Source organism: Vibrio clamense, from assembly GCF_050337905.1.
GTDB classification, from domain to species: Bacteria; Pseudomonadota; Gammaproteobacteria; order Enterobacterales; family Vibrionaceae; genus Vibrio; species Vibrio cortegadensis.
In genome coordinates this window covers 1-49,455 of sequence record NZ_JAKJTJ010000035.1, presented here as the reverse complement: position 1 = coordinate 49,455, position 49,455 = coordinate 1, and the positions used below count along the sequence as shown (strand labels likewise).

40 protein-coding genes are annotated in these 49,455 nt (G+C 42.4%); 20 read left to right on the top strand and 20 right to left on the bottom strand.

Going from position 1 to position 49,455, the window contains the following annotated elements; translation table 11 throughout:
• Window positions 1-34: 34 nt before the first annotated feature.
• The 8 genes from L4C39_RS18520 to L4C39_RS18485 all read right to left on the bottom strand — a co-directional run bounded on the left by L4C39_RS18520 (window position 35) and on the right by L4C39_RS18485 (window position 8,372).
• Window positions 35-886 carry an IS3 family transposase gene (locus L4C39_RS18520; RefSeq protein ID WP_261889306.1) on the bottom strand — a complete coding sequence of 284 codons (852 nt, stop codon included), beginning with the start codon at window positions 884-886 and terminating at the stop codon, window positions 35-37.
• Window positions 883-1,191, bottom strand: a complete 309-nt coding sequence (locus L4C39_RS18515; protein ID WP_261889305.1) for a transposase — start codon at window positions 1,189-1,191, stop codon at window positions 883-885. The genes L4C39_RS18520 and L4C39_RS18515 overlap by 4 nt, the downstream gene beginning before the upstream one ends.
• A gap of 190 nt (window positions 1,192-1,381) precedes the next feature.
• The gene (locus tag L4C39_RS18510) at window positions 1,382-1,903 is read right to left on the bottom strand and encodes a GNAT family N-acetyltransferase (RefSeq protein WP_429747388.1); all 522 of its coding nucleotides are present in this window, start codon (window positions 1,901-1,903) and stop codon (window positions 1,382-1,384) included.
• Window positions 1,904-2,069: 166 nt separating this feature from the next.
• Window positions 2,070-2,564 carry a hypothetical protein gene (locus L4C39_RS18505; RefSeq protein WP_429747386.1) on the bottom strand — a complete coding sequence of 165 codons (495 nt, stop codon included), beginning with the start codon at window positions 2,562-2,564 and terminating at the stop codon, window positions 2,070-2,072.
• A 187-nt stretch (window positions 2,565-2,751) separates the two neighbouring features.
• Window positions 2,752-3,039, bottom strand: coding sequence for a hypothetical protein (locus L4C39_RS18500; protein WP_429747384.1), 288 nt, complete (start codon window positions 3,037-3,039; stop codon window positions 2,752-2,754).
• Between the two features lie 3,114 nt (window positions 3,040-6,153).
• Complete coding sequence (locus L4C39_RS18495; protein WP_429747382.1) at window positions 6,154-6,651, bottom strand: hypothetical protein; 498 nt, start codon at window positions 6,649-6,651, stop codon at window positions 6,154-6,156.
• A 154-nt stretch (window positions 6,652-6,805) separates the two neighbouring features.
• The gene (locus L4C39_RS18490) at window positions 6,806-7,246 is read right to left on the bottom strand and encodes a hypothetical protein (RefSeq protein WP_429747381.1); all 441 of its coding nucleotides are present in this window, start codon (window positions 7,244-7,246) and stop codon (window positions 6,806-6,808) included.
• A gap of 703 nt (window positions 7,247-7,949) precedes the next feature.
• The gene (locus L4C39_RS18485; RefSeq protein WP_429747380.1) at window positions 7,950-8,372 is read right to left on the bottom strand and encodes a hypothetical protein; all 423 of its coding nucleotides are present in this window, start codon (window positions 8,370-8,372) and stop codon (window positions 7,950-7,952) included.
• A 273-nt stretch (window positions 8,373-8,645) separates the two neighbouring features.
• Between L4C39_RS18485 and L4C39_RS18480 the strand changes: the two genes are divergently transcribed.
• The 3 genes from L4C39_RS18480 to L4C39_RS18470 all read left to right on the top strand — a co-directional run bounded on the left by L4C39_RS18480 (window position 8,646) and on the right by L4C39_RS18470 (window position 10,410).
• Window positions 8,646-8,930, top strand: a complete 285-nt coding sequence (locus tag L4C39_RS18480; RefSeq protein ID WP_429747378.1) for a damage-inducible protein J — start codon at window positions 8,646-8,648, stop codon at window positions 8,928-8,930.
• Window positions 8,927-9,205, top strand: coding sequence for a type II toxin-antitoxin system RelE/ParE family toxin (locus tag L4C39_RS18475; protein ID WP_429747376.1), 279 nt, complete (start codon window positions 8,927-8,929; stop codon window positions 9,203-9,205). The genes L4C39_RS18480 and L4C39_RS18475 overlap by 4 nt, the downstream gene beginning before the upstream one ends.
• Window positions 9,206-9,447: 242 nt before the next feature.
• Window positions 9,448-10,410 carry an integron integrase gene (locus tag L4C39_RS18470; protein WP_429747374.1) on the top strand — a complete coding sequence of 321 codons (963 nt, stop codon included), beginning with the start codon at window positions 9,448-9,450 and terminating at the stop codon, window positions 10,408-10,410.
• Window positions 10,411-10,477: 67 nt separating this feature from the next.
• Here the strand turns inward: L4C39_RS18470 and rplT are convergent, their stop codons facing one another.
• From rplT to L4C39_RS18445, 5 genes are all read right to left on the bottom strand, one after another.
• Window positions 10,478-10,831 carry a 50S ribosomal protein L20 gene (gene rplT / locus L4C39_RS18465; RefSeq protein ID WP_017052550.1) on the bottom strand — a complete coding sequence of 118 codons (354 nt, stop codon included), beginning with the start codon at window positions 10,829-10,831 and terminating at the stop codon, window positions 10,478-10,480.
• A 39-nt stretch (window positions 10,832-10,870) separates the two neighbouring features.
• Window positions 10,871-11,065, bottom strand: coding sequence for a 50S ribosomal protein L35 (rpmI, locus tag L4C39_RS18460; protein WP_017052549.1), 195 nt, complete (start codon window positions 11,063-11,065; stop codon window positions 10,871-10,873).
• A 105-nt stretch (window positions 11,066-11,170) separates the two neighbouring features.
• Entirely contained in the window at window positions 11,171-11,722 is a 552-nt protein-coding gene (infC, locus tag L4C39_RS18455) for a translation initiation factor IF-3 (protein WP_084654942.1), read from the bottom strand.
• 2 nt (window positions 11,723-11,724) lie between these two features.
• Window positions 11,725-13,653 (bottom strand): threonine--tRNA ligase, encoded by a 1,929-nt coding sequence (thrS, locus tag L4C39_RS18450; protein ID WP_017052547.1) that lies wholly within the window; start codon window positions 13,651-13,653, stop codon window positions 11,725-11,727.
• 461 nt (window positions 13,654-14,114) lie between these two features.
• Window positions 14,115-16,667 (bottom strand): FG-GAP repeat domain-containing protein, encoded by a 2,553-nt coding sequence (locus L4C39_RS18445; RefSeq protein WP_429747371.1) that lies wholly within the window; start codon window positions 16,665-16,667, stop codon window positions 14,115-14,117.
• A gap of 269 nt (window positions 16,668-16,936) precedes the next feature.
• Here L4C39_RS18445 and L4C39_RS18440 point away from each other — a divergent pair, with 269 nt between their 5' ends.
• From L4C39_RS18440 to L4C39_RS18410, 7 genes are all read left to right on the top strand, one after another.
• Window positions 16,937-17,890: a DUF3187 family protein gene (locus L4C39_RS18440; RefSeq protein ID WP_429747369.1), complete on the top strand. Its 954-nt coding sequence runs from the start codon at window positions 16,937-16,939 to the stop codon at window positions 17,888-17,890.
• 166 nt (window positions 17,891-18,056) lie between these two features.
• Window positions 18,057-18,770, top strand: coding sequence for a histidine utilization transcriptional repressor HutC (gene hutC, locus L4C39_RS18435; protein WP_429747367.1), 714 nt, complete (start codon window positions 18,057-18,059; stop codon window positions 18,768-18,770).
• Between the two features lie 115 nt (window positions 18,771-18,885).
• Entirely contained in the window at window positions 18,886-20,145 is a 1,260-nt protein-coding gene (gene hutI, locus L4C39_RS18430; protein ID WP_429747365.1) for an imidazolonepropionase, read from the top strand.
• Window positions 20,138-21,178, top strand: a complete 1,041-nt coding sequence (gene hutG, locus L4C39_RS18425) for a formimidoylglutamase (RefSeq protein WP_429747363.1) — start codon at window positions 20,138-20,140, stop codon at window positions 21,176-21,178. Before hutI ends, hutG begins: the two co-directional genes overlap by 8 nt.
• 108 nt (window positions 21,179-21,286) lie before the next feature.
• Window positions 21,287-22,981, top strand: coding sequence for a urocanate hydratase (gene hutU / locus L4C39_RS18420; protein ID WP_113795330.1), 1,695 nt, complete (start codon window positions 21,287-21,289; stop codon window positions 22,979-22,981).
• Between the two features lie 14 nt (window positions 22,982-22,995).
• Complete coding sequence (gene hutH / locus L4C39_RS18415) at window positions 22,996-24,528, top strand: histidine ammonia-lyase (protein WP_171757271.1); 1,533 nt, start codon at window positions 22,996-22,998, stop codon at window positions 24,526-24,528.
• A 223-nt stretch (window positions 24,529-24,751) separates the two neighbouring features.
• Window positions 24,752-25,480, top strand: coding sequence for a DUF3581 domain-containing protein (locus L4C39_RS18410; protein WP_429747361.1), 729 nt, complete (start codon window positions 24,752-24,754; stop codon window positions 25,478-25,480).
• Window positions 25,481-25,673: 193 nt separating this feature from the next.
• Here the strand turns inward: L4C39_RS18410 and L4C39_RS18405 are convergent, their stop codons facing one another.
• Together L4C39_RS18405 and ydiJ are read right to left on the bottom strand one after the other, a co-directional pair.
• A complete protein-coding gene (locus L4C39_RS18405; protein WP_261889482.1) occupies window positions 25,674-26,135 on the bottom strand; it encodes a methyltransferase family protein in 462 nt (153 codons plus the stop codon).
• A 191-nt stretch (window positions 26,136-26,326) separates the two neighbouring features.
• The gene (gene ydiJ / locus L4C39_RS18400) at window positions 26,327-29,377 is read right to left on the bottom strand and encodes a D-2-hydroxyglutarate dehydrogenase YdiJ (RefSeq protein ID WP_429747359.1); all 3,051 of its coding nucleotides are present in this window, start codon (window positions 29,375-29,377) and stop codon (window positions 26,327-26,329) included.
• Window positions 29,378-29,591: 214 nt separating this feature from the next.
• Between ydiJ and L4C39_RS18395 the strand changes: the two genes are divergently transcribed.
• The 6 genes from L4C39_RS18395 to L4C39_RS18370 all read left to right on the top strand — a co-directional run bounded on the left by L4C39_RS18395 (window position 29,592) and on the right by L4C39_RS18370 (window position 34,914).
• Entirely contained in the window at window positions 29,592-30,281 is a 690-nt protein-coding gene (locus L4C39_RS18395) for a DUF3334 family protein (RefSeq protein WP_429747357.1), read from the top strand.
• Window positions 30,282-30,486: 205 nt separating this feature from the next.
• Complete coding sequence (locus tag L4C39_RS18390) at window positions 30,487-31,170, top strand: DUF2786 domain-containing protein (RefSeq protein WP_017052536.1); 684 nt, start codon at window positions 30,487-30,489, stop codon at window positions 31,168-31,170.
• 101 nt (window positions 31,171-31,271) lie between these two features.
• Window positions 31,272-32,345: a J domain-containing protein gene (locus tag L4C39_RS18385; protein WP_171757268.1), complete on the top strand. Its 1,074-nt coding sequence runs from the start codon at window positions 31,272-31,274 to the stop codon at window positions 32,343-32,345.
• Window positions 32,346-32,514: 169 nt separating this feature from the next.
• Complete coding sequence (locus tag L4C39_RS18380) at window positions 32,515-32,697, top strand: hypothetical protein (RefSeq protein ID WP_017052534.1); 183 nt, start codon at window positions 32,515-32,517, stop codon at window positions 32,695-32,697.
• A gap of 405 nt (window positions 32,698-33,102) precedes the next feature.
• Window positions 33,103-33,573, top strand: coding sequence for a SulA-like leucine-rich domain-containing protein (locus L4C39_RS18375; protein WP_429747354.1), 471 nt, complete (start codon window positions 33,103-33,105; stop codon window positions 33,571-33,573).
• A 237-nt stretch (window positions 33,574-33,810) separates the two neighbouring features.
• The gene (locus L4C39_RS18370) at window positions 33,811-34,914 is read left to right on the top strand and encodes a phosphoribosylaminoimidazolesuccinocarboxamide synthase (RefSeq protein WP_429747352.1); all 1,104 of its coding nucleotides are present in this window, start codon (window positions 33,811-33,813) and stop codon (window positions 34,912-34,914) included.
• Between the two features lie 163 nt (window positions 34,915-35,077).
• Here L4C39_RS18370 and L4C39_RS18365 read toward each other — a convergent pair whose 3' ends face one another.
• A complete protein-coding gene (locus tag L4C39_RS18365) occupies window positions 35,078-35,455 on the bottom strand; it encodes a hypothetical protein (RefSeq protein WP_017052531.1) in 378 nt (125 codons plus the stop codon).
• A 250-nt stretch (window positions 35,456-35,705) separates the two neighbouring features.
• Window positions 35,706-38,132 carry a helicase-related protein gene (locus L4C39_RS18360; RefSeq protein ID WP_429747350.1) on the bottom strand — a complete coding sequence of 809 codons (2,427 nt, stop codon included), beginning with the start codon at window positions 38,130-38,132 and terminating at the stop codon, window positions 35,706-35,708.
• 151 nt (window positions 38,133-38,283) lie between these two features.
• On the opposite strand from L4C39_RS18360, the gene L4C39_RS18355 reads away from it, so the two are divergent.
• The 4 genes from L4C39_RS18355 to L4C39_RS18340 all read left to right on the top strand — a co-directional run bounded on the left by L4C39_RS18355 (window position 38,284) and on the right by L4C39_RS18340 (window position 43,408).
• Complete coding sequence (locus L4C39_RS18355; protein ID WP_429747348.1) at window positions 38,284-39,972, top strand: NAD-dependent malic enzyme; 1,689 nt, start codon at window positions 38,284-38,286, stop codon at window positions 39,970-39,972.
• 162 nt (window positions 39,973-40,134) lie between these two features.
• A complete protein-coding gene (locus L4C39_RS18350; RefSeq protein ID WP_429747390.1) occupies window positions 40,135-40,809 on the top strand; it encodes a SanA/YdcF family protein in 675 nt (224 codons plus the stop codon).
• Between the two features lie 201 nt (window positions 40,810-41,010).
• Window positions 41,011-42,381 (top strand): SLC13 family permease, encoded by a 1,371-nt coding sequence (locus L4C39_RS18345; RefSeq protein ID WP_017052527.1) that lies wholly within the window; start codon window positions 41,011-41,013, stop codon window positions 42,379-42,381.
• Window positions 42,382-42,577: 196 nt separating this feature from the next.
• A complete protein-coding gene (locus tag L4C39_RS18340; RefSeq protein WP_429747345.1) occupies window positions 42,578-43,408 on the top strand; it encodes a DUF2797 domain-containing protein in 831 nt (276 codons plus the stop codon).
• 125 nt (window positions 43,409-43,533) lie between these two features.
• On the opposite strand, the gene L4C39_RS18335 is transcribed toward L4C39_RS18340, so the two are convergent.
• From L4C39_RS18335 to L4C39_RS18325, 3 genes are all read right to left on the bottom strand, one after another.
• On the bottom strand, window positions 43,534-45,816 hold the full coding sequence (locus tag L4C39_RS18335; RefSeq protein ID WP_429747343.1) for an acyl-CoA dehydrogenase: 2,283 nt from the start codon (window positions 45,814-45,816) through the stop codon (window positions 43,534-43,536).
• Window positions 45,817-45,944: 128 nt separating this feature from the next.
• Window positions 45,945-46,586: a TetR family transcriptional repressor PsrA gene (psrA, locus tag L4C39_RS18330; protein WP_017052524.1), complete on the bottom strand. Its 642-nt coding sequence runs from the start codon at window positions 46,584-46,586 to the stop codon at window positions 45,945-45,947.
• A gap of 435 nt (window positions 46,587-47,021) precedes the next feature.
• Window positions 47,022-49,455: VCBS domain-containing protein (locus tag L4C39_RS18325; RefSeq protein WP_429747341.1), on the bottom strand; the 2,434-nt coding region annotated here is incomplete at its 5' end.

The window sequence follows — 49,455 nt, the reverse complement described above, 5'->3', positions numbered from 1 at the left end:
TTGGTGTACCCCACAAAAAGTAGACAGTACATAACTACATACTTTCGTACTCAACGGGACTGACATGCCCCAACGCTGAGTGTCTTCTCTTTCGATTGTAGAACACTTCGATATATTCGAAGATCCCCATTCGGGCTTCTTCGATTGTTTGATAATCTTCTGCGTAAATCAATTCGACTTTCAGTCGACTGAAGAACGACTCCATTACCGCATTGTCCCAACAGTTACCCTGACGGCTCATGCTTGGTACTCCTCCATGCTTTCGCATGAAGTCCTGATACTTATAAGCTCTGTATTGTACACCGCGGTCTGAGTGGACTAAGACGCCTTTCGGCGGCTTGCGTGACTTAAACGCCATTTTCAAAGCGTTGGTGATGAGCAGCTCTGTCATGTTGGTATCTAATGACCAGCCCACAATGCGTCTCGAGTGAAGGTCTAACACTGTCGCGAGGTAGAGCCAACGGCTCTTTACCCAGATATAGGTGATGTCGGTGACCCACTTCTGATTGGGACTCTCGGCTTCAAAGTCTCTACGCAATAAATTATCGGCGACATTCGTCATCGCCGCGACATCTTTACTGTATTTAAACCCTTTTCCATTGCGAGCCTTAATACCCTTTTTCGCCATAATATCAGCAATATAGTTCACACTGCAGGCATAGCCTGCTTTGTTTAACTCTTCAGCTAAGCGAACTGAACCATACCTAGCCCGATACTCGGCAAAGGTACACATAACTAGCTGTTCAAAGCGGCTTCGACGCTTTGCTCGCTCGCTAAGCGAGCGACCTAACCATTTGTAGTAACCACTCGGGGACACACCTAATGCACAACACATAAGAACAACGGCATACTCACCCACATAACTTTCGATGAACTCGTACTTCACTCTTGCTGCTTCGCGAAGTACGCCGAGACCTTCTTTAGGAATTCCATCTCATCTTTAAGTCGCTTGTTCTCGCGCTTAAGCGCTCGCAGTTCTTCGGATTCTTTCTTGGAGTAATCAACACCGTCTAGGGTGTTAAACTGTTTATCAGACAAGCGGTTAAATTGACGCTTCCAGTTAGCAATCTGTTGGGCGCTGACGCCCAATTCTTTCGCAACGGATGCGGCTGTGCGACTTGGAAGCTCGGACAGACGAACTGCTTCTTTGCGGAATTCTTCGGTGTACGCTGGATTACGATGTTTAGCCATAAATCACCTCTCAATTAGACCCTAGATCTAACTTAGTAAAGTGTCTACTAAACGTGGGGTACTCGGTGTTATAACGCCCAATTAAGGTGCGACAACGCTATAACACCCAAACTAAACCATTGCACCGTAAACACTAAATTCAAATCGGAGTAAAATCGGCAAGCGTTAGGAGTCACTCTTAAATTGTTTGTTAGTTGCGTTCTAACCACTCCGTGCGCAACACACCATACTTGACTGAATCATAATACTCACCATTGTAATAACGAACTTTTCGCAGCCTAGCTTCTTGCTGAAAACCCAACTTCAAAGCTAATGACATCATTCGAGGATTACCCGACCAAGTAGTAAAACCAACCCTTTCAATTTCCTTACTTTCGAACAGATACGACACCCACAACGGGATCGCTAACGCAGCAATGCCTTTACCCCAATACTCTTTATCGTAAATAATAACACCAGCTTCAAGCCAACGAGTTTCTTCACATTCCCAGTAACAACTAACCATTCCAACTGGAATATCATCGACTGTAATCAATTGTGAGTCTAAACCCGATAAAAGACGCTGAAATGAAGAGTGTTTAAACTGTTCTAAGGATGGGTATGAATATGGAAAATATGGACCATTAAACTTAGTCCATTCGTCATTTGAGATAACCAAGGCATGGATAAACTCCAGCTCATGTTCTCTTGCAGGTCTAATATTTACTTCCATTTCTTACGCGAAACTCCTTGATTCTTTGTAGCAAACTAACGCCGCGTTAAGTAGTGAGCAACGCTACCACCTAACCTAAATCATTGCACCGTAAACACCAAAACTCGACTTGAACTGAGAATGCCGAGCGTTGCGAATCTGCCTTAAACGCTTTGTTATACGTTTTTTACCACTTAGGTACCATGCTCAATGCACTATGTATTTGGTCTCTAGCAATATCACCGAATAAGTGAGTTTTTGCCATAAGCATATTAACAGCAGCACCGTTTGAAGCAGTTTGATTACGAATACGTTCTTTAGCTGCAAATGCAGATTTTTGACGTTTATAGACATCTTCCCACCAATCTCTACCATGCCTCTTAAGTAAGCTAGCTTTGATAGACTTGAAACGTTGTCTACTATCGCTACCCTCACCAGAAGCCAACACACTTGCCCATATCATGCGCTTTTGCAGATCATTTGGAAGCCAGTTTTGCTTTTGAAGATCTGAGATAACTTCGGGATGAAGATAGAGAGTATTCTCTGACACTTTTCTGGCAATCCACAGCGATTGAGCACGCTCGAACGCAGATTTCTTCTCTTGGGAACTGTAACCTTGGCAATGTTGCTTCCAAGTTTCCAGCTCATCAATTGAAGCTAATTTCTGAACTAGTTCTTCCAATGTCAAATCCTCCGGAAACGTATAACGCCGCATTAAGGGGTGAACAACGCATCCACCCAACCTAAAGCAATGTACCTTAAACACTAAATTTGAAGTAAAAGCAAAAATGCCAAGCGTTGAGAATCCCTCTTAAATGCTTTGTTATATTTGTAGTTCACGACAAGCAGAGGTTTAACCTACAGTGCCATTAACAAAACCCTGCTAGATCTTCCTCGTCAAGATAGTAGTCTGGCGTTTCGTCATTTGGATCATATTCTGATGCAACACTTTCAGCTGCACTATGAATATTATCCATGTTTTCTAAATAATTGTTTATCGCGGACTCTCTATCATCAATGGTTTCAAAATAGTCATTCAACGTACTAGCCAACACACGAAAAACGTATAGGTTTCCATCTAGTTCACCGACGAATTCAATCGAACGAGGATTGATCCTGTATTCGTAATCTTCAAACTCAAATGTCCACTCATTCATATTCGTACTCCTTGCTCGAATCAAAACGAAGATGTATGTAGTACCATAAAATAGAAAATTAAGTATGAGTTGTTGATCACGAACAGATAAATAAGTGTAGGATTTCAAAACAAATATAACGCCCAATTAAGGTGCGACAACGCTATAACACCCAAACTAAACCACTGCACCGTAAACACAAAATTCAAATCAGAGTGAAATCGACAAGCGTTAGGAGTCACTCTTAAATTGTTTGTTATATTGCCCGCACGACAGAGCCAAGTTTAGCGCCAAGGTGCTGAATTGGCTACAAATCTACTGGCTTTGAACTCAGATGTAAAATGGATAGTTCGAAACTAAACCATAAACAACAAAACGCACTTGGCTAAGAAACGAAATGAGCTGAAATTTGAGAAATTTGATTAGCCTGAGTGACAAAGAATTCGAACGAGAAACCTGACGACAAAGTGCGCTGAAGTCACAACTCCCAATGAAGCCCYCACGAAAGAGAAGCTGCGAAAAATGAACTTGAGCCAGCAAAACTTACTAACGAGGAGACTTGCGTGACGTTGCAGCTAATTAGCCGACAAACATTCTACGTGCGATGGTCATTTTGATGGCATTTTTCACGAAAAGAGCAGGTGTGTAGCTCGGACGCAGAACAAAGATAAACGAATAATTTAACCCTTTGAATCTTATGCAATATAACGCCGCATTAAGGGGTGAACAACGCCTCCACCCAACCTAAAGCATTGTACCGTAAACACTAAATTTGAAGTAGATGCAAAAATGGCAAGCGTTGAGAATCCCTCTTAAATGCTTTGTTATATTGCCCGCACGACAGATCCAAGTTTAGCGCCAAGGTGCTGAATTGACTACAAATCTACTGGCTTTAAACTCAGATGTAAACGGATAGTTCAAAATTCAACCATAGACAATAAAACGCACTTGGCTAAGAAGCGAAATGAGCTGAAATTAGAGCCATTCGATTAGCCAGAATGACAAAGAATTCGAACGAGAAACCTGACAACAAAGTGAGCTGAAGCCACAACTTTCAATGAAGCCCCCACGAAAAAGAAGCCGCGCAAAATGAACTTGAGCCAGCGAAACTTACTAACGAGGAGACTTGCGTGACGTTGCAGCTAATTAGCCGACAAACTTTCTACGTGCGATGGGCATTTTGATGGCATTTTTCACGAAATGAACAGGTGTGTAGCTCGAACGCAGAACAAAGATAAACGGATAATTTAACCCTTTGAATCTTATGCAATATAACGCCGCATTAAGTGGTGAACAACGCGACCACTAACCTTAAACCTTGCCACATTCAGCACTAAAGCTGACCTGGACTGAAATTGCCAAGCGTTGAGAATCCGTCTTAAATGCTTTGTTATGTTTTAGCACAATTCGTTGATTTACTTGGCAAAGAACTGAAGTGTAGACCTAGTTTTCTGAACCAAATCACAAGCTCAGGCTCACTTGAGCGGCAGATGCGCCAAACCAAAAACAAGTAAGCCCACTTCCCTGCTAATGAGGCAACTCGATCAAGCCTCAACAAGCGCCCTTTCTTAGCAACAACAGCGCAGAACAATGGCAATTTGCCGACTCAACTGCCAAGGTTATTGGCTGATTGAGAAATACGCCCGAAGCGACTTTGAGCCAGAGAAACAGAACGACCAAACCACCCGAAAACTCGAATGAAGCAACCCGCGAACCTTAGCATGTTTTACGGGTTAAGGTATTTAAGAACTGATCGACAATGGTGATTTGCTGAGTCTACTCTCAACGAATAGCCAAAGGGGCAAAGAACGACTCAAAGGCATTTAAGCCATTGAAATTACATTAAAACATAACGCCCAATTAAGGTGCGACAACGCTATAACACCCAAGCTAAACCATTGCACCGTAAACACAAAATTCAAATCGAAGTAAACTCGCCACGCGTTGGGAGTCACTCTTAAATTGATTGTTATGCTGCTGAGTTGCGAATGCTTAAAGTGATATGCTACTATCTAATCAATTAGTTAACTAGGAAATATACTTGATACAGAATTAAGCTCAGTATTACTGAAATAAGAGCAATGGCTCATTTTGGCGGTTTATTACTAGTTACTAGAGAACCTGCCACTGATACGTCCCTTTGGGATTAGTCAGTGGCAGGTTTTTTTTTGGATTTTGTTCAAGGACAGAGAAGAGATTATGAGTTTAAGTAAATTTGTACATTTTTGTTCTATCGTATGTGCTTGCCTAGCTACGTTTAGATTGGTAGATCTACATAATTACGACATCCAACTAATTCCCTTAGACAAAATAATACTCCACGCACAAGCTGGACTAACACTACCAATGATTGTTGTTTTACTATGGGCAAGTTTTGAGCCTACAGTCATAAACAAAATCAGTGGTCTAAACCTACATTTTTTAATTGCAGCCATAGCCCTTGCATACGTTTCAGTTTCATCTTTATGTGCAGCATAACGCCCAATTAAGGTGCGATAACGCTATAACACCCAAGCTAAACCATTGCACCGTAAACATAAAATTCAAACCGAAGTAAAATCAACAAGCGTTAGGAGTCACTCTTAAATTGTTTGTTATATTGCCTGCACGATAGAGCTAAGTTTAGCGCCAAGGTGCTGAATTGGTTACAAATCTACTGGCTTTGAACTCAGAAGTAAAACGGATAGTTCGAAACTCAATCATAGACAACAAAACGTACTTGGCTAAGAAGCGAAATGAGCTGAAATTGAAGTCATTCGAAGAGCCAAAATGACAAAGAATTCAAACGAGAAACCTGACGACAAAGTGCGCTGAAGCCACAATTCTCAATGATGGCTCCACCAAAAAGAAACCGCACAAAATGAACTTGAGCCAGCAAAACTTACTAACGAGGAGACTTGCGTGACGTTGCAGCTAATTAGCCGCAAAACGTTCTACGTGCGATGGTCATTTTGATGGCAACTTTCACGAGACGAACAGGTGTGTAGCTCGAACGCAGAACAAAGATAAACGGATAATTTAACCCTTTGAATCTTATGCAATATAACGCCGCGTTAAGGTGTGAGTAACGCAATACCGGAACTTCTGCATTGCACCTTAAACACTATACTTAACGCAATGTGAAAATACCACGCGTTACGAATCACTCTTAAACGCTTTGTTATATGCGTCTTTTTTGGACAGTCGCAAGTGTCGATAATCAAATCTCTCAACGACAGCTAAACTTAACAAAGCACCACCAATACATGATCCTAGTATTGTTACGATGCCAACGAGTGTATCAGTAAGCGAACTTGCATAAGAACTTATCTTAACCTGAGCTTGATTATACTGGAGCTCACTAAGCTTCATAAAGTATTCATGTCGCTCTTTCTCTTTGTTGTTTTCAGGCTTACTTGTCAAAAAATGGAGCATTGCTTTATAATGCTCATGAGATAAATTCACTTGCATTTCTGCTTTATAGTATGACATTTGAGTAGCAGCTAAAGCAGTTATTACACAGATAGCAAAACCGCACGCGACTTTTGAACGAATCGGCTTTTTGATATCCACGATCCAGTATCTCGCACAAATGAATGTAACAAAACTCCAAGCTAGGAATGCTAAACCTGTGTATAAAAAATATTCTTCCATTTATCACCTTTGCCTGCTTTATACCTCAAAGCATATAACGCCGCGTTAAGTGGTGAGCAACGCAGACCACTACACCTAAAGTATTGTGCCGTAAACACTAAATTCAAAGCAAACTAAAAATGCCGAGCGTTGGGAATCCGTCTTAAACGCTTTGTTATAACGCAGCATAATCCGTGACAATTTTGAGCCTCTTAGAAATATTTTCCATTGATTCTAATATTTGTTGATGCTTAATTTTTCGGTCGGTATCACCTTCAATACATACCGTCAAAGCACCCACTCTATTCAGGGACTTCGCAGCCGAAGTCAGAGATTCTGAACTTGGCAAACCAAAGAAAAAACGAACTACAGGGTAAAAAGGGACTGCACTTTTCTTAGCTAACAACAAGGATGAAAAGCGGAAAATCTCTTCACGTATTTCTTCGTTAGCCCTAGCGCCAATGATATCTGGTTGTTCTCTTAGAAATAATCCAGATATTTCACCAAAAGTCGATTTAAGACTAATTATCGGCTCGATAAAGAGTTTTAATACAATTTGACCAATAACGAACACACTTACGCCAGATAAAACAGTAACAAATACTTGATTGTCCATTTAACCTCTCTTCGCTGAACTCAACTGCGTTATAACGCCCAATTAAGGTGCGACAACGCTATAACACCCAAGCTAAACCACTGCACCGTAAACACCAAATTCAAATCGGAGTGAAACCGCCAAGCGTTGAGAGTCACTCTTAAATTGTTTGTTATATTTTACAGCAATCGATTGATTTCATTGATAAAGAATTGCAATTCTAACTTGGTTTTCTAGCCTAACTCACACGCTGAGATTAAAAGTGTCGCCAGAAAACAGCAAGTCAATTCGATGAAAGGACAATTCAGATATTCACCGTCGAACCCAGACAAACAAGAAAACTGAAACCTTCCAATTTATCAGCGAATTTAAAACTCAAAAGGCAAATATCATTGAAGCGGCTTTGAACCAATTACACTTCCATTCTACGCTGCTCAAATCCAAAATGAAGCACCCACGAACCTTGGCATGTTTTACGGCTGAAGAGATCTAGAACCTTAAGACCTCGACATTTGACTGCTGAAAATAGGTAAAACTGACAGCCTGAGAAACCGACAAATCACCTACTTCATATTGATTTTAAGACGCTGATTTCAAATAAAATATAACGCCCAATTAAGGTGCGATAACGCTATAGAACCCAGACTAAACCATTGCGCCGTAAACACAAATTTCAAATCGGAGTAAAATCGGCAAGCGTTAGGAGTCACTCTTAAATTGTTTGTTATGTGTTTGTTCTGTTAAGTATGATTGCACCACTAAAATCGACCGGTCGTTTACCTGAGGGAAGCATGTTTATTCGAATACTATCTTTTGATACAAACTCTACAATACCGTAAATTTTTTTAATTTTGCCATTATTATTTCTGATAACTAGAACAAATTCTGATGGTGTTGCAGATGGATCATAATGGTATTTGATCGTCCCTCTATTCCTAACAACAGCATCCTTAATTGAGATTCCATCGTTGATCACATCGGCACTACCGTCAGAATTAAAAATAAAAGAACCTTCGATTCCTTTCTCATCAACACCAGTCCAAACGCCAACGATTGGAGTGTTATGTGACAAAGTCTCTTCAGTAGATACACACCCTGATAAAAACATAAAGAACGTTATGAGCATGATATGCTGTAATACTTTCACTAAATATCCTTTTTCTAATTTGATACTGATTCTACAAGCAGTGTTTATTCCATATGTCGATTACTTAAATTTGCAGATTACACCCGGTCACATAACGCCGCATTAAGTGGTGAACAACGCGACCACCCAACCTTAAACCTTGCCACATTTAGCACTGAAGCCGACCTAAGCTGAAATTGCCAAGCGTTGAGAATCCGTCTTAAATGCTTTGTTAGTTGCCCTTACCTAACGCTAGTGCTAACATTTGTACACACATATATTTAGGAGCGACTCATGGACACTAGAATTCAATTTCGTGTTGATGACGAAATTAAACGCTTAGCTCAGCAAATGGCTGAGAGCCAAGGACGCACACTTAGCGATGCTTGCCGTGAGCTAACCGAGCAAATGGCTGAGCAACAACGAAAAGCATTATCTCACGACACTTGGTTAACTGAACAAGTAAACCTAGCATTTGAGAAGTTTGACTCAGGAAAAGCTTCATTTGTTGACCATGACTCAGCAAAAGCACGAATGGCTGAACGAAAAGCTAAGATTCGTAGCCGAGGTCAACAATGATTTTATGGGAAGAAGAATCGCTGAATGATCGTGAGAAGATCTTTGAGTTTCTTTATGACTTTAACCCTGACGCAGCTGAAAAAACTGACGAAATCATTGAAACTAAAGTAGAAAATTTACTTGAGCAACCATTGATGGGTGTTCAACGTGATGGTATTCGAGGACGATTACTAATTATCCCGGAAATCTCAATGATCGTTTCCTACTGGGTCGATGGCTCAGCAATTCGTGTAATGCGAGTTCTACACCAGAAGCAAAAATTCCCTACCGACTGATTGTTGTCGGTGGGCAAACTAACGCTATCTAGACAGCTTCTAGCAACCTTTCTTCCACGCTACCGCCTTCTTTCCTGTAGATAGCTTTACCGTATGCTAACACAAACATTCATGCAAAACAGTTAGATAGAGTACGATACTATGTGCTTATGCTCTCAATTAGACAACTAAAAGCCTCCTAGTCTCTATCAATTACCTTTGGCTTAAATCACTGTATAAAAAAACAGACCAAAGAGCGGTAAATGAAAACACAATTCATGCTACATATAAAAGAATACATGCATACACGACACTACTCCGTTAGAACCATTGAGTCCTATGTGCATTGGATAACCAAGTTTATTGTTTTCCACAATATGGAACACCCATCAAAACTTAATGACAAAGATATCGAACGGTTTCTTACCGATCTGGCCATTAATCAGAAAGTTGCAGCAAAAACACAGGCATTGGCACTTAATTCACTTCACTTCTTATACCGTGATATTTTCAAGACCCCTATCACGCTAGATCTCAACTTTAAGCGGTCTATCATTGATAGAAAATTGCCTGTTGTTATGACAACTAGCGAAACCAAAGCTTTTTTCAATCATATTGATCCTAAATATAAACTGCATGCACAGCTATTATATGGGTCTGGGTTACGTCTCATGGAGTGTGTCCGGCTGCGAGTTCAGGACATTGATTACGATTATGGGCTGATACGGATTTGGCAAGGCAAAGGTGGGAAAAACCGGGCTGTCACCCTCGCGAGAGAACTTTACCCTATCTTAAAAGAGCAACAATCAATTGCTAAACGATATTACGATAAAGACATCAATACACCTGGTTACGGTGGTGTGTGGATGAAAAACGCGCTCTCTGAGAAATACCCTCATGCCGATTTAGATTTCAACTGGCATTACCTATTCCCCTCGAGCAAAACAAGTATTGATCCTGAATCGAATCTATCACGTCGACAACATATCAGCGAGACGGCTTTACAGAGGGCCGTAAAGCGAGCAGCGAAAGATGCAGGGATAAATAAAAATGTCACTTGTCATACATTACGGCACTCATTCGCAACTCACCTGCTAGAGTCAGGAGCCGATATCAGAACCGTTCAAGAGCAGCTAGGACACAGCGATGTAAAAACAACTCAAATCTACACGCATGTATTAGAACGTGGGGCTAATGGCGTACTCAGCCCTCTTTCTCGATTATAAATCTCAAGTAACAGACGAAAAAAAAGAGAGCTTTCGCTCTCTTTTTAAAACATAAACAACGGCCTAATTAAAGAGCTGCTTTTGCTTTTTCAACTAGTACTGCAAATGCAGCTTTGTCAAATACCGCGATATCCGCAAGGATTTTACGGTCAATCTCGATTGATGCTTTCTTAAGGCCATTGATAAGACGGCTGTAAGATAGACCATTTTGACGAGATGCAGCATTGATACGAGCAATCCATAGCTGACGGAACTGACGCTTTTTGTTGCGACGGTCACGGTAAGCATATTGACCAGCTTTAGTCACTGCTTGGAAAGCTACGCGGTAAACACGTGAACGTGCTCCGTAGTAACCTTTTGCTTGTTTCAGAACTTTCTTATGACGTGCACGAGCTTGTACACCACGTTTTACGCGAGGCATTATGTCTCTCCTAAACTAAAATAAATAAACTAAAAAGAATTAAGCGTATGGCATCATACGTAGTACACCTGCAACTTCACACTTAGGTAAGATTGCATTTGGACGTAACTGACGCTTGTTCTTAGTAGTACGTTTAGTCAGGATGTGGCGTTTTGTAGCGTGCTTAAACTTGAAGCCACCAGCAGTTTTCTTGAAACGCTTAGCAGCACCTTTGTTGGTTTTCATCTTAGGCATGATGAAGACTCCGCATTGTTAGTTGTTAATAAACATAGTAATTAGGGCGAATAAAACGTCACCGCTGTAAACAGCAGTGACGCTATATTACTTGTAGGCCTTTAATTACTTCTTCTTCGGCGCCAATACCATAATCATCTGGCGACCTTCTATTCTCGTTGGGAAAGATTCGACTACTGCAAATTCTTCAGTATCCGCTTTCAAACGATTAAGAACGTCAACACCGATGCTTTGGTGGGCCATTTCGCGACCACGGAAGCGAATTGTTACCTTCACTTTGTTGCCGTCTTCTAGGAAACCAGTCAGGTTGCGTAGTTTTACCTGATAGTCTCCAATATCAGTCCCAGGACGGAATTTTATTTCCTTAATCTGGACCTGTTTTTGCTTCTTCTTCTGCTCTTTCGCAGCTTTGCTCTTCTCGAAGAGGAACTTACCGTAGTCCATCACTCGACAAACCGGCGGCTCGGCGTTAGGGCTGATCTCTACAAGATCCATACCAGCTTCATTAGCAGCTTCAAGCGCTTCAGCAATTGAAACTACACCAACGGGTTCTCCGTCTGCGCCAGTTAGACGAACTTCACGTACGCCACGAATGTCACCATTTAAACGGTGCTGGTTTTGATTGGCCGGTTGTTGGCCACGTCTTCCGCCTTTAATAGCTATTCCTCCAGATTGAGCTTACGGCTTGAAACTTCGGCTTGGATGTATGAAATAAAGTCATCCACTTTAAACTTGCCTAAGTCCTTGCCCTTACGGGTACGTACTGCAATTTCGCCGGCTTCCATTTCTTGGTCACCACAAACGAGCATATACGGTACACGTTTCAAAGTATGTTCGCGGATTTTAAAGCCTATCTTCTCATTTCTCAAGTCCGCTTTTACTCTAAATCCACTTTTTTGCAGTTTTTTTGTAATTTCTTGCACATAATCTGCTTGTTTGTCAGTTATGCCCATGACAATTGCTTGTTCTGGCGCCAACCACGTAGGGAAGAAGCCAGCGTACTCTTCAATAAGAATACCAATAAAACGCTCAAGTGAACCTAAAATTGCTCGGTGAATCATAACAGGCGTATGACGCTCGTTATCTTCACCTACGTATGTAGCACCTAAACGTTCAGGAAGTGCAAAATCGAGTTGCACTGTACCACATTGCCACGCACGATCCAGACAATCATGCAAAGTAAATTCAATTTTCGGCCCGTAGAACGCACCCTCGCCTTCTTGGATCTCGTAAGCGATATCCATAGATTCTAAGGCAAGTTTTAAATCTGCTTCTGCTTTGTCCCACATTTCGTCAGAACCGACACGCTGTTCAGGGCGTGTAGATAGCTTAACGACAATGTTTTCAAAACCAAATGTGGTGTATGTATCGTAAACCATCTCAATACATGATTTCACTTCATCTTGCACTTGAGCTTCTGTACAGAACACGTGAGCATCATCTTGAGTAAAGCCACGAACACGCATGATGCCGTGTAGAGCACCTGATGGTTCGTTACGGTGACATGAACCGAATTCAGCCATACGCAGTGGTAGGTCGCGGTACGATTTCAAACCTTGATTAAAGATTTGCACGTGACCTGGACAGTTCATTGGTTTAATCGCATATTCACGGTTCTCAGAACTTGTTGTGAACATCGCTTCAGCGTACTTGTCCCAGTGACCAGAACGTTCCCAAAGAACACGATCCATCATTAATGGACCTTTTACTTCTTGGTAATCATATTCAGTCAGTTTTTGACGAATAAATACTTCTAGATCACGGAAGATAGACCAACCGTTGTGGTGCCAGAAGACCATACCCGGTGCTTCTTGCTGCATATGGAATAGATCCAAGTGCTTACCAATTTTACGGTGGTCACGTTTTGCCGCTTCTTCTAAACGCGTTAAGTGTGCTTTTAGTGCTTTTTTGTCATGGAAAGCAGTGCCGTAGATACGTTGAAGCATCTTGTTGTCACTGTTACCACGCCAGTATGCACCCGCAACGTTTAATAACGTGAAGTGTTGGCAGAAACCCATATGCGGAACGTGTGGACCACGACACATATCGATATATTCTTCGTGATGGTACAAGCCTGGACGATCGTCTTTAGAAACGTTCTCATCCAAGATTTCAATTTTGTACGTTTCACCGCGAGCTTCAAATGCATCGCGAGCTTCCTGCCAGCTTACCGTCTTTTTAACAACTTGATATTTAGTCTTCGCTAGCTCTTTCATGCGTTTTTCAATTGCATCAAGATCTTCTTGGGTTAGCGAATGCTCAAGATCGATATCGTAGTAGAAGCCGTTGTCGATGGTTGGACCAATCGCCATTTTTGCTTCAGGGAAAAGCTGTTTAACCGCATGACCAAGCAAGTGAGCGCATGAGTGACGAACGATTTCTAAACCGTCTTCTTCATCTTTTGCAGTGATGATCTCAAGGCTTGCATCATTTTCGATTAGATCACAGGCATCAACACGTTGACCATCAACACGACCAGCAATGGTTGCTTTCGCAAGACCAGGACCAATTGAAGCGGCTACATCTAGAGTTGAAACTGGAGCATCGAACGGACGTTGACTACCGTCAGGAAGAGTTATTACAGGCATATATTATCCTTTACAGTGGTGTCGCACACTAAGCGACACATGCTAAGTTTTTACACTTCAAAAACAAAGAGTTAAATTAAAGTGTTAGTGGGTTTAATTGATTTGGTACAAATTTGGGTACAAGTACGGATGCGCCCTCCTAAATACTAAGGGCATTGTAGCGAATTGAAATGAAATGACAATGCTACAAGGTAAATTGATATAAATGGATAATAAGAAAGGTCAATCTGTTTATGAAACAAAAATATGTAAGTCATTTAATTTATATCGCTGATATATCAAGAGTATACATTTTTATTACATGATTTACTATATATACATTATGTCTTACTACTTTCAAAAATAGTTGTTTAAATTGAACTCTCATACAATGACCATAGTTGCCCACTGCATGAGAGACTAGTTACACTTTTCGATTAGAACAATAAACTAGGGCTTAAAAATGCCCTACAGTTTTAAATTCAATCTTTCGCCACATTAAAATACACTCTAGATGAGTTTTGCATTAGCGTCGTAGCTAAATAGACATCAACTCTATCGTTACCATTCAAATCTGCAGGATATAACTGAGGATAAATATTGTCCTTTAAACCCTGCATTACATGCTCTTGAGCGGCAACATTTCCTTTTCCATCAAAATAATAAATAAGATAAACATTATTTTCAGCATTAAAAGCTAGAATATCAAGATTACCATCACCATTCATATCTGCGATGTTTAATGTTTCACCATCAGAGCCATCAGGAAACTTTGGTAGTTCAAAATCAGTAAAAGTACCATTTCCATCGTTCCAAAATATTTTACTTACGCCACCTAGGTTCTGGTTATACCAATCCCTCGCACCAATGACTATATCCTTAAATCCATCCCGATTTAGATCTGCAATAGCCGTGCTTTGCGCATTTACGCCTTTGAAGCGAACATCAGAAAGCTTAAACGACCCATCTCCATTTCCTAGGTACAACTTACTATCTGGAATTGTATCCGAATCATAATTGGTATAGCACGAAGCAACTAAGTCATACTTTCCATTGTTATTAATGTCTGCAAAATCTATATCCAACATTCCACGATAATCGCAAATCTTTGAGATTGAAAAATCAGGTGTATCTTTGAATTTTGAAGAACCATCATTGATGTATATCTTTACATACTCTACAGAATAGAGTCTATATTGAACGGCTAAATCTAAATCACCATCACCATTTGCATCGACTAGCCTTACATGATTTATATTTCGATCGAAGTTTATTTCATGAAACTTTGTAAAATTACCCTTACCGTCATTTTTATATACCGCAAGAGGCCTCTTATTTACGCCGCCGATAACTAAATCTAAATAACCATCACCAGTTAGGTCACCAGCAGCTACTGTTGAACTATCATTTTGAGAATTCACTGGATCTAAAATTTCGCTATGATGAGAGAAGTTACCCTGTCCGTCATTTATCCAAAGTACGTCACCGTTAACTCCGACGCTGGTACCCGAGTTAGGTTCAAAGATATCTAAAAAGCCATTATTGTTGAAATCTGCAATGATACGATTTGATCTGGAGCTCTTTGTTTCAATTCTTTGGCCCGAATCAACAAGATCGACACCACTTATCTGTATTGGCTCCAGTGTGACTACTTTATTAAGTACTTGAAGTGGTTTTAGAGAAAAAACCGACTCATGCAGCTTCAAGTTTGTTTTTACCTTTAACTCATAGTCCCCAGCTACTTGGTGGGTTTTCAATGACCCACTTGAGTAAGTATCTCCAGTTAAGCCAATCAACTTCCCATTTAAATACACTTCAGCGCCAGCAACTGGTGCACCACTTTCTTCTATAACATTGAGCATAAAAGAACTCAGTAAGCGGCCACTGATAACACTGTTTCTTTTAAGTTCAAGCTTACAGCCTAGTACTTGATGGCTTTCGACGTTTATCACCGCGGTACAACTTGCATAAGGAATATCGCTAGAGCTAGGAACTTTTGTATCTGTATTATAGAAAGCCAGGTATGCAGTTAAAATGTCCTCACCATAAGTCTCAAAGTTACTTGAAGCTTTATAAATACCATTACTATCAATAACCTCTAATGTTTGCTCCTGTACAAGATGATCTCCAGCATTCATTCTAACCAATAAAGACACATGCTCTTCACCACTTGCTTCATCAACAATAATTTTTGGAATATTAATAATAAATTCACCGTTATCCACTAGACGATCAAGTGAGAAGTTAACATCTGCTTGTAACGGGACAATGTCTATACTTACATCTTCACTTTCTCCCAAATTGATTGTTGTATTACCGTCATTGGTCCCCACGATGATTCTGCCTTCGTAAAAATTAAGGCCTACCTGATGAGATCCTGCCTCAACATTCACAGTAACTTCCGTAATCCCGATATTTTTATTAATGTCAAAAATGAATTCATCGCCCTGGTTAAGTGACATACCAAATTTCGGCTCATTGAAGTTGATGAGATCTGATGACGGATATTCGAATTTCATCGTTGACAGAAAGCCTACATTGTCAATATCAGTAATCGTGTCACCTATATTTGGTAGTAGTGTCAAACCAATATTTATATCACTGCCTGCCTCTATTTCCTGGGCAAGAGATTGAGCAATATATTGATTACCAGCGCGCTCTAGGATCAGAACAAAATCATATACTCCTGGTGTTAAAGAAATTACTCCATGTGATTCTACAGTTCCATCAGATCGCAAAGTCACTGACCAATCTAAATTTTGGACAACACCACTGTTTACATTGGTAGCCTTCAGCTCTCCAATAAAACGTTGGTCCTGTTTACTCGTAGGTATAGGATCATTCAGATTAAATAGTGCATGTTTCTCAGAATTTATTTTTTGAGAAAAGATGGAAGCAAATTTTGGAGATAATGAAGTTTCTACAGTACTACTGCCTGAATTATTTGTGGATGATGACTCTCCGCCGCCACAAGCTGTTAATAATAAAGCTAAGCCAAGAATGCCTAGCACCCTTTTGTATTTTATTGTTTTCATTTGATTTTCTAAATAGATTGGTTTGGGCCGCAGATACTACAAAATGAGAACCAGTTTTACATCACCTAGATGCATATTTTCATAGAATGTCACACCAAAATGATTCACAACAACTTATACTCCTATTCAGCATCTCATTTGTTAGTGAATAAACGCTTAATTTCTTTGGCAGAACAAATACCCTCGTACTTCATATTTATTAGCTAAACTTAAGTGAATGAACGTCGCATGCAGGGGACAAGTTGATAAGAGCAAGCATTCACTCTTTTATGGTTCTTACTTTTTTACTTCTAACATCATCAAGTTTTGCGTTAGAAGCGCACAACTATGGTCCTTTGAATGCCTATGCTCAGTCTCCATTACAATCCAATAGCCTTACCCCTCAACTACGTTCTGGCTACTCTCTAATAGAGAACGATGTCGAGCTTTACGCCAATTTCACAGCCGCGAGTATCTGGGCGCATACCGATGAATATTCGATTGATTATTATCAAAACCAGGTCAATGTAGGCGGAAAATGGCAATTAGATGAACGCTGGCAAATAGATCTCGGATACAGACTCAATTATGCAGGAGATAACCATTTAGATGGATTAACGAAAAGCTTCCACCAGCTGTTTGGCATTGATCAAAACGGCCGTGATGAGGCAAGTAACCATCAATTCTCAATTTCAATCCCACAATATGATATAGACATTGAGGACTTCCAAAGCGATACACTTTCCAGTGCCACCACTTTATATCTCCAATATCAGTGGCTAAATGAACAGAATCACGGGTTGTCATTAGGAGGTTCGATATATTATAACCACGTCAATAGCGGAACATTTAAAGGCAGTGACTTTGAGCAAGCCGTGCAGATTAACTACAGCTATCGAAACCTCTCTCACCAACTATTTAGCACGGTTGGATTGGCTATTCATGACACTGAACGGATATTCACACAGCTAACACACAAGAAAGTGACATTGTCACTCATTTTGGGTTATCAATATCAGATTGCACCTAATCACGAGCTACATCTTGAATACCGTTGGTACGAAGGTGCCATTGATACGCCTAAAAGTTTTTCTGAAGCATCAAATGAGTTTGTGCTTGGTTACCGCTATACCATGCCTCAATCGGCTCTAGAGATTTCTCTAACCGAAAATTTATTTAATATGGATAACAGCACTGACATCGCTTTTACGATTGGGTACCGTTATCACTTATCTTTACACTAAAGATTCTTTGATGAGTTTGCCATAAATTACGCTCCTTAGATTAATGTTCTCTTCACTAAACCCTGCCTACTGTCCACTCCCAAAATTCATTGCTCAATCAAAGCTATTGAAATTTTACACAGATGGCTTACTCTATTTGTATAGTCAATTAAAAGTAAGTATGACCATGTCCAACTCTCCGCTCTACGTTCAGATCCGCCAGTTCATCGCCGATAATATCGATTCAGGCTTGTGGCCGGTTGGGCATAAGATCACTACAGAGTTGGATCTAACCACTCAGTTTAACGTTAGTCGGATGACGGTAAACAAAGCCATTCGAGATCTCGTTGCAGAAGGAAAACTAATACGAAAACCTCGATTAGGCACTTTTGTTTGTCAGCAAGATGAGAAGGCAGAGTCACCACTGCTTGATATTAGAAACATCGCAGAAGAAGTCTCAACCAGAGGGAAGCAGTATCACAATCAAGTCGTAAAACAGATTGCGATCAAAGCCGATGAAGCCGTCGCGATCAAATTAGGCATCAGAATTGGATCTGATGTTTTTTATAGTGAAATCATTCATTTTGAGGACAATAGTCCAATTCAACTCGAAGTCCGCTGGGTGAATGCTATCTATGCACCGGATTATTTAAATCAAAACTTCTCCAAAGTGACACCCAATCAATACCTCTCCAACAACTGTCCATTAAGCGCTATTGAACATAGCGTAGAAGCCATCGTTCCAGAGCCTAATATTAAAGCCTCATTAGCTCTTTCTGATAATGAACCCTGTCTTCTGCTTAATCGCCGCACATGGAGTGGTGATAAACTCGTGAGTTCAGCTTTACTCTACCACCCAGGAAGCAAATACAAACTTACCTCTAAGATTGAGTTGAACTAAAGCATATTACTCTACCTTCCGATCACATTTTAGTAACATTAGACTTGTCGAACGCTAATTTTTGCTCTATTTATTTGTATATACATTTAAATTTACGTCGAAGTTGAGTTCTCATATGAATTTAGTTCTTACCAACGCTTGTTTAGTCACAATGCAAACTGGTGAATATGACTATCAAGTCACAGAGCCAAAAACCGTGGTAGTTAAACAGGGCAAGATCCATTCAATTAACTCAAGTGTCGACATTCAACCAATCGAGTCTAGTGATTATCAACAAATCGATTGCCAAGGGAAGTTAGTGACTCCGGGGCTTATTGATGCTCATACTCACCTTGTCTATGCAGGTAATCGTGCCAACGAGTTTGAAATGCGCCTTAAAGGTATTCCCTACCAAGAAATTGCCAAACAAGGCGGTGGAATACTATCGACGGTTAAAGCCACAAGGAACGCAACCGAAGAACAACTCATTGAACTTGCCCTACCCCGTTTAGATGGTCTTATCCGCTCAGGCGTGACTTCAGTAGAGATCAAATCTGGCTACGGGCTAAATTTACACGATGAACTGAAAATGCTTCGCGCGGCGAAAATGCTAGAAAAGCACCGCAATATTAAAGTATCAACTACCTTGTTGGCGGCTCACGCACTTCCTCCTGAATTTACCAACCGTCCAGACGATTACATTTCATACGTCTGTTCTGAGATCATTCCACTGGCCGCCCAAGAACAACTCGCAGACAGTGTCGATGTCTTTTGTGAAAGCATCGGTTTCAATTTGAATCAGACGCAAAAAGTCTTCCAAACGGCATTAGAACATGGCCTCAAAATAAAAGGTCATACCGAGCAACTCAGTAACCTTGGGGGCAGTGCTCTTGCCGCGGAATACGGCGCCCTCTCGGTTGATCACATTGAATACTTGGACAGTGATGGCGTTAAAGCACTGGCCCAATCGAATACCGTCGCGACCTTGTTACCTGGCGCATTCTACTTCCTAAGAGAAACTCAGCAACCTCCTGTTCATCTACTCCGAAAGCATCATATTCCAATGGCAATCGCTACGGATCTCAACCCCGGCACATCACCGTTTGCAGATATAACACTCATGATGAACATGGCCTGCACTCTATTCGGACTTACGCCAGAAGAGGCATTAAGAGGCGTTACGAGCCATGCCGCGCAAGCTATTGGCAAACAGGATTCCCGAGGACAAATAAATGAGGGCTTCGATGCTGATTTCGCGATTTGGAATATAGAGCATCCTGCCGATTTGAGCTATCAAGTGGGGACTCCCCGCTTAGCTCATCATATTGTGAATGGGAAAGTAAGCAGCGGCTTCACCAATCAATTATGCAATCACGGAGAGATAACCCATGTCTAGTTCAACACACACCTCTCACAACTTTAAATGGCATGGGCGAGATGACAAAGAAGATGGAGCGTTAGGGACTCGTGTTCATCACATTACTCAAACCGTAAGTTCTCAGGACTCCCAAGTTACCGATCAGCTTAAATCACACAAACACGTCGCGCTTGTCGGGTTCGAATGTGATGCTGGAGTAAAACGCAACAAAGGTAGAATTGGAGCGCATCAAGCCCCAGATCTCATTCGTCAGGCATTAGCGAATATGGCATGGCACCAAGATTCAACTATTCATGATTTTGGTAATATTTCATGTGATGGAGACCAACTCGAATCCAGTCAAACTCAATGTGCTGATGTCATTGCTCAAGCCCTTCAACACAGCCCAGTAATTACATTAGGTGGTGGGCATGAAGTCGCGTGGGCTTCATTCCTAGGTTTGGCCAAGCATATCAACGCGCAATCTAAAACCGCAAGCGTTCCACCTAGAATCGGCATTATCAACTTTGATGCCCATTTTGACTTGCGCAGCTTTGAAAGCGACCTACCTGACATAAAGCCGAGCTCAGGCACACCATTCAATCAGATCCAACATTTTTGCTCTGAAAACAACTGGCCTTTTCACTACGCCTGTTTAGGGGTGAGTCGAGCGAGCAACACACCTGCACTCTTCAAGCGTGCTGACGACCTAAATGTGTGGTACGTCGAAGACACTGAGCTTTCACACTTTAATCATGTGTATCAATTGACCCAGTTACAACATTTTATTGATGCGTGTGATTTTATCTACCTCACCATCGACCTTGATGTGTTCCCAGCGGCAACCGCTCCGGGTGTGAGTGCGCCAGCCGCCCGTGGTGTCAGCTACGATAGCATCGCCCCTTTTCTTGAACGCATTTTAGATTGTAAAGACAAACTGATCATTGCTGACATCGCAGAGTACAACCCGAACTTTGACATCGATGGGCAAACGGCTCGATTGGCGGCTCGACTGTGCTGGGATATCGCCAATGCCATGTCCGATGAGTCGTATCAAAAGCCCACTATTTAGCGGCAAAATTACGATCACTAGATAAAAATTGTAAAACAACACCTACATCAATGAGAGGTTCAAAAGAGACCTCCATAACGTGAAACTGACCTTTAAAGGAGCATTACCATGACGGAACAACACTCGTCTGATCCACGTCTCGACACTTCACGCACCATACGTGCACCACACGGCACAACGTTACGCGCCAAATCATGGTTAACAGAAGCACCACTTCGCATGTTAATGAATAATTTAGACCCAGACGTTGCCGAGCATCCACACGCGCTGGTTGTCTACGGCGGTATCGGTCGAGCGGCACGAAACTGGGAATGCTATGACAAAATTGTTGAAGTTCTTGAGCGTCTTGAAGATGACCAAACACTGTTAGTTCAATCTGGTAAGCCTGTCGGTGTCTACCCGACTCACAAGAATGCACCGCGCGTATTAATCGCCAACTCCAATATTGTTCCACACTGGGCCAATTGGGAGCACTTCAATGAGCTAGATAAAAAAGGCTTGATGATGTACGGGCAAATGACAGCAGGAAGTTGGATCTACATTGGCTCGCAAGGCATTGTTCAAGGGACATACGAAACTTTTGTCGCCATTGCTAAGAAACACTTCCAAGGTGAAGCCAAAGGAAAATGGGTATTAACTGGAGGTCTTGGCGGTATGGGCGGAGCACAACCTCTTGCGGCGACTATGGCTGGCTTCTCTATGATCGCAGTCGAATGTGATGAATCACGAATTGATTACCGCCTCCGTACGGGTTATGTCGACAAAAAAGCCACCAGCTTAGATGAAGCAATGGCGATGATAAAAGAGTCTGACACACCGATTTCAGTTGGGCTTCTTGGTAACGCAGCAGATGTTTTCCCAGAACTTGTTGAACGTAATATCACTCCTGACGTAGTAACCGACCAAACTTCGGCTCACGACCCTCTGAATGGCTATCTCCCACAAGGCTGGTCAATGGAGAAAGCAGCACAAGAACGTTTGGAAGATGAAGCGAAGGTAGTAAAAGCCGCTAAACAGTCCATGGCGATCCAAGTGCAAGCCATGCTCGATCTACAAGATCGCGGCGCAGCAACTGTCGATTACGGCAATAACATTCGTCAAATGGCGCTAGAAGAAGGGGTAGAAAACGCTTTCGATTTCCCTGGATTTGTTCCCGCTTATATTCGACCTCTATTCTGTGAAGGTATTGGGCCATTTCGTTGGGCTGCTCTGTCTGGCGATCCTGAAGATATCTACAAAACAGACCAAAAAGTGAAAGAGCTTATTCCAGATAACCCGCAACTGCATAACTGGCTAGATATGGCGCGTGAACGTATTCAGTTCCAAGGTCTCCCTGCTCGTATTTGTTGGGTTGGATTAAAAGATCGTGAACGTTTAGGTCAAGCATTCAATGAGATGGTCAAAAATGGCGAGCTTAAAGCGCCAGTCGTCATCGGTCGAGATCACTTAGACTCAGGATCGGTCGCGAGTCCGAACCGTGAAACCGAAGGCATGATGGACGGATCCGATGCTGTTTCAGATTGGCCGCTGCTTAATGCCCTACTCAATACAGCAGGCGGTGCAACTTGGGTTTCTCTGCATCACGGTGGTGGTGTCGGCATGGGATTCTCACAACACTCTGGAATGGTGATTTGCTGTGACGGTAGCGATGACGCTTCTGAACGTATCGCTCGTGTATTGCATAACGATCCAGCGACAGGCGTGATGCGCCACGCAGATGCGGGTTATGACATTGCCAAACAGTGCGCCAAAGATCAAAAACTCGACCTACCTATGTTAAACGCTGAACTTAGCCGTCTGTAATGGAAGATATGACCATGATTAATTTACACCTTAACCCAGGCCATTTGAGCTTATCCGAACTTCGCAGCGTCAGCCGTGCTCCTATTAATCTGTCACTTAATCCTGACGCCATTCCTGACATCGAGGCTAGCACCCGCGTTGTTGAGCAAGTGATTGCCGAAGACAGAACCGTTTATGGTATCAATACTGGTTTTGGCCTATTAGCGAACACTCGAATTGCGCCAGAAGATTTAGAAACATTACAGCGCAGTATTGTCCTTTCGCATGCCGCTGGTATTGGCAAATTCATGTCAGATGAGACCGTTCGTTTAATGATGGTGCTCAAGATCAACAGCTTGTCGCGTGGCTACTCTGGCATTCGATTGAAAGTAATCAACGCACTGATTGAATTGGTTAATTCTCAAGTGTATCCATGCGTACCGCAAAAAGGTTCTGTGGGTGCATCAGGCGATTTAGCCCCATTGGCTCACATGAGTACCGTGTTACTTGGGGAAGGCCAAGCTCGCCATAATGGTAAAATCATGTCTGGGCTTGAAGCGCTTAAAATTGCGGGGCTAGAACCGATCACGCTTGCGCCAAAAGAGGGGCTGGCGCTACTTAACGGAACTCAAGCTTCAACCGCTTTTGCTCTAGAAGGATTGTTTGAAGCCGAAGATCTCTTCGCCTCAGCAACCGTATGTGGTGCCATGTCTGTAGAAGCGGCATTGGGAAGCCGTCGTCCGTTTGATCCGCGTATTCATCGCGTTCGTGGACATCGTGGGCAGATGGATGCTGCCACCGCTTATCGCCACCTTCTAGATAGCAGCAGCGAGATTGGCGAATCACATACCGCGTGCGAAAAAGTGCAAGACCCGTATTCATTGCGCTGCCAACCACAAGTGATGGGAGCCTGCTTACAACAGATCCGAAATTCAGCCGATATTTTGCAAGTTGAAGCGAACTCAGTGTCAGACAACCCACTAGTGTTTGCTGAAGATGGCGACATTATTTCGGGCGGTAACTTCCATGCTGAACCTGTAGCAATGGCGGCGGATAACCTTGCACTTGCGATTGCCGAGATGGGAAGTTTATCAGAGCGACGCATGGCCCTACTGATTGATAGTGCCTTAAGTAAATTACCACCGTTTCTTGTAGACAATGGCGGCGTAAACTCAGGATTTATGATCGCTCAAGTGACGGCTGCCGCTCTGGCAAGTGAAAACAAGAGTTTGGCTCATCCTGCCTCTGTAGATAGCCTACCGACGTCTGCAAACCAAGAAGATCATGTTTCTATGGCGACTTATGCCGCGCGTCGCCTTCGCTACATGGCCGAAAATACACGTGGGATCCTAGCGGTTGAGTATCTATCCTCTGCACAGGGTCTTGATTTCCGAGCGCCAACGAAATCATCAGTTCGCATTGAAGAAGCCAAATCCATCTTACGTGAAAAAGTCGCCTTCTATGATAAAGACCGCTATTTTGCTCCAGACATTGAAAAAGCGAACGCATTATTAAAGTCAGCCGTTCACAACCACCTAATGCCTGATAGCGTTCTATGCAGTTACTAATTTAACTCGGTGTCATTTCCATCTCTGGCACCGCTAAATTAATTAGCTTGATAAATTATTAACTTAGAAAGTGAACCTCATCTAGACCATCGATTATCGGTGGTCTTTTTTATTAACAAAAACCCGCGAACTGAGTCAATTTATTCATATCAGCAACTGGATAGACCATTAAATGAAGATAGTTGGATATAATCAGCACAGATTTTTCAACAAGCTGAGAATTATGTTTCTATCTCCTTATTTTTCAAACGCAGACAAACAATTCCAATTCACTCGTGAACAAGCAAGTCATTTTGCTAAAAAAGTAGCGGGCGACTTCAACCCTATTCATGATGAAGACAACAAACGTTTTTGTGTGCCAGGCGATCTTCTCTTTGCCGTTCTTCTTCAAAAAGAAGGCATTAGCCAAAAAATGCGTTTTGACTTCTCAGGAATGGTCAGTGATGGTGTTGCTCTGAGCGTTGAAAATAAGAGTGAAAAAGAGAGCTCGCTCGTCGATTCTAATGGCAAAGAGTATTTGCATATGAATCATCAAGGCGACGTTAGCCATGACGCAGCGTTCATTGAGCATGTTGTGACGAACTACGTACAATTCTCTGGTATGAACTTCCCTCACATCATGGTGCCTCTGATGGAAGAGCAACAGATGATGATCAACTGTCAGCGTCCTTTAGTGATTTATGAGAGCATGGAAGTGGAATTCAGCCGCCTAGATCTCACTCACCCAGAAGTCTCATTTGCTGGCGCAAGCTTTGATGTTGACGGTAAACGCGGTGTGGTGACGCTTAACTTTGAATTTAAAGAAGATGGCATCGTTGTAGGTAAAGGCGTTAAGCGCATGGTCGCAAGTGGCCTAAAACCTTATGACCAAGCAGCGGTTGATGATCTCGTCAATCGCTTCAACGAAAGAAAAGAGATGTTTCTTGCTCAGTTTGCTCAAGCAGCAGCATAACAGCACCGATTCGAACCAATAGAAACACGCTAGAAGCAACCAACAAAAAAGGAACTATTAGGTTCCTTTTTTTGATTCCGGCAAATTAAAAAATTTGAGTCGCTTTAGAACCGTTTGTTTAGAACCATGAGCTTTAAAACCAACGTTTAATACTCATCGATTTTATCAATAGCTTCAAATCCAATAATGCCGATTATATCCAGCGCCTAACACTCTGCTTATAATCTAAGTACTCTTCCCCAAATTTCTTCTCTAGCACCGCCTCTTCCGGCTCGATTTGAAACCGATTCATATACATGACGAAGACAATATTAAGCGCAACGCTGAGTAGGTTTTGGTAATAGATCGAAAGCCCAATCAGAAGCACCAGCAAACCTAAGTACATCGGGTTTCGGGTGTATCGGTAAATGCCACTGTCAACCACTGAAGATGCCTCTTCTGGTTTAACTGGGTTCACGGTTGTTTTAGCTTGGCGAAACGCCACAATACCTGAAATACCAACCACACCACTGATGGCGATTGAAACGAATAAAATAGCCAACGAGAATGGCACGGCGATGTGGGCCCCCGCTGCAAACGTATGAGCCAAATGCATAAGAAGAGCGACAACAATAAAAACAGCAACGGGCGGGATCTTTAATTCAAGAGCTTTCATCATTCAACATTCCTTGTTAGTTATTATTCAGACAATCCATATCGATTCCAGCACTCGACATTACACACTCGAGCCACAATCTATTTTTGTGAGTGTCAGTTTTGCATATACCCACTTCGCATGTGCCAGAGTAAGCCCAACAAGGTTGTTAAGATCACTCTGGTGTCACTGATATTCTAACCCGCGCTATCCTAGTCAACCAATTGTAGTAATGCTTGCAGTGGATGCGCTAACTTAACCCCTTCAAAGCGTTTCACTTGGCTACGGCATGAGTATCCCGTCACTAAGCATCTCTCTTTCGGTAAGTCCGCTAAACTTGGCTTCCAACTGAGCCCATAAATATCTTTCGACATCTGCAGTTTATCCACTTCATGGCCAAACGTACCCGCCATGCCACAGCAACCAACAGGCACAGTATTCAGCACGCCACCAAAATGAGTGAAAATCGCGCCCCACTCTTTTTCAGCGTTCGGTAGCTTTGTTTTTTCAGTACAGTGTGAGAATAGATACCAAGGTGACAATTCCGACGAACGAGCCTGAGTCTCTAGCTCAAATTCATTCAAACGGGGTAATAGCCACTCATGAACGGTTAACACATCAAAATCACCTCGCTTATCGCCAAGGATCTCGACATATTCATCTCGATAACAGAGCACAAGAGCAGGATCAACGCCCACCAGCGGGATTTCTAAATCAGCGACTTGAGACAAAAATGCCGATGTCGACTGCGCACTTTGAGCAAACTTTTTCAAAAAGCCTTTAATGTGTAGCGCTTTTCCATTGGGTTTAAAAGGCAGTAGCACAGGCACTTTACCCAAACGTTCAACCAGCAAGATAAAATCTTCTACCACTTGTGCATCGTAGTAACTAGTAAATGGGTCTTGCACAATCAGTACATGATCGGCTCTATCTTGTTTCGAAAGACCAGCCAGTCTTTGCAAGTCAAACTCTTGAAGACTCGCCTTCCTTAAGCGCTTTTCTAAAGTGGGAACAGACAGCAGCGGAGCGTCTACATACCCAACGGTTTTGGCGGTTAAGCTTTGGATCCATTGCTGCGACAGAGCGGTATTAACCACTAAAGGCGCTTTTGCCATAAGCGGCAGCATGGTTTCAATATTCGCAACCAAGTAGTCTTTTACAGGACGCTGGTAACGAGAGTAATAGATATTCAGGAAACGAGAACGAAAACTTGGTACATCGACTTTGATCGGACATTGACTCGCACACGCTTTGCACGCTAAACAACCATTCATCGCTTCATAAACTTCATGCGAGAAATCCTCTTCATGACGTTTGTTGAAACTATGCCTCACTTTATCAACCATGGTTTTTATCGTTGGCGTCGACTCAAGAACTTGTTGTTCCAAATCCAAAATATCTACGCCCTGTTCTGTCAATTGCCTTAACCACTCCCTGACGAGTCCGGCACGCCCTTTTGGAGAGTGACGCCTGTCAGCCGTGACTTTCATTGATGGACACATTGGCGAGCTAGTATCGTAATTAAAACACAGTCCGTTACCGTTACACTCCATCGCTTGTTTAAAGCTATCACGGACTTGGACATTAATCTGGCGGTCATAAAAACCACGTTTTGTGCCCGTCACTTTAACTAGCTCAGCATCGCTGTCTAGCGGAGTACAAATTTTCCCAGGGTTCATTTTGTTAAGAGGATCAAACGCCGCTTTAACACGACGCAACTCTGTGAACAATTCAGGTCCAAAAAACTCTGGCCCATACTCCGAGCGGAAACCTTTACCGTGTTCACCCCACATTAAACCGCCATACTTCGACACCAACTTCACCACTTCATCCGAAATTTGGTGCATCAGTAGCTCTTGTTGAGGATCGCACAAGTCCAGTGCAGGACGCACATGAAGTACACCCGCATCAACATGCCCGAACATACCGTAGTTCAATGATTTCGCATCCAGTAGTTCACGAAACTCAGCGATAAAATCCGCTAAGTTTTCAGGTGGGACACAGGTATCTTCTGCAAATGCGACAGGTTTAGCACGACCTTTCGCCGCCCCCAGCAACCCAACCGCTTTTTTACGCATATTATAAATGCGCCCGATCTCAGATAAATCGTTACAAATCTGGTAACCAATAATGCCCGCATCTTCAGTTTCTAGCATCACGTCAAGTTGGTCTGTCAGTGCTTTAATTTGGGACTCAACTTCAGCTTCATCTTGGCCTGCGTATTCGACCATATTAACGCCCAGCATCTCTTTATCTGGAACATCGGTAAACAGATCACTCACGGTGTGCCATACAATATCTTGCTTGGCTAAGTTCAATACTTTCGAATCAATAGTCTCAACCGACAAGGCATTCGCTTCTACCATAAAGGGAGCATTACGCAGCGCCGAATCAAAACTGTTGTATTTCACATTTACTAACGTTCGAGCTTTAGGAATTGGCGTCAGGTTCAATTTAGCCTCAGTGATGAAAGCTAAAGAGCCTTCCGCTCCGCACAGCACCCGCGTTAAATCGAACTCATTGGTATCGTCATCAATTGCATTTTTGAGATCATAACCCGTTAGGAAACGATTCAGAGGTGGGAATTTATCTAGAATTTGACTTCGCTTGTTTCGGCACACCTGTTCTGTGACCGAAAGAGCTTGATAAGCCAGTTCATCTTCACTTGGCAAACCACAAGATAAGTCAGATTCGAGACAAGACCCATCGGCAAAAACGGCTTGAAGAGAAAGAACATGGTCTGATGTTTTGCCGTATTTCAGCGACCCCTGACCAGAGGCATCGGTATTAACCATTCCGCCAAGTGTCGCTCGGTTACTGGTTGATAGATCTGGAGAGAAGAAATAACCAAAAGGACGAACAGCATCATTAAGCTGATCTTTGACGATCCCAGACTGAACTCGAACCCAACCTTCTTTATCATTTATCTCAATAACTTGATTCATGTGGCGAGAAAGATCCACCACAACACCTTGCGTCAAAGATTGACCATTAGTACCCGTACCGCCGCCACGAGGCGAGAAGGTGACTCGGTCATATTTTGGATTTGAGCTAATCTTACCAATAAGAATGACATCTTGAGTGGTTCGAGGGTGAACAACGGCTTGAGGGAGTTGTTGGTAAACACTGTTGTCTGTCGCCACCGCGAGACGGCTAGAATATTGAGATTCAATATCGCCAAAGAAACCAGCGGTTTTAAGTTCGTCTAAAAAGCAGACGACAACGGGATCAACATCCGTATTTAAATGAAGTCTTGGTAACATTGCGCTTCCTGCCCCTACTACGCTGATCCAATCAGCTATGGGTTTTGGTTAAAATAATCTTATTCTTTGAATTTAGTCACTTTACACCATCTAAAAAGGTGATCAAATCAGAATCTCAAGACGAAAATGAAACAAGTACTTCCGTTTTTATTTTTACAAGTCACAATGACGACATATAGCATATAAATTGACGCATTTAACGAGCGAATAAATAATGAAAAAAAATAAAGTAGTGACAACCGAAGACATCCTTCTCAAACTTTGTCAGTCAGTGTCTGGTGTACTCACATCTGCAACCAATTCAAAAGTGTCTTACTCTGCAATGGTGCAGAAAATCAACAAAACGAGCCTGAAACCTGATTTCGGCTGTTTCGTTCTATTTGACGGTGGCTTTTCTGGGTTAGTCGTTATCAACTTCACATCAAAGGCAGCATTAGAGCTTTACGCAAACTACATGCGTAATATGGGCATGCCAGAAGATGAATTAGCGGTTTTGCACACGTCAGATGAGGTTGGAGACGTTCTTGGTGAGCTAACCAACCAATTAGTTGGCGACTTTACCAACAAGATCCGTAAAGAATTACAAACCAACATCACTCAAAACCAACCAAAAATGTTGTCACTGAATAAGCAGGTAAACCTTTCTGTTGATACCAATTTGGATCGTCCGCAAGCGCGTCGTGTTACTTTCTCTACTGAGAAAAACAACATTTTCTACCTTGAGTTGGCGATGGATAAAACAGAATTCATTCAATTAGAAGAGTTTGAAATTGAGAAAGAGCAGTGCCCAGATTCAATTTTAGCGTCGACTCAAAAGAAAATGAAAGAAGAGCAGGATAATACTGCAGCGGCATCAGGCGGCAACGATGCAGCAGCCGATCTTCTCGATGAGCTAGGTATTTAACCCTCACGCTCTACGACACTAATCAACGCCATCGACGAACTTCATTGGAAGCGAGCCTCGATGGCGTTTTTATTTCACATGTTTCCAAGATATCCAATCATTCTCTCCGCTAAGATTCTTTTTTCTCTCTACCGTTTTGAGTTAAATCTAAAAAACAGGTAAAATGTCTGACTCTTCAAAATAAGCGGATGTTAACAAGCAGTAGATGGATAAGAAAAAAGCCCTAAAGAAAATTGCCAAATGCCTAGAGCTTGGAAATTCAGCCAACGTCAATGAAGCAGCTAATGCCATCAAAATGGCTCATGCCTTGATGGTTAAATATGGCTTGGATAAGGATGATATTGAATTTATCAAAATGGGCAAAACTCAGTCCAGTCACCTTCTACCTGCTAATGTCAGTTCGACTATTTTACGTGTGATCCGCGGTATCAATACTAGATTCGGTGTCGAAGCCGTATTACTTAATCATAAAGGTCTGAAACGCGTTGAATTTATTGGTGAAGCTGACCGCGCTATTTTTGCAGCCTTTGCTTTTGATATCGTTTATCGTGAATTGAATGAGCATACTGGTCAGTTCCGAAACAGTTTTTCTGGTTCAGGCACAAGTAACCTTGAAGTGACTCGTCGAGTGAATTCCTTTGTTTCTGGTTGGGTTGAAGGTGCACTAGAGAAACTTCCTATTATTACGCCTGATGAAGAGTCTGCGAATAAGATCAATAATTACATTGATAAAGAGTTTGAAAATATCGATCGCGAAACCTTCAAGCAGCAATTAAGAGAAGCGATGAAAAATTTAACCGCTGATTATGAAGTTGGATTAAAGAAAGGCCGTAAAGTCTCTGTCAATCGTCCGATTAATGGGGCACAAGAACTCAAGAGACTTAAGTAACGGCACTCGCGATAAAATGTTAAGATACCGCATGCGATTCAGTTCATACTTTAGCTGAATCGTGCGTGATTACTTACCCTGACTATAAGAAGCCTTATTTAATGAAACGTTATTTGCTCATTTTTGCTTTTCTCTTCGTAAGCCTAACTTGCAATTTAGCGTATTCCAGCACTGATAATATCGCCCTTCTGACAGCCAAAGCGAATCAAAACGATCCTCAGGCTCAGTATAACCTCGCTCAATCTTACGCTTTAGGCGTCGACACCGAAAAAAACATCGACACAGCATTTCATTGGTATCAGCAAGCCGCAAAAAGTGGCCATAAAGCCGCGCAGTACAAATTAGCTCAAGCCTATGAACTCGGAGAAGGCACCACGATAAACCTTGAACATGCGCTTCGCTGGTACACACAACTTGCCCTTGAGGGGGATAGCAAAGCGCCTTTGAAATTAGCGAGCCTATTTGAACGTACTAACGTTGATATTAGTGAACTAGATATGGCTGAAATCTGGTACCAAATTGCGGCAGACACCCTTTCCGATGCTAAGTTAAACACTCAAGCGGAGGATGGCTATTATCGAGTATTAGAGAGGCAATTCAATACTCAAAGAGCCAAGCAACTCTCTTCTATTGACCAACTTGACGCTCAAATTGACCCCATCACTCTGGATATTCCTCAAGATGAACAGGACCTACCTGAAAATTCTGATAGTTGGTCATTTAAAACGTTCATGAACCAACTTAATATTTTTAGTGGTGACTCCAGCATTTTCATATATGCCCCTTGGCTAATTATCGCCATTCTCAGTCTAGTATTGATCATGGCAGTGAAACGCAATCGTCATGATCAAACCAATGAATTGATGGAGCAACAACTGAAGCTTCAGGAAGAACTAAAAGCTAAAACCTTTACGATAAAGCAGCTTAAGCGCCAACTAGAGACGGTATTTCGTGAATTCAAAAAGCATCAGAACTCTTCTAAAAATCAAAAACTGAATATTTCTTGCGCTATATTTGGCTTTACCCCATCAAACATACCCGATGAGAAAAAAATCAAATTACGCTTTAAACAACTATCAAGAATTTACCATCCAGATATGAAAGGCAGTGAAGAAGAGATGAAACGCTTAAATGGCGCTCTTAAAACAATTCTTCACAATGTTGCAAAAAAGTAACAAATAATCAGAATTATCATGTCCAGCTTTCTCTATCTCCTATAAATATTGGCTTAGCAATCGATCTCCCTCTCAAAAATACGTAACAAACGGTTAACTTCATTGTACTATGTATGTCATAATGCACGCCGAAAATGACACCTGAAAACAAAAAGGTGGGGAGAAGATAATGTTCAAAATTGAAGGCGTTTGTGATTGGTGTAAACAGCCAGCTCTACTCGCGAAACATGATTATATTGATGGGAAACACCATCACTCATGTAAAGACTGTAATGCAATGGCAACACTGGATGTACGCCAATTCAATATTGCAGAACAGCAGATGCTCGCACAGCTTCAAAAAGCATCTTAAAGCATAGATAACTGATCGTTGCTCAAAACAGAAAATGGATAGAAAGCGCCGCATACGAGGCGCTTTTTTGATCCCCCAGCATAAATTTTTAATCACTCTTAATCTAGGCAAACGCTTTATGCGCCAGCTCCCTCTATCTATAATAACGACTGAAAAAACTACTGTATAAGTCATTACTTACACTGGATAAACTCCCTCCTATTTACGTTATTAACTACATCTCGCGTTAACACCTCTCGATACACTCAAAGTGTGAAATAAATAAACCCTTAAAAATCAACAAATAATAATTAATGTCGAAATTTAGCTTGTGATCGGAGTCTATAAATCCATCAATTAATACTTGATCTTCTCCCTCAAAATAACTACTGTATAGACATACAGCATGTATAGAAGGACAGTACCATGACTCCAGTATTTATGATTCAGAAAGCTTTAGCTCAAAAAACTTTGACTCAACAAGCAATGACTCAAAAAGCGATGACGCCATTAACGTTTAACTTTGACACTTTTGATCATCACGCTCATATTACCTCTATCAACTTTGTGCCAACTCAAGCGACACAGTTTTGGAAGCGTATCTCTGAGCTCTCGCATCAAAATCAATGGATACTTTTCACGGCTCAATGTCCGCGCCCTTCCATGAAGCAACTCACACGATTTAACACTTGCAGTAGCAAAGTGATTCATATGAAGGCTTCTAGCTACCAGTCTGAGTTTGAAATCGCAATCAAAGCGATTCAATCAGGTAATGCGAGTGCTGTTGTCGTTAGCAGTAATATTGATGAATTTGGTCAACGTCAACTCAACCTTTTGGCTAAGAAGCACCAATGCGAAGTGTTTTTTACTGAACATTCATCTCAAGTATTGCACTAATAATTTTGGTTTACCTCATGAACACTGCCCTGTTTGACTAAATTATTTCGCCTCCTTTATCGGAGGTTTTTTTTACTTCCACCAACACTTAGCAAACGTTTGCTTTTTGCTGGATGGAAATTAATTTTCTGGTATGATGCATCCAATAACGATGCCTACTAGAAACGATGCCAACTTGAAATGACGCCTACTAGGTATTTTCTCCGTGTGATGTTTAATAAAAGATAGGAATGTCTAATGAGCTTCGCTGACCAAGTTCTTGCCGTAAATGATGACCTCCCAATTCGTACCAATAAACCTGTTCATAGTGGAAAAGTACGCTCTGTTTATTGGTTGACTGAAGAAGACAGCCAACGATTAATCAAAGAAAAAGGATACAACGTCTCACCGGACGCTCCACTTGCGATTATGGTGATCAGTGATCGTATTTCTGCATTTGATTGCATATGGCATGGCGAGAATGATTTGAAAGGTGTTCCAGGGAAAGGTGCCGCTTTGAACGCTATTTCTAATCACTGGTTTAAGTTATTTAAAGATCATGGCTTAACGGATAGCCACATTTTGGATATCCCTCATCCATTTGTCTGGATTGTCCAAAAAGCCCGCCCAGTTATGATTGAAGCTATTTGTCGCCAATATATAACCGGTTCGATGTGGCGCGCCTATGTCAACGGTGAACGAGAGTTTTGCGGTATTGAAATGGCAGATGGCCTTGAAAAAGATAAAGCCCTACCAAACTTGCTTATCACGCCATCAACTAAGGGGATTCTTAAAGGCATTCCTGGCGTTCCAGAAGCTGATGATGTGAATATTACACGTAAGAACCTTGAAGATAACTTTGCCGACTTTAATTTCAGTAAGATTGAAGACATCGCTCAGTATGAAAAATTATTGAAAGAGGGCTTCGGAGTAATAAGTAACGCTTTAGCTCAAGTGGGGCAAACATTTGTCGATACCAAGTTTGAGTTTGGTTATGTGAATGATGCGCAAGGCATTGAAAAACTGATTTATATGGATGAAGTCGGTACTCCTGACTCTTCTAGAATTTGGGACAGCAACGAGTATCAACACGGAAAAATTGTTGAGAACTCTAAAGAGGGTTTCCGTCAGTTTTTACTCAATCACTTCCCAGATCCTGACATCCTTCTTAATAAAAACAGGATGCCTGAAAGAGAAGCACTTGCTCGTGATAATGCGCTTCCACTTGATGCATTAATGTCGGTATCTCGCACTTATATCGATATTGCGGAAAAAGTAACGGGGCAAAAAATAGAGTTAAGCGATAATCCGAAGCAAGAGATCATTGATATCTTAAGCAAAGAGTACAATCTTATTGATTAGTCCAATCTAAGCGATTCTGGTAAAAACAAAAAAAGAGCCATCATTTGGCTCTTTTTTAATGTTCAATTTTCACATTTCTACGTTTACCGAATTAGCACCAATGAACTTTGTCTATGTGGCATTAACTCATGTTCAGCGATTCAACTTAGTCACCAGCCACAAACTAAAGAGTGATGTAAAACTCATCTGGCGACGTGTTATTGATAACCAGTTGGCCGCGATCTTCAATATGCTTAATTTGCTCTTTCTCTAATGGGTAAGGCATTACGACTTTCAGCTCTTCAATCCCTTCAAGTTTGGCAAGTTTCGCCAAAGTGACAATATTCGACTCATCGCTTTTACGTGAGGACATGGACTTCAGTGCCATTTCCCATAAACGATCTTCTGGCTTGGTTAGCTCTTTAATGTTGTCACGCCAAACAATTCCAAATATCGGAGCAAACGAGCTCATTGCCTCTAAAAACGTCCATTTTTTACTGCACGAAGCACCAAGAAACGATGTGTAGTCAAATAGTACGCTCGCATCTTCCTGTTTATCCATAATGTCCCCCGACATAAACGCAACACGATATGTTGTGGTTAATATCAACCAATTCCCCCTATATAGCAATAGGATATAAAAGAACGGTCTTTTATACCCTCTCAACCATTCAAAAGGAAATATGAAACGCAAGCTTCTAACATAATTCACACATTAATTTCAAATATGCGCTTAATTGATTAATATTATGCAGAATAAATAAATACAAATTCGCCATATGTTTACTCTCCATATAAGTTGCATCTATTTATTACCGAACATCGACGACTCGACTCGCTTTTTTATATTGAATTCGCCAGCCTTTCCATGTTGGTAGCTCCCACCTTTTTGGATCGCCCTTTCTAGACCCACGCTGATATATCACGTGTATCAACTTCTTCGAGACATAATATTCAACCGTTAACTGAAGATCAGCCAAAGTGATACTTTGAGGGTATTGGTGAGCAAAATCATCAAACTCCCAGTAAGGAATACCTTCAAATGTAAAGTCACTGTTGTCGAAAATACTTAGCTCTTCAACATCCTGAATCTCAAGTTCAGTGAGTTGGTCAATAAACCACTGTTCAAAATTGATCTCGCCATGGGTCGAGTGCTGTGCATCAAGTCCTAGCTCTACGTATAATTTCCATAGGTTGATCTCCATTCGCCGTTCGTCAGCGAGCCCGATGAGCCACTCATTTCGATTTACCGCATCAACAATTGGCTTTAAAAGCAGTTCTCCTTCTGGCATCACTTGCCGAGTCGTCAATAGGCGTCCTGCGTATCGCAATTCCATCTCCGTTAGAATTTGATTTTTTCCTGAGCTTTGTTCGCCACTTTTTACCACCGTTGTTTCACCCTGAACCCAATCCCCCAATTCAAGCTCAATTAACAAGCTAAGCGGAACTGGTAGCATAACGGTTGCTAAATTTAATGTTTGCTTAACGCCCCGCCCTGGAATGCTATGGGTATCCATCACAATGGCGGCCTCTGCTTTGTCAGAAAATCGACTATGCCTTCCTACCGCTACTTCCATCTCTCCATTTGCTAAAGCTTGGCGACGTTTTTCTCTTCGAACGAAAACCAACTCCGGATGTAATTGAGCAATGCTAGTTAGAAATAGATGACGGTCATATCGCGAAGCAACGTCAAGCTGTGGCAATTCAAACGCCTCTCTCATTTGCTTAGACAGTCCCTTTGCCTCTTTTAGCGCTTCTTGTTCAACCTGAATCGAATCAAAGGTTCTCCCTCTGACTAGGTTAATCAGTATTTCACCATCGCAATGATGAGGTTCCTGTTTCTCAATCGGCTGGTCATCATCCTGATGAGGTTTGATTTGATAAATCGCCGCAGGAACCGATAATGCGGCTGCCAGATCAACCATCACTTCTTTTAATGCTCTTGATGGCATTCTAGTGACGAGGTCTGCATACAAAACATCGATTGGAAGTGGCGACAAAATTGTCCCATGCGGCGTAATCTTACCCTCTGAGTCAATGGCTTGCATAAGTCGCAATTTTTCCGTCGCAGAGACCATGGATTTAGGTGGCAGATCGTCTAAGAATGACAACTGATCTAACGAATATCCACAACTCGCAGCCGCAAGCATAGGCTCAACTAACTCTTCTCGCTGTAATTCTGGTGGCGTCATACTTTCTAAGGCGGCATGCTCTCCATACAATCGAATACACAGCCCATCCATTACCCGCCCGGCTCGACCTGCCCGCTGCTTAGAGCTCGCCTTTGAAATCGACTTTAAACTTAGAGTGGTGCGTCCATTTCTCTGAATAGTCCGCCGCTCAAGCCCAGAATCAATCACGGTTGAAATATTCGGGATGGTTAACGATGTTTCAGCCACGTTGGTTGCCAGCACCACTTTCTTTAGATGAACATCTGAGCTTTCAGAGTCACCACTATTTTCTGAATCATGAACCTGCAATGGTTGAGCGTTCAAGGCTAATTTACGCTCTTTATCTGAAACGGAGGCATGCAACTTCACAACAACACAGCCAGCAATACTTTGTAGCATCTGAGCACATTGTGTGATCTCTTTTCTTCCAGGTAAGAAGACCAAAATATCACCCGGACTGGTTATCAGCTGTTTTTTAACTTCATCGACAATTCGATTCTCAAGCATTCGAATATCGGGAAGTTGCTGGCTCTCACTCGTACGATAGATATAGTCCACATCAAACAGGCGACCTTGGGATTGGAGCCGAGTGGCATTCACATATTCGGCCAGTCGATGCCCCTCTAATGTCGCAGAAGTGACAATAAGCCGATGGCGATTCGCCTCCTTCAATAACGCCACCAGAAGATCGGTGTCCCAGCGCCGCTCATGAAATTCATCGATCATGACAATATCAAAATCCGCTAGTTTGTTTTCAGAAAACCAGCGCAGTGCGACTCCAGGGGTAACAAAAACAATATCACTATCTTCGCTAAATTGAACGTCTAGTTTAATGGCGTAACCAATAGATTGCCCTACCCGTTCTAGCCGCTGACTGGCTGTATATTCCGCGAGTGAAGTACAGGCGATTCGACGAGGTTCAATCACTAATACTCGGCCGTGTTTCGATGCCCATATTGGAAGTTTGGTTGACTTACCCGATCCCGTTTCTGCTTCTACAACAAGATTATATTTTGCGATAGTGGCTTCAAATTCAGAAAATAGCGCGCCTATTGGAAGTGAATGCATGTTATTAGTAAATAATATGGAGATTTGCGTTATTATACTCCAAAGACATAAGCGAGTGTTTGTTTTCCCAAACCTTAGCCTATGCTATTTACAACTGAATAACTTAACCGTTATCATTTTTAAGATCCCCCAAACCCTACATAGGCACAAAATGAACAACGATAAACGCCCGCTCTATATTTCATATGCTGGTTCAGCACTTCTAAGTACGCCATTACTAAACAAAGGAAGCGCATTTTCAGCATCTGAACGTAGCTCTTTTAACCTAAATGGTTTACTTCCAGAGACGACTGAAACAATCCAAGAACAAGTTGGCCGTGCTTACCAACAATACTGTAATTTTGAAAATGATATGGATAAGCACATTTATCTGCGTAATATCCAAGATACAAACGAGACTCTATTTTATCGTTTAGTCCAAAATCACGTTTCAGAGATGATGCCAATCATTTACACGCCAACGGTTGGTGCGGCATGTGAAAATTTCTCTAACATTTATCGTCGTGGTCGTGGCCTTTTCATCTCTTATCCTAACCGCGATAAAATTGATGATTTGCTGAATAATGCGGCTAACCACAACGTAAAAATCATTGTTGTCACGGATGGGGAACGAATTCTAGGTTTGGGCGACCAAGGAATCGGGGGAATGGGTATCCCAATCGGTAAATTAGCATTATATACGGCATGTGGTGGGATAAGCCCAGCATACACACTTCCAATCGTGCTAGACGTAGGTACCAATAATCCACAACGTCTTGCAGATCCTATGTATATGGGTTGGCGTCATCCTCGTATTACTGGTGCAGATTACGATGCGTTTGTAGAAGAGTTCATTCAAGCGGTTCAACGCCGTTGGCCTGATGCGTTAATTCAATTCGAAGATTTCGCTCAGAAGAACGCAATGCCACTACTTGAGCGATACAAAGATCGCATCTGCTGTTTCAATGATGACATTCAAGGTACTGCCGCCGTCACTGTTGGCTCTTTAATCTCAGCTTGTAAAGCGGCGGGTAGTAAGCTTTCCGATCAACGTATAACCTTCTTAGGTGCCGGTTCCGCTGGTTGTGGTATTGCTGAAGCGATCATTGCGCAGATGGTGTCTGAAGGTATTGATGATGCACAAGCACGATCTCAAGTTTACATGGTGGATCGCTGGGGCCTACTGCAAGAAGGTATGCCTAATCTGCTTGATTTCCAACAGCGCTTGGTTCAAAACAGTGCAAACACCAAAGATTGGGAAAGCGAAGGCACAGATTACTCACTTCTTGATGTGATGAAAAATGCTAAGCCAACGGTATTGATCGGCGTATCTGGTGCTCCAGGTCTGTTTAGCAAAGATGTTATCCAAGAGATGCACAAACATTGTGAGCGTCCGATTGTATTCCCTCTTTCGAATCCAACGAGCCGAGTAGAAGCAACACCGAATGATATTTTGCGTTGGACTGATGGCCAAGCTCTTGTGGCGACTGGTAGCCCATTCGATCCTGTCATGCACAACGGACAACGCTTCCCTATCGCTCAGTGCAACAACAGTTATATTTTCCCTGGCATTGGTTTAGGCGTACTTGCTGTCAACGCATCACGCGTAACAGATGCGATGTTGATGGAATCGAGCCGAGCTCTCGCGACATGTTCTCCACTTGCAATCAATGGTACTGGAGCATTGCTTCCACCACTGGAAGAGATCCACCTTGTGTCGAAGAAAATTGCTTTTGCTGTTGCTAAGAAAGCCATTGAAGAAGGCGTTGCTCTAGAAATCACCGATGAAGCGTTACAACTGGCGATTGATCAGCAGTTTTGGCAGCCTGTTTACCGTCGTTACAAACGTACTGCATTCTAATTTTTACTGAATGACACTCTAATTTAAAAAGCCCTTATGATTGTGACATAAGGGCTTTTTTTATATTATCAACATTCTCATTTTACCGATTTGGAATTATTAGTTTTAGTGAAGCCATTGTTACTTTCTTCATTACACTTCCTTCGCCGACATCGAGCATTGATTCGATACATCTTGCTATGTATTTCTATATCGTTGATTCTTCTCGCTACTGTTGTGTTTTCTATCGACCGATGGGTCTCTTGGCAAGCTGAAGATAGAATTATTCAATCATCTGAACAGGTCGATTACTTTGAGGTTGCCGTGGTACTCGGTACAAGTAAGTATTTAGGTCGCACTCTAAACGAGTATTACGCTCACAGGATTGAAGCCGCAATCGAGCTCTACCAAGATGATAAAGTAGACCACTTTCTACTGAGTGGCGACAACGCACATCGCTCTTATAATGAACCTTGGACAATGAAACGAGATCTCCTCAAAGCGAACGTTTCAGAAGAGGACATTCACTTGGACTATGCAGGGTTTCGAACTTTAGATTCGATTGTCCGCGCAAAAGAAATTTTCGATACCGATGATTTTTTGATTATTACGCAAAAATTCCACTGTGAAAGAGCGCTATTCATAGCTCATTCTTATGACATCAACGCGCAGTGTCTAGCCGTTTCTGGCCCAACCCACCACTCCGGGTTCTCCATTCGTTTTCGTGAAATTTTTGCCCGAACTAAAGCTTTTTTAGATCTCTACATCATCAATACGCAGCCTAAATTCCTTGGTCCAAAAGAGCCAATCTTACCTAACCCAGCCTCTTCTGCTTCAACAACCATATCAAATGGGTAATTTCTTACCCATTTTTAATTTTCTTCGTCACATTTTCATCTAGCACGTTCAAAACTCCTCAGCAGCTTTTCATCCAGTTAAGTAACATCAAGACAACAAAAGAGTACAAATTAAAACAATTAACTCAAGTCAGATACTTTACTAAGCAGAACTTAGCTTCAAATAACAATAATTACCTGAAGTTAAGTAAAAGGAGCACTTATGACAGCACTCGCAGTAACCTTACGGAACTGGTTTTTTACTCGAAACAGCATGATTCTTGTCGGAAACACTCTACTATTTTTTACTTTACTGAATGTTTTACCTTTTGATGAGAACGTTGTGACTGGCTTAAGTATTCTTACTTTTGTGGCAGTGCTTTGGTTAACGGAAGCGGTGCATGTCAGTATCACAGCCCTACTGGTTCCAATGTTGGCAGTCTTACTAGGGGTGTTTAATACCCAAACCGCGCTTAATAATTTCTCTAACTCTATCATCTTCCTTTTTCTTGGTGGGTTCGCTCTTGCTGCTGCACTACACAAGCAGGAACTCGATAAAGCCATTGCTGACAAAGTTCTCATTATCGCCAAAGGTAAAATGTCTGTCGCGGTCTTTATGCTATTTGGTGTGAGTGCTGGTTTATCAATGTGGATCTCTAACACCGCAACGGCTGCAATGATGCTGCCTTTAGTTCTTGGGGTTATGAGCAAACTGGATAAAAACAAAAACCACAACACTTATGTATTCGTACTTCTTGGGGTTGCCTATTGCGCTTCAATTGGTGGTATTGCCACACTGGTCGGTAGCCCCCCCAATGCTATCGCAGCCGCAGAAGTTGGCCTTAACTTTACGGAGTGGATGGCACTAGGGTTACCTATTTCCCTAATTCTTCTTCCAATCACTATGTTTGTTCTGTACATCATGATCAAACCCGATCTTAACCATAAGTTCGAATTAGATCATAAACCTGTGGAGTGGACAAACGGCAAAAAAATCACGTTAGCGATTTTCCTTTTAACCGTTAGCATGTGGATATTCAGCAAGCCGATTAATGCCATGCTAGGTGGTTTCTCTAAATTCGATACGCTTGTTGCGATTGGCGCTATTGTTCTTCTTGGCGCATCAAAAGCAGTTGAATGGAAAGATGTCGAGAAGACAACGGATTGGGGGGTTCTTATCCTATTCGGTGGTGGTATTTGCTTAAGTAATATCCTTAAAGCAACAGGCACCAGTGTCTTCCTTGCGCACTCCCTAAGCGGCTTCCTTGAGCAAGCAGGAATGCTATTAACTATTTTGACTGTGGTTGGCTTTGTTGTCTTTCTCACTGAATTTGCCAGCAACACGGCAAGCGCAGCACTACTCGTTCCAGTATTTGCAACCATTGCTGAAGCTTTAGGTATTTCACCTGTGATCTTATCTGCTCTTATCGCTGTTGCGGCTTCTTGTGCCTTTATGCTGCCAGTCGCAACGCCACCGAATGCGATCGTTTTTGCCTCTGGTCATATCAAACAGCGTGAAATGATGCGAGTGGGTATGGTGCTAAATATCGTCTGTATTTTTGTACTTACCATCTTTGCGTGGATTTTCTGGTAAGCAGCTGCTCTTCAGAATGCGATTTCCCTGAGCACTACTCTGCAAGCTCCTATTAAGTTTGCAGGTTTCCCTTTTGGTGGCGTTCGCGTCACCTTTTTTCCATTTCCAGCTCTTCCACTGTTTAACCTCGATCTTTTTCACTCTCTTTTTTGCTACACTACTCGTCTAAAATAAGAATAATCTTAAGAGTAATGTCATGTCTTTATTAGCTAAAGGTACGCTGAGTAAAATGCGTGCATCATTGGATGGAAAAGTTCAATACCGCTTGCCAGTCGGTGAGGAGTTAGTTGACCTAAATCCATTCATCGGTAAGTCTCTAACCTTGGTCCATACTGGGAATATTTTCTGTAGTGCCTGCGGGAAGAAGACGAAAAAAAGCTACTCGCAAGGCCACTGCTTCGTCTGTATGAGAAAACTTGCCAGCTGCGATATGTGCATAATGAAGCCCGAAACTTGTCACTATGAAGCAGGCACTTGTCGTGAACCGCAATGGGGCGAAGAAAACTGCATGGTAGACCATTATGTTTACCTTTCTAATACTTCTAGCTTAAAGGTCGGGATCACTCGTCACACACAAATACCTACCCGTTGGATTGATCAAGGTGCGACACAAGGCTTGCCGATCTTTAAAGTGAAAACTCGCCATATTTCAGGGCTGATCGAAATAGAATTAGCAAAACATATTTCGGATAAAACGAATTGGCGGACGCTTCTTAAGGGTGATGGCGAACCTATGCCACTGGAAGAGAAGTTCGCTCATTTACTACCGTTAGTTGAGCCAACCATTGCTGAGATTAAACAGAAATACGGGGATGATGCCGTACAACTTCTCAATGAAACGACCACTGCTATTGATTACCCGGTTGATGAGCATCCCGTCAAAATAACATCACACAATTTTGATAAAAACCCAGAGGTCACTGGTATTTTGAAAGGCATCAAAGGTCAATATTTAATTTTTGATACTGGCGTGATTAATGTTCGAAAATTCTCATCGTATGAAGTCGAAGTAAGCGACCCGCAATAGCGCATCTTCTTCATTAACGCTTCTTCATTCATAGCAAAAAATGCCAGACAGATTTCACTCTGACTGGCATTTTCATTTAGCTATAGCTATCAACTATGTTTCTAATTGCTCTAACCCACCAACTGCTAAGCAACACTATTCAGTTTTGGCTTAGAGGTGTTATTGGTTAGCGTTTCGCTGAAATCATGGCTAAAGTGGTCAACTTGAATCGCCTTGTATCTTAGCTTATCAGCCGCAATAATTTGCTCGACTTCCTCTTGGGTTAACACATTCGCTTGAAGGGCTTGTTCCAACCTATCGTTCAATAGACCTTTCCTCGCAATTTTTCCCTCTTTCGCTGCGCGGTATAATTTACGCTCTAACCCTTTGATGTCGTACATTGCGATAAAAGCTTCTTCCATCAGACCTACGCTATCATTCTCATCGTTACCGATATAACACAGGTGAGTTAAGCGATCACGATGCGCACCAGGCGTCATCACACTTTCCGCTAGTCTTACCGTAAGCGTATCGCTTGGTTTTTCGAAATGGTTACCTACTGGGAAAATCAGTGTTTTCAAAATTCGACCAACCGCTTTACTTGGGAAGTTGGTATAAGCTTCTTGCAATGATTTCGCAGCATTATGTAAACAGTACTGAATGCCATAATGAACATAATCCAGATCCGCTTGTTGGCGTCCTTCATCTTCATATTTCTTAAGCACAGCAGATGCCATATATAGGTAGCTAAGACCATCACCTAAACGCGCTGAAATCATCTCTTTACGTTTTAGATCACCACCTAATGTCAGCATTGCAAAGTCAGCACTTACTGCTAATGCTCGGCTCATACGCGTCATATCTTGGTAGTACACTTTGGTAGGCCCGCTCATGTCAGCTTTAATGAAACGTGAACCTGTTAGGGCTGCACCAAATGCACCCAATGTGTTCTTCGTTGCATGGCCAATATGTTTGAATAGCAATGAATCAAACTGTTTTGCCCCTTCTTTCTCATCTGGATTCGCAGCCGCTTCCATCTCTTTCAGTACATATGGGTGGCAGCGAGTGGCACCTTGACCGAATATCATCAAGTTACGAGTAAGAATATTCGCGCCTTCAACAGTGATTGCCACTGGAATGCCAAGATATGGCGCAACCAAGTAGTTCATCGGGCCATCTTGAATCGCACGTCCCGAGTGAATGTCCATCGAGTCATTTAGGATAGTACGCGCAATTTCTGTCATGTGATATTTAGCGATTGCAGTCACAATTCCCGGCTTCTCTTTTAGATCTAGAGATGTGGTTGTTAACGTACGACTTGCTTCGAGTAGGTATGTAAGCCCACCAATTCGGCCGAGGCTTTCCGCTACGCCTTCAAATTTACCAATCGACATACCAAATTGCTTACGAACATAAGCATACGCCCCAGTTGTTCGAGCCGTTAGATGCCCCATAGCAGAACCTAGCGCAGGAAGTGAAATACCACGACCAGCAGATAGGCATTCCACTAACATTCTCCAACCTTTACCCGCATAATCAGATCCACCAATTAGCCAGTCCATTGGAATGAAGACATCTTCTCCACGAGTTGGACCATTCATGAATGCGAGCCCAAGTGGATCATGACGTTCACCAACCACGACACCTTCGTGATCGGCTGGAATAAGCGCACAAGTAATGCCTAGTTCATCTTTATCACCCAATAGGTGTTCTGGATCGTTCAGTTTAAAGGCTAAACCAACAACGGTTGCGACAGGTGCAAGGGTGATATATCTCTTGTTCCAACTTAATTTAATACCCAGTACTTCTTTGCCTTCATGGGTGCCGTAACACACTGTACCCTGATCTGGGATCCCACCGGCATCCGAGCCGGCTTCAGGACCAGTCAATGCAAAACAAGGGATTTCCGTGCCATCCGCTAGACGAGGTAGCCAGTAATCTTTCTGCTCTTGAGTCCCGTAATGTGATAATAGTTCGCCTGGTCCCAAAGAGTTTGGCACCATAACGGTAACCGCTGTACTGATACTGCGGGTCGCAATCTTGGTTACAATCGTAGAGTTAGCCAGTGAAGAGAAGTTTCTACCGCCGTACTCTTTCGCAATAATCAGCGAAAAGAAACGTTCTTTACGTAAGAATTCCCAGACTTCTGCTGGCAAATCACGATCTTCTTTCACTATCTTTTGATCGTCTAACATGGCGAGTAATGTTTCTAGCTCGTTATCAATAAATGACTGCTCTTCAGATGATAGTGTTGGTTTTGGATAATGGTGCAGCTTTTTGAAATCCGGTTTACCTGAAAACAATTCTCCATCCCACCAAACACTTCCTGCTTCCATCGCCTCTTTCTCTGTATTAGAAAGGGGTGGCAATACTTTTTTAAAAAATTTAAAAGCAGGGTCACTAACCCATTTTTGTCTTAGAGAGCTCATAGTTCAGATCCTTTTGTTCCATATATTGGTGGGTATTTTTATTAGTATCTTTGTTAGATATAGCTTTGTTATATCTATAGCTTTGTTATATCTATAGCTTTGTTATGCACAAGGCTTTGGTATTGCAATCAGTCGGCAGCAACGCCTGCTGATAAGTAGGGTATTATCTGGTCAATAACCGCAGTGGCATCAACCGCTTGTCCAAAATCGTTATAGGCAATTTCTGATAGTGCTTTACTCGACGCCATGGTGAACACGCAAGTTCCTAGTGTAAAATGCAAGCGCCAAAATAAGGTCGCAGGTGTTAAGCTAGGATTAGCAGTCATCACAGAGCGTGTAAAAAGTGAAAGCACTTCACTATAGCGAGTTGTAATAAACCATCTTAAATGCCCTTGGACATCGGTGTAACCACGTCCAATTAATGACATAAATAGGCTCGTCCCGTTAGGTCTAACACCATCTAAAGCCAACAATGGGGCCCGTAATGACTCGAACACCTCTTCCATGCTATATGAATCTTTATCGTTCAAATCGTTAGCATTCAACTCGATCAGCGCCTTCTCTACAGATGGCATGAATGCTTCTAAATATCGGTTCAGTACCGCTCTTACTAAGGTTTTCTTATCCCCAAAGTGATAATTGACTGATGCTAGATTCACGTTTGCTTTGCTCGTGATGCTTCTAAGAGATGTGTCGTTAAAACCATGCTCAGCAAATAGCCCTTCTGCGACATCTAAAATTTTATCTTTAGTACTACTTTTCGAGGCCATTTTAATCACTCGTATTAAACAACTGTTTGAAATATACTCTTAGCACATTTATTTAACAAGCAATTAACATCACATTTTTTACTATTGGTCGGACCAGAGGAAGATAACGCCTTGAATAGATAAGAAATAAAAAGATTCAAAATAATGACAAATAAATTGAACTGATGGGTAAGTTGGCAGTCTGATTAATTGTAACCAAGAGATGCATTGAGAAGTTAAACAGGCCGTCTAACTACTTCTATCTTGTTGGCTACGAAACCACTGCTTTTTCTAAATAACTCCTATATTTGTATCCGCCCAACCCATCTTGGTTTGGGCTTTTTTTTACCTTGCGTTTGAGAGGTAAACCTAATGGCCTAATAGCCAAATGAATAGTTAGCAAAGCTCAAAAGCCTCTTACCTTTCATGATAAGAGGCTTTTGTTCAGGCAATTAGCTATGCCGCATCGTTTTTGATTATCTGGCTTAAAATATCTAGGCTCTCTAAGCTTGCTAAATCAGTCGTGATATTTTCGATAACAATGCTTTGTTCAAACCCTCCTCCCTCTGATGGTACGCTAAGCGTGACATCATCACTTCCAACGGTGACATCAATACTATTGAGTAACGTCATCACATCATCTGAGTCATTCGGATCATCAAGCAAGTCGTTTAAGTCAATCAAATCTTGTCCAACGGTAAAGTCTTTGACGACATCAGTACCGCTATCTAAGGTGCTATCCAACCAAGTAAAGATATTTTCACCATCATCACCGATTAATAGATCATTACCCAACTCAGCATTTAGAGGTTCATTATCTGCCGCTGTTACAACGTTATAACCATCGGTTTCCAAAACATTGATCGTCACCGTTTCTTGGGTACTTTTATCCCCATTTGAGTCTATAGCTTGGTAATCGAAAGTCACATTCTCTGTAATCTCTTGCGCACCTTCTAAGTATCTCAGCTCCCAGTTCCCACCCGTTGAACTTAATGAAATGTCCACAATCGGGTTATCTGGTGATGAATAACTGAATTCATATAAGATTTGGCTATTACCCGTATCTCCCACATCTTTTTGGTACTCTTCAGTATGAATGTCACCATTTTCAAGCGTGTAAGTAGCCACAATTTTCACACTGCTATTAGAATTAAACTCTCCTCCCATCCCATCGAGCCCGAGAGTAACAACATCGAGTGGGTTATCACTTAAATCAATATGCAGAGCCTCCTGCATATTCATACCGCTGCCTTCATTATCCCCAATACCATACCCAACATGAGGTTTGTCACCTGTATATTGTTTCAATGGCTTATCGTTGTTATCAGTGATGGAAATTCGAACTTCTTTACCATTGTCGAGAGTGACAAGTCGCTCTGTATCGCTAACTTTTTCGCCCCAATTGTAGAATCCATCATCAGACATTGGGGTATCTTCGGTTGGGTCTTCTCGAATACCTATGGTGAACAGCTCGCCCTCTCCTGGAACATAACTGATGCTATCCTGTTCGAATTGAGTTTCGCTTGAAACATCCGCAGAGGTTATTTCACGTGTTACGCCATGTGGATCGGTATAGAGCAAAGTGCCAGATTCAGGAAGTGAGTTAACTAAGATATGCAGTGGCACGGAGTTGTAATCGTCCTCAACATCGGAAATGTAATCATATGCAACGTTATCTGAATTGAACACTATCGGAGTAACCACTACATCTCCAAGATCGATTTCAAAACTATCGGCTTGAGGGTTATCCGGATCACCATGAATAACAACGCTGATTTGATGGGTAACGCCATCAGTCGAACTCACTGTAAAAATTTCGGTGACGGTTTCGCCCTCGTCCAGATACTGCACCGCGTTGTTGTCCACGGTGTAGGTCCAGTCGCCATCGGCATCAATCACTAAGCTGCCGAGCGCCGCCGCATTGGTCGAGCCTGTCGGTGTGAACACTCCGTTCGGGTTGAACTCCGGATTGTCATTGGCGTCCACATCAGTGATGGTCAAACTGCCTTCGCTGACCAAGGTCTCCGCCAGTGTCACGTCCACGTCTTCGGTCACGCTGCCTTCATCGCTGTCCCCTTCGCCGACGGTGATGTCGGACGGATCTTCCGCGCCGTTAATGGTGATGGTGACCACATGCTCGGTCCCATCGGTGGCACTGACGGTGTAAATTTCGGTGACACTTTCGCCCTCGTCCAGATACTGCACTGCGTTGTTGTCGACGGTGTAGGTCCAGTCGCCATCGGCGTCAATCACTAAGCTGCCGAGCGCCGCCGCATTGGTCGAGCCTGTCGGTGTGAACACCCCGTTCGGGTTGAACTCCGGATTGTCACTGGCGTCCACGTCAGTGATGGTCAAGCTGCCTTCACTGACCAAGGTCTCCGCTAATGTCACGTCCACGTCTTCGGTGACGCTGCCTTCATCGCTGTCCCCTTGACCCACAGTGATCTCTGAGGGATCTTCCGCGCCATTAATGGTGATGGTGACCACATGCTCGGTCCCATCGGTGGCACTGACGGTGTAAATTTCGGTGACACTTTCGCCTTCGTCCAGATACTGCACCGCGTTGTTGTCGACGGTGTAGGTCCAGTCACCATCGGCGTCAATCACTAAGCTGCCGAGCGCTGCGGCATTGGTGGAGCCTGCCGGTGTGAACACCCCATTCGGGTTGAACTCCGGATTGTCACTGGCGTCCACATCGTTGATGGTCAAGCTGCCTTCGCTGACTAAGGTCTCCGCCAGTGTCACGTCCACGTCTTCGGTGACGCTGCCTTCATCGCTGTCGCCTTCACCCACAGTGATGTCGGACGGATCTTCCGCGCCGTTAATGGTGATGGTGACCACATGCTCGGTCCCATCGGTGGCACTGACGGTGTAAATTTCGGTGACACTT

Excerpts from the sequence above, each read along its gene's own strand:
- rplT (WP_017052550.1), bottom strand. The coding sequence starts at position 10,831 with ATGCCTCGCGTAAAACGTGGTGTACAAGCTCGTGCACGTCATAAGAAA.
- thrS (WP_017052547.1), bottom strand. The coding sequence starts at position 13,653 with ATGCCTGTAATAACTCTTCCTGACGGTAGTCAACGTCCGTTCGATGCT.
- L4C39_RS18395 (WP_429747357.1), top strand. The coding sequence starts at position 29,592 with ATGAAAAAAAATAAAGTAGTGACAACCGAAGACATCCTTCTCAAACTT.
- ydiJ (WP_429747359.1), bottom strand. The coding sequence starts at position 29,377 with ATGTTACCAAGACTTCATTTAAATACGGATGTTGATCCCGTTGTCGTC.
- L4C39_RS18515 (WP_261889305.1), bottom strand. The coding sequence starts at position 1,191 with ATGGCTAAACATCGTAATCCAGCGTACACCGAAGAATTCCGCAAAGAA.
- L4C39_RS18440 (WP_429747369.1), top strand. The coding sequence starts at position 16,937 with ATGGTTCTTACTTTTTTACTTCTAACATCATCAAGTTTTGCGTTAGAA.
- L4C39_RS18470 (WP_429747374.1), top strand. The coding sequence starts at position 9,448 with ATGAAAACACAATTCATGCTACATATAAAAGAATACATGCATACACGA.
- L4C39_RS18345 (WP_017052527.1), top strand. The coding sequence starts at position 41,011 with ATGACAGCACTCGCAGTAACCTTACGGAACTGGTTTTTTACTCGAAAC.
- L4C39_RS18335 (WP_429747343.1), bottom strand. The coding sequence starts at position 45,816 with ATGAGCTCTCTAAGACAAAAATGGGTTAGTGACCCTGCTTTTAAATTT.
- hutU (WP_113795330.1), top strand. The coding sequence starts at position 21,287 with ATGACGGAACAACACTCGTCTGATCCACGTCTCGACACTTCACGCACC.
- L4C39_RS18490 (WP_429747381.1), bottom strand. The coding sequence starts at position 7,246 with ATGGACAATCAAGTATTTGTTACTGTTTTATCTGGCGTAAGTGTGTTC.
- L4C39_RS18340 (WP_429747345.1), top strand. The coding sequence starts at position 42,578 with ATGTCTTTATTAGCTAAAGGTACGCTGAGTAAAATGCGTGCATCATTG.
- L4C39_RS18355 (WP_429747348.1), top strand. The coding sequence starts at position 38,284 with ATGAACAACGATAAACGCCCGCTCTATATTTCATATGCTGGTTCAGCA.
- L4C39_RS18405 (WP_261889482.1), bottom strand. The coding sequence starts at position 26,135 with ATGAAAGCTCTTGAATTAAAGATCCCGCCCGTTGCTGTTTTTATTGTT.
- L4C39_RS18495 (WP_429747382.1), bottom strand. The coding sequence starts at position 6,651 with ATGGAAGAATATTTTTTATACACAGGTTTAGCATTCCTAGCTTGGAGT.
- hutC (WP_429747367.1), top strand. The coding sequence starts at position 18,057 with ATGTCCAACTCTCCGCTCTACGTTCAGATCCGCCAGTTCATCGCCGAT.
- L4C39_RS18380 (WP_017052534.1), top strand. The coding sequence starts at position 32,515 with ATGTTCAAAATTGAAGGCGTTTGTGATTGGTGTAAACAGCCAGCTCTA.
- L4C39_RS18410 (WP_429747361.1), top strand. The coding sequence starts at position 24,752 with ATGTTTCTATCTCCTTATTTTTCAAACGCAGACAAACAATTCCAATTC.
- L4C39_RS18375 (WP_429747354.1), top strand. The coding sequence starts at position 33,103 with ATGACTCCAGTATTTATGATTCAGAAAGCTTTAGCTCAAAAAACTTTG.
- psrA (WP_017052524.1), bottom strand. The coding sequence starts at position 46,586 with ATGGCCTCGAAAAGTAGTACTAAAGATAAAATTTTAGATGTCGCAGAA.
- L4C39_RS18445 (WP_429747371.1), bottom strand. The coding sequence starts at position 16,667 with ATGAAAACAATAAAATACAAAAGGGTGCTAGGCATTCTTGGCTTAGCT.
- L4C39_RS18475 (WP_429747376.1), top strand. The coding sequence starts at position 8,927 with ATGATTTTATGGGAAGAAGAATCGCTGAATGATCGTGAGAAGATCTTT.
- hutH (WP_171757271.1), top strand. The coding sequence starts at position 22,996 with ATGATTAATTTACACCTTAACCCAGGCCATTTGAGCTTATCCGAACTT.
- rpmI (WP_017052549.1), bottom strand. The coding sequence starts at position 11,065 with ATGCCTAAGATGAAAACCAACAAAGGTGCTGCTAAGCGTTTCAAGAAA.
- hutI (WP_429747365.1), top strand. The coding sequence starts at position 18,886 with ATGAATTTAGTTCTTACCAACGCTTGTTTAGTCACAATGCAAACTGGT.
- L4C39_RS18370 (WP_429747352.1), top strand. The coding sequence starts at position 33,811 with ATGAGCTTCGCTGACCAAGTTCTTGCCGTAAATGATGACCTCCCAATT.
- L4C39_RS18500 (WP_429747384.1), bottom strand. The coding sequence starts at position 3,039 with ATGAATGAGTGGACATTTGAGTTTGAAGATTACGAATACAGGATCAAT.
- L4C39_RS18510 (WP_429747388.1), bottom strand. The coding sequence starts at position 1,903 with ATGGAAGTAAATATTAGACCTGCAAGAGAACATGAGCTGGAGTTTATC.
- L4C39_RS18480 (WP_429747378.1), top strand. The coding sequence starts at position 8,646 with ATGGACACTAGAATTCAATTTCGTGTTGATGACGAAATTAAACGCTTA.
- L4C39_RS18385 (WP_171757268.1), top strand. The coding sequence starts at position 31,272 with ATGAAACGTTATTTGCTCATTTTTGCTTTTCTCTTCGTAAGCCTAACT.
- hutG (WP_429747363.1), top strand. The coding sequence starts at position 20,138 with ATGTCTAGTTCAACACACACCTCTCACAACTTTAAATGGCATGGGCGA.
- L4C39_RS18390 (WP_017052536.1), top strand. The coding sequence starts at position 30,487 with ATGGATAAGAAAAAAGCCCTAAAGAAAATTGCCAAATGCCTAGAGCTT.
- L4C39_RS18365 (WP_017052531.1), bottom strand. The coding sequence starts at position 35,455 with ATGGATAAACAGGAAGATGCGAGCGTACTATTTGACTACACATCGTTT.
- L4C39_RS18360 (WP_429747350.1), bottom strand. The coding sequence starts at position 38,132 with ATGCATTCACTTCCAATAGGCGCGCTATTTTCTGAATTTGAAGCCACT.